Genomic DNA, 55,083 nt, shown 5'->3' with positions numbered 1-55,083 from the left:
CGGGCGAGGAGCCAGGAGAAACCCACCGGCCCGATGATGGACGCGACGTTCCAGGACAGCTGGTAGGCGGCGAGGTAGCGCCCCCGCAGGTGCACGGGGCGGCTGTCGACCGCGACGGTCGTGAGGACCGGGCCGCCGAGCAGCTCCCCGACGGTGTAGACGGCGGCCGCGACGAGCACCCCCGTCACCGCGACGGCGACCGGCAGCATCCCGGCCGCGGCCATCAGCACGAATCCCGCTGCGAACGCGAGGTTCCCGGCGGCGACGACCCGGTGCCGACGGTGCCCGGTCATGGACCGCACGGCCAGCCCCTGCCCGAACCCGACCATGACGGTGTTGAGCGTGAAGATCGCGCCGGTCACCCAGCCGGGCAGGTCGAGGATCTCGACGGCGTAGACGGGCATGGCGTAGTTGAGCGCCAGGCACGCGAGCGCGTGGCCGGTGTTGGCGACGATGAGGGCGTGGAAGGGCTTGTCGCGCAGCACGATCGACAGCCCGGCCAGGGCGCCCGACCGCTCGCCCGCCGCGTGCGCATCGGCGTCCTCGGCCGGCTGCGCACCGCCCGGACCCCGGTCGTGGGCCGGGACGGCGAGGAGCAGGACGAGCGCGAGCAGGTATGACGCCGCGTCGGCCGCCACCATCGCGCGGAACGCGGCCGGGGTGCCGACGGAGATCGCGACGCCCGCCACCAGGCCCCCGATCGCGAAGCCGACGTTGCGCAACGCGCCGAGGAAGCCGTACCACAGCTCCCGCTCCCCGGGACGGGTGATGGCGGCGACCATCGGGGAGTAGGACGCCCAGAAGGCCGCCTGCCCCGTGGCGACGAGCGTGGTCACCAGCTGCACCCCGAGGTAGCCGTCGACGGTCAGGTAGGCGAGATAGCCCACCGCCTGGATCGCGTTGGCGGCCAGCAGGATCCGCTTGGCGCCGAAGCGGTCCACCAGGTGCCCGACGAGCAGGACCACGGGCAGCGCGAATGCGGCGGCGACCGACAGCGCGAGCCCGACCTGCTCGAGCGGGACGTCCGTGGTGCGCAGGAAGTAGAGGACGGTGATGGGCATGAAGACGCCGCTGCCGATCGCGTCCACGCCGATGGCGACGACGAACCGACGGTGGTCGCCGACCGGGGGAAAGCCGAGGCGGCTGAGCATGGTGTCAGCCTGCTACATCAAGCACGCTTGACCTCAACGGATCTCGATGACGAGCCGAGCCGGGTTGCCGCGCCTGATGATTCGCTCGACGAGCATGAAGACCTTGAACTCCAGGCCGTACTTCGCTGTCATGGTGCTCATGACGCGCTGGACGGTCCAGGGGTCGTCGTGGACGGTCGCGCGGGCCTCGACGGTGGGGGCGTCCGGGGCCACCCGACCACGCCGGTCGCACGGACGCAGGGTCACCCGGTCGTCGCGGCGCAGGCGGCGCAGCTTGCCGGTGCCCTCCGGGGTGATGACCACGAGGGCGTCGCCGTCGCGGGCCACCCACACGGGGGTCGCCACGCCCTCCCCGTTGCGGCGAAAGGTCGTGAGGGACACGAAGCGCTCGTGGCCGAGGGCGGTGAGGGTCGTCATACGGCTCAGGCTAGGTCCCGGACCGCCCCGAGGGCGTCCGGACCGGTCCACCGACGGCCGTGGCCGGTGAGCCGGGCGGTGCGGGTGGTCTCGCCGGTGAGCTCCAGCTCGAGGTAGTCCTCGGACAGCAGCTCAGCGACCCCGTGGCCCCACTCGACCACCGTGACCGACTCGTCCACGGTGGCGTCCAGGTCGAGGTCGTCGAAGTCCAGCGCCCCTAAGAGGCGGTAGGCGTCGACGTGCACCAGCCGCGGACCCCCGACGAGGGAGGGGTGCACGCGCGCGATGACGAAGGTCGGGGAGGTGATCGGCCCCCGCACCCCGAGCCCCTCGGCCAGCCCCTGCGTGAGGGTGGTCTTGCCCGCGCCCAGGTCGCCGGTCAGCAGGAGCAGGTCGCCGGCGTGCAGGACCGTGGCGAGCCTGCGGCCGAGGTCCTGCGTGGCCTCGGCGGTGGGCAGCGAGATCGCGTGCGGCACGGCGTCGTCAGGACTCACGGCGGTCCTTCCCGGAGCGGGCGGAGGTGATGGGGGTGGTGACGGACCGGACCTTGCGCGCCTGGCGCCCGACCTCCTCGGTCGCGCGGGCCACCTGCTCGCGGCGCCGGGCCTGCTGCTCACGACGTCGGACCTGCTGCTCGCGCCGGAGCGTGGCGCGGCTGTGCCCGAGGTCGGTGACCTCGCGCCGCCGGCCCCGTGGCGTCCCGTCGGCATGGCGTTCGGCGCGGTCCAGCATCTCGAGGATCTGGTCGGTGACGAGCTCGGGGTACTCCAGCATGATCAGGTGCCCCGCGTCGGTCACCACGACGTGCTCGGCGCCCGGCAGCAGCCGCACGATCTCCTCGCTGTGGCGCGGCGGGGTCATCAGGTCGTCCGCACCGTTGATGACCAGGGCCTCGATGCCCGCGAAGGTCGCCAGCGCCTGGCGCTCGTCGTGCTCGGACAGGGTGCGCAGGAAGCCGTGCATCACCTCGATCGGCGTCGACATGATGATGTCGGCGGCGTAGCGCAGCAGGCTCGGCGGCACGGGCGAGTGGAAGGAGTAGCGGTAGGTGAAGAAGTCCTCGGCCTGTCGCGCGAGGCGGCGGGCCTGCTCGACGGCCTCCTGGCGGCCGGTCAGCGGGGCGAGGGCGAACGGACCGACGCGCTGGGCCGCGCGACCGAGCAGGTCGCCGAGCTGCACCCGCAGCTCCCCCTCCCCGCCGGAGCTGGTGGCGACGAACGCCACCGCGACGCACCGCTCGCGGACCAGGGTCGGATAGAGCCGGGCCAGCCCCATCTGCGTCATGCCGCCCATCGAGTGCCCGACGAGCGCGAACGTCCCCTCGGGGCAGGTGGCGTCGATGACGGACTTGAGGTCCCGGCCGAGCGTCTCGATGCGGTAGGAGTCGCGGGCCCCCGGGCCGGACCGCCCGTGGCCGCGCTGGTCCCACAGCACCACGCGATAGCCGGCCGCCACCAGCCGGCGCCGCACGAAGATCCAGGCCTTGGTCGACAGGGTGTAGCCGTGCGAGATGACGATGCTTGGTCGCCCGATCGCCGTGTCGCCTGCCGGCTCGTCCGGCTCGTCCGGCTCGTCCACCTCGACGTGCAGCACGGTGCCGTCCTCGGCGACGACGACGGTCTCGTGGGTCGGGACGTGCTCGTAGGTCTCGTCCGTCTCGGGGGCGGTCGCGTGCGCGCGCGAGAGCACGCCCGCGAGGGCTCCGGCGGCGACGGCGCCGAGGCCGAGGCCCAGCCCGGTCAGCCGCCCCATGGGGGTCACGCCAGGTGCCACGCGGGCTCACCTCCGACATACCGGCGCGGCACGCGGTCGCCGACGCGGGTGATGAGCTCGTAGGAGATCGTGCCGATCGCCTCGGCCCAGTCCTGGGCGGTGGGCTCGCCCTGGGTCCCCGGGCCGAAGAGGACGCACGGGTCGCCCTCGCGGGCGCCCGAGCCGGGACCGAGGTCGACGACCAGCTGGTCCATGCAGACCCGACCGGCGACCGTATGCCGGGAGCTGGCCACCCACAGCGGACCGACGCCGCTGCCGGCCCGGGGCACGCCGTCGGCGTAGCCCACGGGCACGATCCCGACCCGCGTGGCCCGCTCGGTGCGATAGGTGTGGCCGTAGGAGATGCCCTGGCCCGCGGGGACGTCCTTGACCTGCGCCAGCGGGGCGGACCAGGTCATGGCGGGGGTCAGGCCGTCGTGCTCGTGGTCGCCCAGCGACGGCACCGGCGACAGGCCGTAGACCGCGAGCCCGGGGCGCACGAGGTCGTAGGCGAGGGACGGGTTGGTCAGCGTGGCGGCGGAGTTGGCGAGGTGGCGCACCTCGAGCCGGCAGCCGGCGGCCTCCGCCTCGGCCACCGCCGCGTCGAACCGCGCGACCTGGGCCCGCACCTCGGGGTGGTCGGGCGCGTCGGCATACGCGAAGTGCTGCATCATCCCGACGACCCGCACGCTTCCCTCGGCCTCGAGGGCCCGGGTGCGGTCGAGCAGGGAGGTCAGGGCGGGGCCGTGCAGCACCCCGTTGCGCCCCAGGCCGGTGTCGACCTTGACGTGGACGCGGGCGGCGCGGCCGACGGCGCGCGCCGCCTCGGCGACGGCCTCGAGCCCCCAGGGCGCGGACACGGCGAGGTCGACGTCCTCGCGCACCGCGGCGGCGAAGTCGGCCCCGGGCGCGTGCAGCCAGGACAGGACGGGGCAGGTCAGCCCGGCCGCGCGCAGCTCGAGCGCCTCGGACAGCTGGGCGACCCCCAGCCAGGTCGCGCCGCCGCGCAGGGCCGCGAGGGCGGACGGCACGAGACCGTGGCCGTAGCCACCGGCCTTGACCACCGCCATGACCCCGGCGGACCCGGCGAGCTCGTCGAGCCGGCGGACGTTGTCGCTGATGGCCGCCAGGTCGATCCGCAGCTCACCGGCGAAGCTCTGCCCGGTCACCGCTCACCCCACCTCCGAGGCGCGGGCGAGGAGCCGCGCGACGGTGGCCGGCACCTGCTGGGCGATCTCGAGCGCGCGGACCGGGCCGCCAGGGTTGGCGTCGTGGGCCGCCACCCCGTGCACGAGGGCGGCGAGGGACCCGGCGTCGACGGGGTCCAGCCCGGCCGCGAGCAGGGTGCCGGCGAGCCCCGCAAGGACGTCGCCCGACCCCGCCGTGCCCGCCCACGCGGGGGCGTCGGCCTGCGCCCGGACGGCGAGGCCGGAGGCGGGGGGCGCGACGACATACGTGGTGGATCCCTTGAGCAGCACCGTCGCTCGCAGCAGCTCGGCGGCGCGGCGGGCCCAGCGCAGCGGCTCGGCGACGACCCCGGCCCGGTCGAGCTCGGACGCGTCGGGGTCGAGACGGGCGAGCAGGCGGGCCAGCTCGACGGCGTGCGGCGTCAGCAGGGTGCGGGCGCCGGCCTGGGTGCGGGGGCCGTCGAGCAGGTCCAGCCCGCCGGCGTCGACGAGGCAGGGCAGCTCGCTGTCGAGGGCGCGGTGGGCGGCCTCGACCTGCGCCAGACCCAGCTGGTCCCAGGAGTGCGGGTGCGCGTCGAGACCGGGCCCGACGACCCAGGCCTGCACGCGGCCGGGCCCGTGCACGGCCTCGGGGACCTCGGCGCGGACGAGCTGCGTGGGACCGGGCGGACCGACGTAGCGCACCATCCCCGCCCCCGCGCAGACCGCGGCCGTGACGCTGAGCAGCGGTGCGCCGGTGTAGACCTCGCCGCCGGCCACGACGCCGACCACCCCGCGGGAGTACTTGTCGTCCTCGGGACCCGGCGTGGGCCACAGCGCGGCCACGTCGTCGTGGTCGAGCCGCTCCGCCGCGGGGAGCGTGTCGAGGTCGAGGCCGATGTCGACCACCGTGAGCATGCCGCAACGGCCGGCCGTGCCGAGCACGTGGACGGGCTTGGCGCACCCGAAGGTCACCGTCTCGTCGGCGAACACCCCTGTGCCGCCGACCAGCTCGCCCATGGGGTCGGTGCCGGAGGGCACGTCCACCGCGATGACGTGGGCGTCGTCACCGACGGCGTCGAGCAGCTCGGTGACCAGGTCGGGCAGCCCGGGCCGCCCGCCGATGCCGAGGACGCCATCGAGGACCACGTCGGCGACGCCCAGTGCCTCGACCGCCTTGGCCCGGCCCTTGGGCTCGGCCTGGGGCTCGGCCTTGCGCCGCCCCCTGCTCCCCTGGCCCGTGGCGTCGAGGATCTCGACCTTGGCCCGGCGCGCGGCGCGCAGACCCTCCTCGTGCGGCGTCTCGGTGGTGAGGACGGCGACCAGGTCGAGCGGCTCCCCCACCAGGTCCGCGAGGTGCGCGAGAGCCCACAGGGCGTCCCCGCCGTTGTTGCCGCCGCCGACGAGCGCGACCACGAGCGGCTGCGTGCTGGTGTCGTCCGGGAGGCGCGCGGCGACGACCTGGGCCAGACCGGTGGCGGCCCGCTGCATCAGCTCGCCGTCGGGGAGCTGCGCCATGGCACGCTCCTCGGCAGCGCGGACGTCGTCGACCGACCAGGCGTGGATCATCTCGGGCCTCCTTGCGATCGCCGGAGCGGGACCGGCCGGGGTGTCACCTCTCGGCGATGACGAACGCCGAGGCCACGCCCGCGTCGTGGGACAGGGACAGGTGCAGCCTAGTCACGCCGAGGTCGTCCATCCGGTCCTGCACGCTGGCGCGTACCTGCCAGTAGGGTCGGCCGTGCTCGCCCCGCACGACCGTCGCGTCCTGCCAGCTGAGCGAGCCGGGCGATCCGAGCGCCTTGGCCAGTGCCTCCTTGGCGGCGAAGCGGGCGGCGGTCGACTCGGTGCGCAGTCCGCGCTCCTCGGGCGTGAACAACCGCTCGAGCAGGCCGGGAGCCCGCTCGAGGGTGCGCGCGAAGCGCTCGACGTCGACGACGTCGATCCCCACGCCCAGGATCATGGACGACCTGCTCGTATGCCGACGCCCGCCGTCACTCGACGGTGACGGACTTGGCGAGGTTGCGCGGCTGGTCGACGTCCAGCCCCTTGGCGGTGGCGAGCTCGCAGGCAAAGACCTGCAGCGGGATGATCGACAGCAGCGGCATCATCATGACGCTGGTGCGGGGCACCTCGATGACCTCGTCGGCGAACGGCCGGACCGCCTCGTCGCCCTCCTCCGTGATGACCAGGGTGCGGGCACCGCGGGCGCGGATCTCCTGGATGTTGGAGACGACCTTGGCGTGCAGGTCGTAGGGGCTGTCCTGCGCGGGCATGACGATGAACACCGGCTGGCCGGGCTCGATCAGGGCGATCGGGCCGTGCTTGAGCTCGCCGGCGGCGAAGCCCTCGGCGTGGATGTAGGCGATCTCCTTGAGCTTGAGCGCGCCCTCGAGGGCGATCGGGTAGCCGACGTGGCGTCCCAGGAAGAGCACCGAGCGGGTGTCGGACATGAAGCGCGCGATCTCGCGGACTCGGTCCATGGAGCCCAGCACCGTGTCGACGTGCTGCGGGATCTCGGCGAGCTCGCGCATGACGGCCTGCGCGTCCTCGGCATAGGTGCCGCCGCGGAGCTGCGCGAGGTAGAGGCCGAGCAGGTAGCAGGCCGCGATCTGGGCGGTGAAGGCCTTGGTGGACGCAACGGCGATCTCGGGGCCGGCGTGGGTGTAGAGCGCGGCGTCGGACTCGCGCGGGATGGTCGCGCCGTAGGTGTTGCAGATGGAGACCGTGAGCGCGCCGAGGTCCTTGGCGTGCTTGACCGCCATGAGGGTGTCCATCGTCTCGCCCGACTGGGACATCGAGACGACGAGGGTGCGCTCGTCCACGACCGGGTCGCGGTAGCGGAACTCGTGGGCCAGCTCGACCTCGGTCTGGATGCGGGTCCAGTGCTCGATGGCGTACTTGGCGGACAGCCCGGAGTAGAACGCGGTGCCGCAGGCCACGATGATGATCTTGTCGATGGCCTTGAGGCGCTGGGGGTCGATGTTCATCTCGTCGAGCACGAGCTTGCCGTCCTCGTCGGTGCGCCCGAGCAGGGTGTCGGCGATGGCCTTGGGCTGCTCGAGGATCTCCTTCTCCATGAAGGACGAGTGCCCGCCCTTCTCGGCCGCCTCGGCGTCCCAGGTGACCTCGAACCTCTTGCCCTGGGCCGGCGTGCCGTCGAAGCCCATGACCTGCACGTCCTCGGGCGTGATGACGACCAGCTGGTCCTGGTCGACCTCCATGGCCGACTTGGTGTAGCCGATGAACGCGGCGACGTCGGAGCCGAGGAAGTTCTCGCCCTCGCCGAGGCCGATGACCAGCGGGCTGTTGCGGCGGGCCGCGACGACGGTGCCGGGGTGGTCCGCGTGCACGGCGAGCAGCGTGAACGCGCCCTCGAGGCGGTTGACCACGTCGAGCATGGCGGCCGTCAGGTCACCGTCGTAGGCCTTGGCCAGCAGCTGGGCCGCGACCTCGGTGTCGGTCTCGGACAGGAACTCCGCACCCTCGGCGAGCAGCTGGGTCTTGAGCGCGTGGAAGTTCTCGATGATGCCGTTGTGGACCACCGCGATCTTGCGGTCCTCGCCACCGCGGTGCGGGTGGGCGTTCTGGTCGGTGGGTCCGCCGTGCGTCGCCCACCGGGTGTGGCCGATGCCGGTGCTCGCGGCCCCGAGGGGGTGCGCCTCCAGCTCGGTGGTGAGGTTGACGAGCTTGCCGGCCTTCTTGGCCGACGAGACACCGTCGGGCCCGACCAGCGCGATGCCCGCCGAGTCGTAGCCGCGGTACTCGAGCCGGGCCAGCCCCTCGAGGACGACCTGCTGAGCCTTGCCATCCACCTGGGGGCCGACGTATCCCACGATTCCACACATGCGGCACACGATAACCGGCTCGAGGCCCTCACCACGCGCGAAACCGCCACCTGCGCGAGGCGGCGGGGCGTCATACCTGCTCATGGGCCACAATGTCGGGGTGTCGTCCAACGCTGCCGTCGCGCCGGTCTCGACCCCGTACGTCGAGATGGACCGGGCCGCGTGGGCCCGGCTGCGGGATCGGCACCCCCTCTCGCTCGACGCCGCCGACCTCGCCCGCATCCAGGGCACCGGCGTGCCGCTGGACCTGCAGGAGGTCGAGGAGGTCTACCTCCCCCTGTCGCGCCTGCTCTCCTTCTACGTCGACGCCACCTCCCAGCTGCACCGCGTCACCAGCAGCTTCCTGATGGAGTCGACGCCCCCGCCGACGCCGTTCGTGATCGGCGTCGCCGGGTCGGTCGCGGTCGGCAAGTCCACGACCGCCCGCCTGCTGCGCGACCTGCTCCGTCGCTGGCCGTCCACCCCCAAGGTCGAGCTGATCACCACCGATGGCTTCCTCTATCCCAACTCGGTGCTCGCCGAGCGAGGCCTCATGCACCGCAAGGGATTCCCGGAGTCCTACGACCGGCGGGCGCTGCTGAGGTTCGTGGCCGCCGTCAAGGCCGGGGCGCCGTCCGTGCAGGCCCCCGTCTACTCCCACCTCGTCTACGACATCGTCCCGGGCGAGCAGGTCGTCGTGGAGCAGCCCGACGTGCTCATCGTCGAGGGGCTCAACGTCCTGCAGGCCCCGCAGCCCCGCCGCGACGGGCGCCTCGGCCTCGCCGTCTCGGACTTCTTCGACTTCTCCGTCTACGTCGACGCACGGATGGACCACATCAAGAAGTGGTACGTCGACCGCTTCCTCAAGCTGCGGCAGACGGCCTTCGCCGACCCCGCGTCCTACTTCCGGCGGTATGCCGACCTGTCGGACGCCGAGGCGCGGGCCACGGCCCTGCGGATCTGGGAGGAGATCAACGGCCCCAACCTCGAGGACAACGTGGTGACCACGCGCGGCCGCGCGAGCCTCGTCCTGACCAAGGGCGAGGACCACTCGGTGCGCCGCGTGCTCCTGCGCAAGCTCTGACACCTCGCCCGCTGCCGGCCCCAGTCCCCGCGCCAGCGAGGGGCTAGCGGCGGCGCAGGGTCAGCTGGACGAGGACCGGGCCGGATCGGCGCCGCGACGGGCCGTCCGCACCGCAGCCGGCGTCCCCGTCGGACGAGCCGGAGGCGCACGACCCGCAGCCGCCGTCTGGGCACCCCGTCGCAAGCTCGCGCGCCTCGATGCGGCCCATCCGCACGAGGTGGTCGACGGCGGCGTCGACGGACGCGCGCGACAGCCCCGTCGCGCGCGAGATCGCGTCCAGGGACGACGCCCCCGACGCGAAAGCCGCCAGCACCTGCCGCAACGGCCCGCCCGACGAGACGGTCGGGCTTGCGGCGGGCGAGGTGGAGCCCGGGACCGTCATACGACCAGCCGCCCGACCTGGAACACGAGCACCGACAGCGTCCAGGCCATCGTCATCTGCACCGCGATCCCGAACACCGTCCAGCGCCAGCCGATCTCGCGCTTCTGCGCGGCGAGGGTGGCGACGCAGGGGGTGTAGGCCAGCAGGAACACCATGAACGCCAGAGCCGCCGCGGTGCCGTGACCGCCGGACGAGCGTTCGAAGTCCTCCCGGATGACGTCGCCCAGCCGACCCGGCTCCCGCTCGCTGTCCGGCTCGGACACGGCATAGGTCTGGGCCCAGGAGGAGATCACGGCCTCCTTGGCGACGAAGCCGACGACCAGCGCCGACGACGTCCGCCACTCGCCATAGCCCGCGGGCGCGAAGACGGGGGCGACCGCGGAGGCGCCGGCGGCGTAGACGGAGTCCGACGCCTCCACCTCGCCGAACGACCCCTTGCCCGGCATCGGGGTGGCCTGCAGCAGCCAGATCGCGACCACGGTGGCGACGATGATGCCGCCGGCGGTCTGCAGGAAGCCGCGCAGCCGCACCCAGGTCTGCGAGGTCATGAGCCGCAGCTGCGGCAGCTGGTAGGGCGGGAGGTCGAGGATCAGCGGCTCGTCCCCCACGCGCCGCCACACGGTCGAGCGCAGCGCGAGGCCGAGCAGGACGACGAGGACGATCGACAGGAGGTACATCGCGAAGACGACGGTGCCTGCCTGCTGCGGGAAGAAGGTCGTGGCCAGCAGGACGTAGACGGTGAGTCGCGCCGTGCACGAGGTGAGCGGCACGAGCAGTGCGGTCATGGTGCGGTGGTGCGCGTTGGGCAGCGTGCGGGTGGCGGCGATGGCGGGCACGTTGCACCCGAACCCCACCACGAGCGGCAGGAAGGCCCGCCCCGGCAGGCCGATCGCCCGCATCAACCGGTCCGTGACGACGGCGGCCCGCGCCATGTAGCCCGAGTCCTCGAGCAGCGACAGCAGCGCGAACATCAGCGCCATGAGCGGCACGAAGGTCAGGAGCATCCCGACGCCGGCGATGAGACCGTCGACGACGAAGCCGCGAACCGGGCTGTCCCCCAGACCGATCCGTTCGAGCAGCCAGCCGGCGCCGTCGCTGATCGGGCCGGTGAACAGGCCGTCGAGCCAGTCCTGCATCGGTGCGGCGACGGTCGTCGTGAGCTGGAAGACGACCCACATGGCGGCCAGGAAGACCAGCGGTCCCCAGACGCGGTGCGTCACGATCCCGTCGACGCGGTCGGTCCACCCGACCCTCACCTCGCCGCTGTGGCTGGCCGCAGCCTCCACGGCGGCCTCGACCCACGCGAACCGGTCGTCGGCGAGCATCAGCTCGGAGTCGTCGGAGTCGTCGGGGTGCCGAGGCCGTATGCCGGAAGCGGCGCCAGGACGGGTCGCCGGCACGGGCCGGGCCAGGGTCTGGACGACGACCTCCGCGAGAGGGTCCAGCCCCGTGCGCCGACGCGGGTCGACCTCCACGACCGGCACGCCCAGGGCCGCCGCAAGGCGGTCGGCGTCGACGTGGATCCCGCGGCGCTCGGCGACGTCGCCCATGGTGAGGGCCACCACGACCCTCAGGGCGTGCTCGCGCACCTGGGCCACGAGATAGAGGCTGCGCGCCAGGTGCGCCGCGTCGGCCGCGACGACCACCACGTCGGGGCGCTCGGCGGGAGGCTTGTCGATCAGCAACGCCCGGGTGAGCTCCTCGTCCGGCGAGGCGGGGTCGAGGCTGTAGGCGCCGGGCAGGTCGACGAGGTCGACCTCGGCGACCGGGCCGGCGGGCTCGTCCCCGCCCCCGGTGCCGCCCCCCGCGGCGGCGTGCCCCATCCGCCAGGCGCCGCGCCCGACCTCGACGGACGTCCCGGGCCAGTTGCCCATCTGGCGACGGGCGCCGGTGAGCGCGTTGAACAACGTCGACTTGCCGACGTTGGGCGAGCCCGCGAGCGCGACGACGGGCGTGCCCGGGGCCGCGGCCGGGCCCCCTGCGTCGCTGTGGCAGCTCGGGACGCTGCTCGCGGTGATGTGGGCGACCGTGGTGGAGCCGGCGGCGGCCGCGCCGGCACCGGGCGCGGCCGGGAGGGGCGGGGCCTGCGTCATACGACCGGAGCCTCCTCGACCACGAGGACCTGTATGCCGTGCGCCGTGGCCCGGTCGAGCGCGATCCGCGAGCCGGCCACCGCCACGACGCGACCGCCGCCCGCCGTGCGGTGGACGACCTCGACGGTGGCGCCGGCGCGCAGGCCCAGCTCCGCGAGGCGTCGTCGCGCCACGAGCGGCAGGTCGACCAGGGTCAGCCGCACCGGTCGTCTCGTGGGGACGGACTGCAGGGTGTCGGTGGGCCTCATGCGGGCCACGCTACGCCCGAGGTTAGGCACGCCTCAGTGCGGGGTTCCCTTGAGCGGAACACCCCTGCCCCGTGGCGCCCCGTCCCCGCACGGTTGTCAGATCTCGAGGCCCTCCAGCAGGTCGGTGACGAGGGCCGCGATCGGGCTGCGCTCGCTGCGGGTGAGCGTGACGTGGGCAAAGAGGGGGTGCCCCTTGAGGGTCTCGATGACCGCCGCGACGCCGTCGTGCCGACCGACCCGCAGGTTGTCGCGCTGCGCCACGTCGTGGGTGAGGACGACGCGGGAGTTCTGGCCGATGCGGGACAGGACCGTGAGCAGCACGTTGCGCTCGAGCGACTGGGCCTCGTCGACGATGACAAACGCGTCGTGCAGCGACCGTCCGCGGATGTGCGTGAGCGGCAGCACCTCGAGCAGGCCACGGTCGATGACCTCCTCGATGACCTCGGTGGAGACGACGGCCCCCAGGGTGTCGAAGACCGCCTGCGCCCAGGGCCCCATCTTCTCGTTCTCGGTGCCGGGGAGGTAGCCGAGCTCCTGGCCACCGACGGCGTAGAGCGGGCGGAAGACGATGACCTTGCGGTGCTGACGGCGCTCCATGACGGCCTCGAGCCCGGCGCACAGCGCCAGCGCGCTCTTGCCGGTGCCCGCGCGACCGCCGAGCGAGATGATGCCGACGTCCGGGTCCATCAGCAGGTCCAGGGCGATCCGCTGCTCCGCGGAGCGGCCGTGCAGCCCGAACGCGTCCCGGTCGCCGCGCACCTGGCGCACCGCGCCGTCGGCGCCGACCCGGCCGAGACCGCTGCCCCGGGCCGAGGACAGCATCAGGCCGGTGTGCACGGGCAGGTCCTTGGCCTCGGGCATCTCGGCGCGGCCGTTCTCGTAGAGCGCGTCCAGCTGCTCCGGCGCGACCTCCAGCTCGACGATGCCGGTCCAGCCCGAGTCGACCTTCCACTCGTGGCGGTACTCCTCGGCGTCCAGGCCGACCGCGGACGCCTTGACCCGCATCGGCAGGTCCTTGCTGACGATCGTCACGTGCCGACCGGAGTCCGACAGGTGCTTGGCCACCGCCAGGATCCGGGTGTCGTTGTCGCCCAGACGGAACCCGTCGGGCAGGACGCGCGGGTCGGTGTGGTTGAGCTCGACGCGCAGGGTGCCGCCGTCGTCACCGACCGCCACCGCGTGGTCCAGGCGGCCCTCCTTGACCCGCAGGTCGTCGAGCAGCCGCAGCGCCTGGCGGGCGAAGTAGCCGAGCTCCGGGTGGTGCCGCTTGGCCTCGAGCTCGGTCACGACCACGACCGGGAGCACCACCTCGTGCTCGGCGAACCGCAGCATCGCCCGGGGGTCGGACAGGAGCACGGAGGTGTCGATCACGTAGGTGCGGCACCCCTCGGCCACCGCGCCCTGTCCGGCGCCGGCGTCCCCGACGGCCTCGGCGTGCGGGACGTCCGGAGCGCCCTCGCCCCGCTGGTCCACCGACGACTCGTCATGGCTGGTCTGCGTCACGCTGACTCCCACGCGCGACGGTGCCGTCGCGCTCGCTCTCGGTCCGGAGGCCGACCCTGGCGCCGGGGCGCCGGGTCCGGCCCCCGTCCGGAGCTCGTGTGGCTCCCTCAACGTCAAGGCCTTCCCATCCGTGCGCTGGATGCGCCGGATGCCGCCACGCTACGTGCGCCCGGTGGTGGTCGCGCGGGATATCCCGCCGCGACGCGTCGGGGTTCAGCCGAAGTTCACCCGCGCGGACCCCTGGCGTCGCGGACGACGGACCGCTCGGGGCAGGGGTGCGCCCGGCGATGCCGGCGGCCGCGCGCGCGAGACCTCAGGAGCCGTAACGCCGTTCGCGGTCGGCATACGACCGCAGGGCCCGCAGGAAGTCGACCCGCCGGAAGTCCGGCCAGTAGGCCTCGCAGAAGTAGAACTCGCTGTGGATGGACTGCCACAGCAGGAAGCCACCGATCCGCTGCTCCCCCGAGGTGCGGATCACGAGGTCCGGGTCGGGCTGGCCCTTGGTGTAGAGGTGGTCGGCGATCTGGTCCACGTCGAGCGTCTCGATGATCTGCTTCAGCGAGCGGCCCTTGTCGGCCTCGGCCCGCAGGAGGTCCTTGACGGCGTCGGCGATCTCGCGGCGTCCGCCGTAGCCGACGGCGATGTTGCAGACGAGGCCGTCGAGCTCGGCCGTGGCCTGCTCGGCGCACCGCAGCGGCGCGGCGGTCTCGGCCGGCAGCAGGTCCAGCGCCCCGACCAGGCGGATGCGCCACCGCTGCTGCTCGGCGAGCGAGGCGACGGCGCCCTCGATGATGCGCAGCAGCGGCGCGAGCTCGGCCTCGGGGCGGTTGAGGTTGTCGGTGGACAGCAGCCACAGCGTGACGAACTCGATACCCACCTCGTCGCACCACTCCAGCAGGTGCTCGATCCGGTCCGCCCCGGCCTGATGGCCCTCGGCCGTGTCAGCGCCCTTGGCCCGCGCCCACCGCCGGTTGCCGTCCAGCATGACGCCGACGTGACGCGGCAGGCCCTCGGTGGGGAGCTGGCTGAGCAGCCGACGCTCGTAGGCGGAGTACAGCGGGTTGCCGACTGAGCTGCGCACGGGGGACCTCCTTCACCGGTGACTCGGCGGACAGCGGGCTCGGCGACGTGCTGCGCGGCACGAACCGTGCCGAGGCTACTCCTGTCGTCCGGACCCTGTCTGCGGACGCCGCCCGTCCTGCTCACGGGGCTCATTGAGCTCATCGAGCTCACTGAACTCACTGAGCTCGCGGCTCCCGCTGTTCTCACTGCGCTCGTTGCGCTCACGCTGCGCCTGCTGCTCCGCGGCCTCGCGGTAGCGCACCCGGCGCAGGTGGCCGTTCATGCTCCGCACGAGCAGCCAGATCGCGAGCGCCAGCAGGAACACGACCACGAAGGCCGCGAAGCCGGGGCCGATCTGGTTGTAGAGGTCGTTGCCGCCGCCACCGGGGTTCATCAGGCTCGCTCCTCGCGCTCGCGCTCGTGCTCCGCCTCGAGGGCCACGCGGCCGTCGTAGGCGATGGACAGGTCCGTCCGCCGACCCAACGCGTCGGCCTCCTCGGGCGTGCCGAGGCCGGCGAACAGGTCGTCCTCGCCCGCCTCGATCGGCACGTAGGACAGCGCCGCCTCGAAGTCGTCGTAGGGCCAGGACTGCTCCTGGATCGCGAGGGGCACCTGGAACCACGTGCCGTCCGGGTCCACCTGCGTGGCGTGGGCCATGAGGGCGGCGTCGCGGACGGGGAAGTACTCCGCGCAGTGGATCTTGGTGGTGACGGTCCGCTCGGGGCGGTCGCGCCAGCCCTTGAGCCAGTCGTCGTAGGGGCTCTTGTGCCCGCCGGCCAGCATGGCCTCGTGGAAGGACGTGATGCGCGCCTTGGAGAAGGTCTGGTTGTAGTAGATCTTGAGCGGTTGCCACGGCTCGCCGGCGTGCGGGTAGCGGTCAGGGTCGCCCGCCGCCTCGAACGCCGCCATCGCCACCACGTGGGTCATGACGTGGTCGGGGTGCGGGTAGCCGCCCTTCTCGTCATACGTGGTCATCACGTGCGGGCGGAACTCCCGGACGACGCGGACCAGCGCCTCGGTCGTGACGTCCAGCGGCTCGAGCGCGAAGCACCCGTCCGGCAACGGGGGCAGCGGGTCACCCTCGGGCAGACCGGAGTCGACGAAGCCCAGCCACACCTGGTCCACGTCGAGGATCTCGCGCGCCTTGGCCATCTCCTGGCGGCGCACCTCGGGCAGGTTGCGCTGGATGTGCGGGTCGTCCTTGAGCTTCTCGTTGAGCACGTCCCCCCGCTCGCCGCCGGTGCAGGTGACGACGAGGACCTCGTGCCCCTCCGCGCGGTAGCGGGCCATGGTGGCCGCACCCTTGCTGGACTCGTCGTCGGGGTGGGCGTGCACGCACATGAGCCGCAGCGGGCCACGGGCGGTGTCGGTCACGAGGGGTCCTTCCGGCGGGACTACGGTGGTGGGCGAACCCCATTGTGCCCCGAACCACCTGCAGGAGCCGACGTGCCTGACGACGCCTACCCGGACGTGGACGAGCGGGACTACGACGAGGAGCTCGAGCAGCCCGTCGTCCCCCGGCTCGGCACGCGTCGGTGGTGGTGGATCGCGGCAGCCATCCTCGTCCCGGCGATCGCGCTCCTCGCCTGGATCGGCGTCCAGAACGCCACGGACGTGGTCACCCACCGGGTCATCAACTACCGCGTCGCCGACGACCGGTCGGTGATGGTGGACTTCGAGGTGACCCGGCCCCGCGGCTGGACCGTGTCCTGCGAGGTGGAGGCCCTGGACGTGCGTTTCGCTCCGGTGGGCACGACCCACGTGCGGGTGCCGGCGGACGACCGCCAGGACACCACGCGCACCAAGACCAGCCTGCGCACGACCTCGCGGGCCGTGACCGGCACCGTCAAGCTCTGCACGCGCGTCTAGCCCCCGGCGAGCACCACCGCGGGGACCAGTTGGTACAATGGAGGCTTACTCGTGCCGGGTCTGGACCTGACGCGCGGCTCTTTCGAGCCTCGTCGCTGCGGTCCGGACCCGAACTTATACCGACCAGGAGAATCATCGTGACCGAGACGACCGCTCAGCAGAGCTTCCTGACCCAGGAGGCCTACGACCGCCTCAAGGGTGAGCTCGAGCAGCTGTCGGGCCCCGGCCGCACCGACATCGCCAAGCGCATCGAGGCCGCCCGTGACGAGGGCGACCTCAAGGAGAACGGTGGCTACCACGCGGCCAAGGAGGAGCAGGGCAAGATGGAGGCCCGCATCCGCCAGCTCAAGCAGCTGCTGGAGACCGCCAAGGTCGGCAACACCCCGCCCGACGACGGCATCGTCGAGCCCGGCATGGTCGTCACGGTCGACCTGTTCGGCGACGACCTGAAGTTCCTCCTCGGCAGCCGCGAGATGGCCGGCGACGAGGACCTCGAGGTCTACTCCGAGAAGTCCCCCCTCGGTGCCGCCATCAACGGCAAGAAGAAGGGCGACCAGGCTTCCTACGAGGCCCCCAACGGCAAGACCATCACGGTCAAGATCAAGGACGCCAAGCCCTACGTCGCCTGAGCGCCTACCCCAGCAGGCGTGCGGCCACGCGGCGCGCCGCCGCCTCGTCCACGCCGGCCAGGAGGCCGACGGCGCACAGCAGGTAGTCCCGGTCGACGGCCGTCCGCGCGTGGTCGGGCACCCGCCACCCGCCGGCCCAGTCGCCGGTGACCGCCCCGAGGACGGCGTCCGCGACGCTGCCCCGCTTCCCCGCACCGCCGCCGTGCCTCAGCGCCCCGCCCGACCCGAGGACCAGGGCGACGTCACCGGTGGGGCGGTCCGGTCGTGCGTGGCGCCGCACCGCGATCGTCGCCGCCAGCCGGGCCAGCTCCGCGTCGTGCCCGCGCTCGTCTGCGTCGGCCGGCAGGTGCCCGGTGTCGGCGTGCACCCTCTCGGCATACGCGCGCAGTCCCTCGCTCACCGCGAGGCCCTCCGCGGGGGCCGCGTCGACGATGGTGGGGGCGTTCCACCGCATCCCGAGGTCCCCCTCGACCGTGCGCATCGCCCACATCGGGCCGACCACGTGCTTGCGCAGCGTCGCGTCCTCGCCCTGCGGCTCGATGACGGAGTAGACGTCGGTCGTCGCCCCACCCACGTCCACGACCAGCACGTCCCCGTCGTGCAGCGCCGAGAGCACCTCGACCCCGCTGAGCACGGCGTCGGGGGTCGCGGCACGCACCAGGGCGGCGAACGTCGGCCCTCTCGACAGGCCCTTGCCGCCGATCACGTGATCGAGGAACACCTCGCGTATGGCGGCGCGCGCACCCTCAGGCGCGATGACGCCGATGCGCGGGACGACGTTGTCGGTGGCGACCACCCGCCGACCGCGCTCTCGCAGGATGGCGACCACCTCGTCGCGGGCCTCGGCGTTGCCGGCCACCACGATCGGCATGGTCACGCGCGCCCGCGCCAGGCGAGTCGCGTTGTGCCGCAGCACCTCTGCGTTGCCCCCGTCGGTCCCGCCGACCAGGAGGACCACGTCGGGGCGGGCATCCCGCAGGTCACGTATGCCCTGTGCGTCGAGCTCCCCCGCGCTGACGTGCACGACCTTGGCCCCCGCGGACAGCCCGACCCGGTGCCCCGCCTCGGCCGTGACCGTCCGCTCGTATCCCACCACCGCCAGCCGCAGCCCCCCGCCCGCGCTGGAGCACAGGAGCACGTCGTCGATCTCCCCTGAACCGTCCGGCAGCTGCGCCTCAGCGAGGTCGCGGACCGTGCGGTAGCCGTCCAGCACGTCCGTCCCGACGGTGGTCGGCGTCTCGGCCCGTGCCAGCAGCTCGCCCGTCCCCGTCTCGACGACCACCGCCTTGGTGAAGGTCGAGCCGACATCGACGCACAGCACTCGGGACATGGTCGCCAGGCTATCCACCCGCATCGATCGAGCTCACACGCACAACGGCGCCAGCCGCCACATCGACCTGGGCCGATACCTCGTTGTGCGTGCGGGTCACTAGCCTGGAGCCATGCCCGGCACCCAGCGCAGCGTGACCCTCCGCTTCATGGCGGCACCGACCGACGGCAACGTCCGCGACCGGGTGGGCGGCGGCCGCATGCTGGAGTGGATCGACAAGTCCGGATATGCCTGTGCCGCAGGGTGGTCCGGCACCTACTGCGTGACGGCGTATGTCGGCAACATCCACTTCACCCGCCCCGTCGAGGTCGGCGACCTGGTGGAGGTGCAGTCCCGCGTGGTCCACACCGGGCGCTCGTCGATGCACATCGTGGCGACCGTCTCGTCCGGCGACCCGCGCGACGGGACGCTCACGATCAACACCCAGTGCCTGCTGGTCTTCGTCTCGATGGGTGAGGACGGGCGACCGGCGGCGGTGCCGGAGTTCGTGCCCGAGGACGACTGGGAGCGGGAGCAGCAGGCCCTCGCGCAGAGCCGCATCGAGGGTCGCCGGGCCATCGAGGCCGACATGGAGCGTCAGCGCTACACCGAGGACACGGACGCCTGCCGCGAGACCTTGCGCTTCATGGCGGCGCCGACCGACGTCAACTGGGGCGGCAAGGTCCACGGCGGCATCGTCATGCGGTGGATCGACGAGGCGGCGACGCTGGTGGCCGAGCGCTGGCACCGCGGCAGCGTGATCGCGGTCTACGCCGGCGGCGTCCGCTTCTACCGCCCCCTGCTCATCGGGGACATGGTCGAGGTGGAGGCCCGCCTCATCTACACCGGCCACTCCAGCATGCACGTGTCCGTGCACGTGCGATCGGGCAACCCGCGCACCGGCGAGATGCGCACGACGACGCACTGCACCATGGTGCTCGTGGCCCTCGACGAGGACGGCCACAAGCAGCACGTCCGCTCGTGGAACCCCCAGCGCCCCGAGGACCTCGCCCTGCAGGAGCACGCCAAGGCGCTCATCGACATCCGCGAGCGGCTGCGGCGTCCCATCCCCGCGGCAGCGCCCGACGCCCCGCACTGAGCGTGGGAGGATGGGGGGATGATCTTCGGTCGTTCCACCCCCGTGATGGTCACCCCCGCCGAGGCCCTGCCCGGGCGCGACACCCCGATGGGCGGGCTGGCGGCCCGTCATACGGTCCTCGATGCCCCGCTCACCGGTCCCTGGACCACCGCCGACGGCTCCCCCGCCGAGATCCTGTATGTCGCGGGCGGGTGCTTCTGGGGGCTGGAGCGCATCTTCTGGAAGCTGCCCGGCGTGGTCGGCACCGCGGTGGGCTACATGGGCGGGTTCACCCCCAACCCGACCTACGAGGAGACGTGCAGCGGTCGCACGGGGCACACCGAGATGGTGCTCGTGGCCTACGACCCGGCGCAGGTCGGCGCCGACCGGATCGTCGCCACCCTCATGGAGAACCACGACCCCACGACCGCCAACCGCCAGGGCAACGACATCGGCACGCAGTACCGCTCGGCGATCTACTGGACCACCCCCCTGCAGGAGGCCCAGGCCCGCGCGGCGTGCGACGCCTTCGACGGGCTGCTCACCTCGCGCGGCCACGGCCACGTGACGACGGAGCTGCGCTCGGCCGAGGACGCGGGCCCGTTCTACTTCGCCGAGGACTACCACCAGCAGTACCTCCACAAGAACCCCGGCGGCTACTGCAACCACGGGCCCAACGGCTACACCTGCCCCGTCGGCCTGGTCTCCTCGGACGACCTGCCCGCCCAGACGACCGTCGAGCCGCCCCGCGCCTGACCGAGACGCGGCCACTGCCGACCACGGGTCAGACGCGCACCACCCGGATCCCGCAGACCTCGCCCAGCACGTCGAAGTCATCATCCTGGGTGTAGACGGGCAGGTCGTTGGCCCGGGCGGTGGCTGCGATCCAGAGGTCGTTGACGTTGACGCGTCGTCCGGCGTCACGGAGCAGGACGCGCATCCGCGCCCACTCCCGCGCCACCGCCTCGTCGACCGGGAGCGCCTCGACCATGGCGAGCGCCGTGGCCGTCGCCATGCGTGCGGCTCGGGTCTCGACGTCGCCGGCTGCGAGGACGCCGGCCTCGATCTCCGCGACGGTGATCACGGAGACGTACGAGCGCTCGGGCAGTGCCTCGGCGGTGACGGGGCGCCCGACCTCGCCGGCGATCCAGACGCTCGTGTCCAGCGGGCCGCCGCTGTCACCGGATCGGACCGAGGTCGTCGGTGCTGCCTGCGCCGATCCAGGCCTGGTCCTGCGTCCAGGACCCTCCCCGCCCGGGTGCCAGGACGGCAAGGACCTCGTCCCGCTGGAGGTAGCCACGACGACGACGTCCCGGCCGGGTCAGCTCGGCCACGGGCTCGCCGCGGTGGGTGATGGTGAGTCGCTCACCCGCCGCGACGCGGGCGAGGAGCGCGCCGGTGTGGTTGCGCAGCTCTCGCGCGGCGATCGTCGTCATGTGCGCAATCGTAGCCCTCGGCGCACACCATGGACCGGGTGAGGCTCGGGTTCAGGCTCGGCGGCCCGTCCGCGCCAGGACGCGGGCACACCGGTCCGCCCCCTCGGGCACCTCGACGGGTCGGGCGAAGATGCCGGGTGCGTAGGCGTGCTCGCCGAATCCGTCCACGGCGGCGTCGATCTCGTCGAGCTCGGCATCCGTGAGGACCTCGTCGCGGCCCTGGGAGCGTGAAATGTCCCAGCGGTGCACCAGCAGGTCGAAGCCGTAGAAGCGGGTGAGGGTGGCGCCCACGGTCGTGGGGCCGAAGTGGCCGTCGAACGCCTGGTCCCCCACGGCCGGGTCCGCCAGCAGCGCGGCCACGGCCGTCTCGTGCGCGGCCCACCGGTCGGCCGGGGATCCCTCGGCGGTGACCGGCAGGGAAAGGCCGCATCCCTCGACGAAGTCCCGCTCCGTCTGGACGACGTGATCCACCACGTCGGTGGCGGTCCATCCCTCGCACGGGCTGGCGGCGTCCCAGTCGGTCGCCGCCACGACGACCGCCGTGAAGGGCTCGGCGTGCTGCCGCCAGCTCGCGAGGGTGGGGTTGTCGTCGGTCCTGGTGGTCGGGTGGGTGGTGGTGGTCATGAGGGCCTCCTCGGCAGATGGGGAGTCGAGACGGCGGGGCACGTCTGGACCGGACACCCCGACGCTAGGCTCGGCGGGCATGGGCCGTCTTGACGATTCCCGACAGCCGGGCCGGGCGACCGACGACATCGACCGGGCGCACCTGCGCGACCCGGCGGACGACAGCTTCGTGATCAGCCGCTATCTCCCGCCGGACGCGCTGCAGGGCTGGATCAGGCGCTACTGGGTGCCGGTGTGGGACGTGCCGGAGGATCCCGACCACTCCGACCAGCCCGACCGGCCCGAGCGGCCCAAGCGAGGGCGCCGGGAGCAGAAGGTCCTGCAGTACCCCGTCACCCTGGCCGTCGTGTCGCCGGTCTACGCACGGTTCGTCGGCCCGCGGCGAGGCCTGTCGATCACGGTCCTGGAGGGACGCGGGTGGGCCTTCGGCGTGATGCTCGCACCCGCCGCCGGCACGCCGCTCCTGGGTGGGCCGGTCAGCGGGATCACCGACCGGTATGTCGACCTGGCCACCGTCCCGTTGCTCGGGGACCTGCCCGAGGCGCTGCGAGCCGTGATGAGCGAGGACCCGAGCGACGAGGCAGCCCACGCCGTCGGCCGCCGGCTGGTGGAGGACCGGGTCGCCCGCCTGGGCCCTCCGGACGTCGAGGACCGGTTGGTGAACGACGTCGTCCGCACCGTCGAGGAGGACGGCTCGGTCCTCACGGTCACCCAGCTGTGCGAGCGGGTGGGCCTGTCCGAGCGGACGCTGCAGCGCCTCACCGAGCGCCGGCTAGGGCTCACCCCGCTGTGGCTCGTCCGTCGTCGCCGGCTGCACGAGGCGGCCGACCGGTTGCGTCACCACGAGGGCAGCCTCGCCGACGTGGCCGCCGACCTGGGGTACGCCGACCAGGCGCACTTCTCGCGCGACTTCCGCACGGCGACGGGCTACTCGCCGCGGGAGTTCGTCATGCTGCAGCGCGGAGGGGCCTGAACCCTCGGCTATCGTGCGCGCCATGGACGACGCCCCGCAGCCTGACCCGACCTCCCTGCTGGACGAGCTGGAGTGGCGCGACGCCACGACCGCCGACGAGGAGCTCCTCGAGGTCGCCACGTGGGTCAACGTCAACTGGCTGCGGCACCGCACCAGCCGTGCGGAGGTCCGCGAGAACCCCCGGCTGGCGCACTACTTCGCCGACTTCGGGCACCGCGGCGGCGACCTCGGCGTGGTCGCCCAGACGCGCACCGAGACCGTCGGCGTCGCCTGGGCCCGGACGTTCTCGGCGCAGGACCCGGGCTACGGCTACGTCGCCGACACCGTGGCCCGAGGTGAGCGTCACGGTGTTCGAGGACTACCGCCGCGAGGGGGTCGGACGAGCCCTGCTTGAGCGGCTCGCCGACCGGCTCCGGACCGCGGGGCATGCCGGAGCCAGCCTGTCGGTGGAGGACGGCAACGAGGCGGTCAACCTCTATGGCCGGCTCGGCTATCGCACGGTGGGGCACGACGGCACGGCCGAGACCATGCTCCTCGACCTGCGCGTCTGAGCCGCCGGGCCTGAGCCGTCGACGCTCAGCCGTCGGGCCTGACCTGACGGGCCAGAGCTGCCGAACCTGAGGGGTCCGGCCTGACGTGTCCAGACCCAGGCGGCCGATCAACCCTGCGGGGTGCTGGTGAAGCGAGGGTGCCGCTTCTCCAGGAAGGCGGTCATGCCCTCCTGGCCGTCGACCCCCACCGCGCCGTCCGCCATCGCGGCGATCGCCATCGCATAGGCCTCGGACTGGTCCCGGCCGACCTGGGCGTAGAAGAGCCTCTTGCCTGCGGCGCGCTGGGCGGCGCTGCCACGGGTGACGCGAGCGACCAGGGCGGCCACCGCCTCGTCCAGCTCGTCCTCGGGGACGACCGCGTTGACCAGACCCCACTCCAGGGCGGTGCCCGCGTCCACGACGTCGCCGGACAGGGCCATCTCGAGGGCGCGCTTGCGACCGACGTTGCGCGCCACCGCCACCAGCGGGGTGTGGCAGAACAACCCGCCGCGGCCTCCCGGCAGCGCGAAGCCCGCCGTCTCGGCCGCCACCGCCAGGTCGCAGGTCGCGACGAGCTGGCAGCCGGCGGCCGTGGCGAGGGCGTGCACGCGGGCGATCACGGGCTGCGGCATGGCCTGGACGGTGTCCATCAGCGACGTGCACAGCTCGAACAGCTCGGTGACGTCCTCGGACGTGGCTCCCACCATGTCGCGGAAGCTGTGGCCGGCGCTGAACACCGGGCCCTCCGCGGCCAGCACCACCGCGAGGGTGTCGGTGCTGCCCGCCTCGGCGAGGGCGTCGCGCAGCGCGCGCATCATGTCGACCGACAGGGCGTTGCGCTGCCTCGGGCTGGTCATCGTCACCGTCGTGACGTCGCCGGTGCGGTCGACGCGGACGAGCTCGTCTGCCATGGATCCTCCTCGATCGGGCGTGTCCTGGCAGTCTGGCAAAGGGGGACGAACCTGGGCAGGCCCCGTGGCCCCACGTCGACCGTCGGCCCCTCCCGCGCGCCGAGCGGTCGGGTGCGTCAGACGCTCCGGCGCGTCAGATGCTCCGGCGCGTCAGATGCTCGGGCGCAGCGCCCCGGCCGTCCGCGGCCGCTCGAACGGGGTGAACAGACCCGGCCCGATCGGGCGCAGCGTCAGGACGACCTGCCCCTGGCGATAGACCGGCCGCACGAAGTCCAGGCCCTCGATCCGGGCCTCGGGGTCGATCCGGCCGGGGTGGCCGGGGACGACGAGCTCGTCGATCACGGTCTCCGCCAGCACCCGCCCCGCCGTCATCGCCCCCGCGAGGGTGCACTGGCCGGGAAACACGAACAGCCGCCCGCCATACCGCGCCTCGTGGTCGGCGACGGCGTCGCGCGCCATGACGGCCCAACGGTCGTGGTCGCGGTGCGAGGCGCTGGACCACCGGTGCGGACCCGCGACCTGCGCGGTCACGAGGGCGATGCCGTCGACGACATGGGTGGCCGCAGTGACCACGTCGGTGCCGCGCGTCAGCTGCAGCGCCTGCTGCTCGGCCTGCTGCACCGTGGTCCACCAGCCCGGCAGGACCGCGACGTGCTCGTCAGGGCGGCGCGGAGGTGCGTCGCTGTCCATCGGGGCCCCCTGCACGTCGTCGGCGCAGCAGCGGGAGTCGCCTGCGCCAGACGTCCATTCGACTCGTGCCGAGCATCACCGCGGCCACCCTGACGTGAACGGAAGCCGAACTCGGAGAAGCCAGGTGATGCGCCTCGGGCATTACCGACAGGTAACCGAGTTTGCTTACCCTTGAAGGGACATCGACGCGGCGAACGAGGTGGGGACACTGGGTCTGGGGACGAGGATCGCGCGGGGCGGGGGCTACGGCCTCGCCGGGGCGGCGGGGGTGGGGGCGGCCGGCTACGGCATCCTCAAGGTCGAGGCGCGCATGGTGCGGCGGGTCGTGGGCAAGCCCTTCGAGACCGCGCCGCCGGACTCCGACGTCTATGGCGCCGGCCTCGGCGACCCCATCGAGCTCGGCGTGCTGGGCGACTCGCTGGCCGCAGGGCTCGGCGTCGACCACCGCCGCCAGACGATCGGCGCCACCCTGGCCCACGGCATCTCCGCGATCGCCGGGCGGCCGGTCCGTCTCACCAACGCCGCCGTCGTGGGCGCCGAGTCGACCGACCTGCCCGCCCAGCTCGAGGACCTCCTGGCCCGCGCGCCCGAGCCGCACGTCGTGGTCGTGGTCGTCGGTGGCAACGACGTGACCCACCGCAAGGACGTGCCCGAGGCCGTGGGACACCTCGCCGAGACCATCACAGTGCTGCGGTCGCGCGGCGCCACCGTCATCGTCGGCACCTGCCCCGACCTCGGCACGGTCGAGCCCCTCCCCCAGCCGCTGCGGTGGCTCGTCAGCCGGTGGTCGCGGGACTTCGCGGCCGCGCAGACGGTGGCCGCCGTCGAGGCGGGCGCCCGCACGGTGTCGCTCGGCGACCTCATCGGTCCGGACTTCCTCGCCGAGCCGGCGCTGATGTTCTCCAAGGACCAGTTCCACCCCTCGGCGGCGGGCTACGCCCGGGCGGCGTCGGCGATCCTGCCGTCCGTCGCGTCCGCGCTCGGCCTGTGGCCCGAGTCGGACCGCCCCCTGGAGGTGTCGCGCGGCGAGGGCGTCGGACCGCTGCACGTGGCCGCCGTCCACGCCGTCGCCCACCCCGGCACCGAGGTGAGCGCCGAGGCCGAGACGGAGGACACCGGCGGGGGCCTGTCGCGGACCACGCGCACCCGTCGCGCCGTGCTGCGTCGACTGCGCCGCCCGGACGTGGGCCGGCTGCGGCGACCCCAGGTGACGTCGGCCACCCCGCCTGGCGCGAGCGTGACCGACGAGCCGCAGCCGGGCTAACCTCTCGGCATACCTGCGGGTAGTGAACCCGCACGACACGAAGGAGTGCCGCATGCAGGACGCCGTCATCGTCTCGACCGCACGGACCCCGATCGGCCGGGCCTTCAAGGGCTCGCTCAAGGACGTCCGCCCGGACGACCTCGCCGCCCACGTCGTGCGGGCCGCGCTCGACAAGGTCCCCGGCCTGGACCGCTCGCTCATCGACGACCTCTACCTCGGCTGCGCCGAGCCGTCCGGCGAGCACGGCGCCAACATGGCCCGCGTCGTCGCGATCCTCGCCGACCTCGACCACGTGCCCGCCGCGACCGTCAACCGGTTCTGCGCCAGCTCCGTGCAGACGACCCGCATGGCCTTCCACGCGATCCGCGCGGGCGAGGGCGAGGTGTTCGTCTCCGGCGGCGTCGAGTGCGTCTCCCGCTACAAGAGCTTCGCCGGTGCCGGCGGCTCGGACGACGGCGACAAGAACCCCCGCTTCAAGGACGCCGAGGAGCGCATGAAGCGCATCGCCCAGGACAACACCACCTGGAGCGACCCCCGCGAGGAGGGCCTGCTGCCCGACGTCTACCTGACGATGGGCCAGACCGCCGAGAACGTCGCGACCCTGCGCGGCGTCTCGCGCGAGCGTCAGGACGAGTGGGGCGTCCGTTCGCAGAACCTCGCCGAGGAGGCCATCAAGAGCGGCTTCTTCGCCGAGGAGATCACGCCGGTCACCCTGCCGGACGGCACGGTCGTCTCCACCGACGACGGCCCCCGCGCCGGCGTCACCCTCGACAAGGTCCAGACCCTGCAGCCGGTCTTTCGCGAGAACGGCACGGTCACGGCCGGCAACTGCTGCCCGCTCAACGACGGCGCCGCGGCCGTGGTCGTGATGGCCGCCGACAAGGCCGAGGAGCTGGGCCTGACCCCGCTCGCCCGGATCGTCTCCACGGGCGTCAGCGCCCTGTCCCCCGAGATCATGGGCCTCGGCCCCGTCGAGGCGTCCCGCCAGGCCCTGGCCCGCGCCGGCATGACCATCGGGGACCTGGACCTATACGAGATCAACGAGGCCTTCGCCGCGCAGGTGCTCCCGAGCGCCGACGACCTCGGCATGGACCTCGACAAGCTCAACGTCAACGGCGGCGCCATCGCGCTCGGCCACCCCTTCGGGTCGACCGGCGCGCGCATCACCACGACGCTGCTGCACTCGCTGCAGGCCCGCGACCTGACCTACGGCCTGGAGACGATGTGCGTGGGTGGCGGCCAGGGCATGGCCATCATCTACGAGCGCCTCAGCTGATCTCGCGCCGCACCTGCGCGAGACGCTCCGCGAGCGTCCGTATGCCGCCCGCCTGCCGCCCCTCGGGGTGCAGGCGGGCGGCGTCGTAGGTGCACACCTGGAGCTGGTGCAGCAGGGTCGCCGGGCCGAGCTCGGGCAACGTCTCGCGGGGTCGCGCCTCGGCGTCGGCCACCTCGTCGGCCAGGGCCTGGGCGAGCTCGCGAACCGGGCCGGACGCGCGAAGCGCGTGGTCCAGCGGCAGCTGCTGCCACCGCCGGACCACGCGCTCCAGCTCGACCCTGACCTCGTCAGGGATCGCGGTCATGCTCAGTCGCGGAAGCGCCCGATGAGGCGCAGCATCTCGATGTAGAGCCAGACGACGGTCACGACGAGACCGTGAGCCAGCAGCCAGGAGTACTTCTCCGGGGCGCCGGAGCGGACGGCGTTGTCGATCGAGTCGAAGTCGAGCGCGAGGGTGAAGGCCGCGAGGCCGGTCGCGAACAGCGAGATCCCGATGCCGATCGGACCGCTGCCGCCGAAGCCCCAGCCGCCGCCGACGCCCAGGAGCGCGGCGCCGAGGTTGATCAGGGCGAAGATCGCGTAGCCGATGAGCGCCATGCCCATCATCCGGCGGAACTTGTCGGTGACCTTGATGAAGCCGCCCTTCCAGCCGGCGAACATCGCGCCGAAGACGCAGAGCGTCGCGAGGATGGCGGTCGGGACGGCACCGTCGTAGGCCCGCTCGAAGTTCTGGCTGAGGGCGCCGACGAAGGCACCCTCGAGCACGGCGTAGGTGACGATCAGCGGGACGCTGATGGCCTTCTTGAACGCGATGACGAGGCCGAGGACCAGCGTGCCGATCATCCCGCCGAAGAGCAGGACGAGGCTGGTGGCGGGCATCAGGGCCGAGGCGTACCAGCTGACGGCGCCCACGCCGATGACGATGCCGAACAGCAGCAGGGCCTTCATCATCACGTCGTCCAGCGTGAGGCGGCGCTCGTGCGCGGGGATGACCGGCGGCGCGGCATACATGTCCTGGAGCTGGCCTGCGGACAGGTCGGGCGTGCGCTGCTGGCCGAAGCCGGCGTAGCCGCGCTGCGCCTCCCGGTCGACGCGATCGAAGATCGGGTTGCTCATCGTGGTCTCTCCCAGTGATCGGGCCGTCACGCTCGTGGCGACGGTCTCTCTCAGCATGACGCCACAGCGGCCGGAAATGTTCCCGACAGGCGGCGTCCGTCTCGAACGCACGTCGTGCACGGCTCGCACCGGGCCGGGCCGTACGGTTCGTGTCTTGTGCCCCCGACGGGACTCGAACCCGCACTCGAGCGATTTTAAGTCGCCTGCCTCTGCCGTTGGGCTACGAGGGCAGGCCCAGACTAGAGCGCGACCAGGTCGTATGCCGAGAAGCGGGCCGCCCCCTCGGGTCGGCCCGCTTCTCGTGGCTGCGGCGTCGTGCCGGAGCCAGGTCAGTGCCCCTCAGTCTGTGCCCCTCGGTCTGTGGCCCCTCAGCTGGTGCGGTGCTCGCGGTAGTACTCGATGAGCCCCTGCGTGGACGGGTCCTGCGCGACCAGGGCGTCGGCGTCGCCCTCGATGGCCGGGCCGACCTCCTTGGCGAGCTTCTTGCCGAGCTCGACGCCCCACTGGTCGAACGAGTCGATGCCCCACACGACGCCCTCGACGAAGGTGATGTGCTCGTAGAGCGCGATCAGCTGGCCGAGGGTGGACGGGGTGAGGGCGGGCGCCATGATCGACGTGGTGGGCCGGTTGCCCTCGAACACGCGGGCGGGGACGAGAGCCTCCTCGGTGCCCTCGGCGCGGACCTCCTCGGCGGTCTTGCCGAAGGCCAGCGCCGCGGTCTGGGCGAGGAAGTTGGCGAGGAACAGCTCGTGGACGTCCTGGGCGCCGTCCTTGAGGGGGTGCGACGGGTTCGCGAACGCGATGAAGTCCGCCGGCACGAGGCGGGTGCCCTGGTGGATGAGCTGGTAGAACGCGTGCTGGCCGTTGGTGCCGGGCTCGCCCCACCAGATCTCGCCGGTCTCGGTCGTGACGGGCGTCCCGTCATACCGCATGCTCTTGCCGTTGGACTCCATGGTGAGCTGCTGGAGGTAGGCCGGGAAGCGGTGGAGGTACTGCGCGTAGGGCAGCACGGCGTGCGTGTGGGCGCCGAGGAAGTTGGAGTTCCAGATGTTGAGCAGGCCCATGACCGCGGGGACGTTGCGCTCCAGCGGGGTGGTGCGGAAGTGCTCGTCCATGGTGTGCATGCCGGCGAGGAGCTCGGCGAACCGCTCCGGACCGATGGCCACGGCGAGCGAGGTGCCGATGGCGGAGTCCACGGAGTAGCGACCGCCCACCCAGTCCCAGAACCCGAAGGCGTTGGCCGGGTCGATCCCGAACTCGCTGACCTTGTCCAGCGCCGTCGACACGGCGACGAAGTGCTGCGCGATCGCCGAGAGCGCCTGGTCGCTGTCGCCCTCGCGGATGGCGCCGCGCTCGGCCAAGCCGTCCAGCAGCCACTTCTTGGCGAGGCGGGCGTTGGTGAGGGTCTCGAGCGTCGTGAAGGTCTTGGACGCGACGATGAACAGCGTCTCCTCGGGGTCGAGGTATGCGGTCTTCTCGTGGACGTCGGTGGGGTCGATGTTGGAGATGAAGCGCAGCTCCAGCCCCTCTTGCCCGAACGGCTTCAGCGCCTCGTAGGCCATGACCGGGCCGAGGTCCGAGCCACCGATGCCGATGTTGACGACGTTCTTGATGCGGCGACCCGTCACGCCGGTCCAGCGTCCCGAGCGCACCTCGTCGGCGAAGGCGTAGAGCTTGGCCAGCTCGGCGTGGACGTCCGGGACCACGTCGTGACCCTCGAGCTCGACGACCGTGCCCTCGGGTGCCCGCAGAGCGGTGTGCAGGACCGCACGCTTCTCGGTGACGTTGATGCGCTCGCCGCCGAACATCGCGTCGCGACGCTCGATCAGCCCCACCTGCTCGCCCAGGCGGACTAGCTCGGCGAGGATCCGGTCGTCGACGAGATTCTTGGACAGGTCGACGTGCAGGTCACCGGCGTCCAGGCTCAGGCGGCGCGCCCGGTCGGGGTCGGCGGCGAACCAGCCACGCAGGTCGGGCTCCAGGTCGTCGCGCGCGTCGGTGAGCTCGCGCCAGGCGTCGGTCGTCGTCGGATCGACAGGATGGGGCATGTGGTGCCTTCCTTGCGGTGATGGCGGACGTCAGGGTGTCGTGCGAGGACGCCGTTGTCATCGCTGCGCGGCCTGGGCCACGCACCTATGAATCTAATCACCTCCGCACCTGCCCGGAGCGGGACCCCCCGATCTTGTCGCAGGTCCACGCCGTGCGGTCACCCGCGATGAAACGTTTGAACGATTTAACGAAACCGCGCCGGAGGTCCCCTCGCATCACCTCCCGAAGACCCTGAGGTCGGCCGTCGCGGACTCGCTGTTGTCGACCGCGCGCCGTGACTTATGGTCACACTGCCCACGTCATACGGCTGATTGCTCGGCACATTGAACACTCTGTGCGCCCGGACCCGCCTGGGTTGCGTAGCGACTGCCCCAGGAGCAGCGTGGGCGGCACGCAACCAGGACGCAACCAGAGACGAGGAAGGTGAGCTCCGTGGTCAACGCCGAGCCGTATCGCATCAAGATGGTCGAGCCCCTGCACATGACGACCCGCGCCGAGCGCGAGGAGGCGATCCGGGCCGCCGGCCACAACACCTTCCTGCTCAAGAGCAAGGACTGCTACATCGACCTGCTCACCGACTCGGGCACCTCCGCGATGAGCGACGCGCAGTGGAGCGCCATGATGCTGGGCGACGAGGCCTATGCCGGGGCGCGGTCCTTCGACAACCTGTGGAACGCCGTCGAGGAGTTCTACGGGTTTCCCTACACCTGCCCCACCCACCAGGGCCGCGGCGCCGAGCACCTCATCTCCCAGATCCTCATCACGCCCGGCCAGCACGTGCCCGGCAACATGTACTTCACCACCACCCGCGCCCACCAGGAGCTGGCCGGCGCGACCTTCCACGACGTCATCATCGACGAGGCCCACGACCCGTCCGCCATCCACCCCTTCAAGGGCAACGTCGACCTCGACAAGCTCCGCGCCCTGATCGACGAGGTGGGCGCCGACCAGATCGCCTACATCAACGTCGCGGTCACCGTGAACATGGCCGGCGGCCAGCCCGTCTCCATGGCCAACATTAGGGCCGTCCGCGAGATCTGCGATGAGCACGGCATCATCATGTGGTCCGACGCGACCCGCCTCGCCGAGAACGCCTACTTCATCCAGCAGCGCGAGGAGGGCTACGCCGACACGCCCTGCGCGCAGATCGCCAAGGAGATGCTGTCCCACTTCGACGGCCTGACCATGTCCGGCAAGAAGGACTGCCTGGTCAACATCGGCGGCTTCCTCGCCATGCGCGACGAGGACATCCTGATCAAGGCCCGCGAGCTCGTCGTCCTCTACGAGGGCATGCCGACGTATGGCGGGCTGGCCGGTCGCGACCTGGAGGCCATGGCCGTCGGCCTGCGCGAGGCGCTGGACGACGACTACCTCGCCCACCGCATCGGCCAGGTGCGCTACCTCGGCGAGCGTCTGATCGAGGCGGGCATCCCCGTGGTGCAGCCCATCGGCGGCCACGCGGTGTTCCTCGACGCGCGTGCCTTCCTGCCCCACGTCCCCCAGGACGAGCTCCCGGCCCAGTCGCTCGCCGCCGAGATCTACGTCGAGTCCGGGGTGCGCGCCATGGAGCGCGGCATCGTCTCGGCCGGCCGCACCAAGACCGGCGAGCACAACCACCCCAAGCTCGAGCTCGTCCGGCTGACGATCCCCCGGCGCGTCTACACCAACGCCCACATGGACGTCGTCGCCGACGCCGTGATCGCCGTCTGGCAGCGGCGCGCATCGATCCGCGGTCTGCGGTTCGTCTACGAGTCTCCGACGCTGCGGTTCTTCACCTCGCGGTTCGAGCCGCTGCCGGTCTCGCCCCTCCCCGTCCACGAGGGCACGCAGGAGGAGCACGCCCTCGCCCACTGACCTGCTCGCCCATCCCCCGCTGCCCCCGGCCCCATCACCCGGGGGCAGCACCCTGCTCGGGGTCACAGCCGAGCGATCACCTCGTCGAGCATCGTCTCGGTCAGGCGGCCGGTGAAGGTGTTCTGCTGGCTGACGTGATAGCACCCCACGAGGCGGATCTCCTTGCCCCGCGCGGTGATCAGGGTGGCCTCGGCGCCGTGGCCGAACTTCGGCGCGGGACGCGGCACGGTCCAGCCGAGTCGTCTCGCGGCGCCGATCGCCTGCGCCCAGCCGATGCCGCCGAGGGCGAGCAGGCTCTCGAGATCGCGCTCCACGAGGGTGATCTCACGATCCAGCCACGGTGCGCAGGTGGCCTTCTCCAGGGTCGAGGGCTGGTTGTCCGGGGGCGCGCAGTGCACCGGGGCCGTGATGCGCACGCCGTGCAGCTGGAGGCCGTCTGCCGCGTGCACGCTGGTGGGCTGGCTGGCCAGGCCCGCGCGGTGGAGCGCGGCATACAGCCAGTCCCCGCTGCGGTCCCCGGTGAAGATCCGGCCGGTCCGGTTGGCCCCGTGGGCGGCGGGGGCGAGCCCGACGATCAGCGCGCGCGGGTGCGGGTCGCCCCACCCCGGCGCCGGGCGGCCCCAGTAGGGCTGGTCGGCGAACGCCGCCCGCTTGGTCTCCGCGACGCTCTCGCGCCACGCGACGAGCCGCGGGCAGGCCTGGCAGACAGCCACTCTCGCGTCGAGCTGGTCCAGGGTCCGGGCCGACCCGGCCAGCCGTATGACGTCCTCCGGGGCTGCGGCACGCGGGGTGCGGGGCCGCGAGGGATCCCCCGGCCAGCCGGTGCCCGGCGGCACCGGCGACGGGTGGAGGTCGCCGGTGCCGGGGTGCGGGAGGAGCAGGTCCATGCCCCGCAGGATGCCACCCCACCCCGCCGACCGGTCACTTACCGACCCACACCCCGCCCATGACCGACCACTCGGCGAGGAGGGACCCCGCCGAGTGGTCAGCTTCGGACGCGCTCAGGGGGTCGTCGTCCCGGTCGGGGTGGGCGTCGGGGACGCGCCGGTCGACGTGGGTGCGGTCGAGGGCCCGGAGGTCGTCGTCGGGCCGCCGCTCGGGTTGGACGTCGAGCTCGGGCTGGACGTGGGTGTGGGACCGGCGGACGAGCTCGCGCCGGGCGACGGGGTGGCCGGCTGCACGGGCAGCAGCGGCGGCAGGGTGGCGGGCGGACGCCAGGCGTACTCCTCGGCGTCGAGCTGTTCCTGGGTGGGGCTCCAGGCGTCGGTGCCCGGCAGGGTCAGCGGCACGGTGTTGCGCTGAGCCTGCCCGTAGCTGTCGACGGAGGCGATCCGGTCCGGCAGGTCGTTCGGCCGCACGACCAGGGGGCTACCGCCCTCGTCGAACAGTCGCCCGGGGAACCGGGTTGCCCTGCTGGTCGTAGACGAAGACGTTGGCCACCTCGACACCTTCCCTGGACAGTCCGGACGGCGCCGCAGGCTGGGAGTACACGGCCGGCAGGTAGTTCCCGTCCCCGTAGAACCGCTCGACCAGCTGCGCCCCGAATACCAGCGAGGCGACCACGGCGATCGTGTTGGCCAGGCCGATCGCCAACCGAGCAGCCCTGGGCACCCCCCTGCCGCGCCAGCCGATCCACACGCTCAGGGGCACGGCGGCGAGGAGCAGCAGCACGCTCGCCACCTGCCCCAGGCCCAGCATCGCGTTGATGCACCACACGGCGAGGAAGCCCGCAGCAGCCACCACGCCGGGTGGAGCGTCCTGACATAGTCGCGCGGGTGACGCAGCCACGGATGCCGTTGCAGCGCAGCGTCATACGACTCCCGCACGGTAGCCGTGGCCTCCCGCATCCCCCTGGTGCGGGAGGCCACGGCGGATCGTGGGGGCAGGCCGGCAGCGGCGCGCAGCTCGGCGGCGTAGGTCTCGGGCTCGCCGAGACGGGCGACGAGCGAGCCTGCCTCCGAACGGATCTCGGCCAGGTCGGCCTCCATGCCGGAGGTCAGCTCGTCGACGTCGTCGGCGCGCAGGTCGTCCAGCGCCCGCCTCACCCGCGCCACGTAGTCGCGGATCTCGTTGTCGCCCAGCACGATCGTGTCGCTCATGCCACTGCCTCCGCATCCTTGAGCAGGTCGTTCATGGTCCCGGCGAAGGTCCGCCAGGTCTTGCCCTGGCGCTCGAGGATCGCGCGCCCCTCGCCGGTGATGCCGTAGTACTTGCGGTGCGGGCCCTCGTCGCTCGGCACGACGTAGGACGTCAGCGCGCCGGCCGCGAAGAGCCGGCGCAGCGTGCCGTACACGCTGGCCTCCCCCACGTCCTCGAGACCCGCCGCCCGGATGCGCCGGACGACGTCGTAGCCGTAGCCGTCCTCGCGCGCCACCACGGCCAGGACGGCGAGGTCGAGCACGCCCTTGACGAGCTGAGTGGTCTCCATGGGCACCTCCTTCTTCCACATCGCACACTACCGCGCAATCCGCACTAGTGTCCACAGCGAGATAGTCACGGTCCGGTCTCGTGGCGTCGTTCGGCACCTGCACCTTCGTCGTCGGTATGCCGGACCGTCGGCGCATGACGAAGGGCCGCCCCGCGACGGCGGGACGGCCCTTCGTGACCGGGGCTGACTCGTGGCAGGCCGCCCGACGCTGTGGTCGGCGGCCGCCGGTCGGGTCAGGCGTGGGTGCGAAGGCGACGGGCTGCGGCCACCACCGCACCGGCCGCGGCCACCAGCCCCAGCCCCAGCCCCAGCCCCAGACCACCGGCCACCATCGGCGCGGGCGAGTCGGACGTCTGGGCTGACCTCTGCGCCGCGGGCTGCCCCGCCACGGGCTGGGCCGCTGCCGGCGCACCGCCCGCCGCGAATCCGCCTGCGGTGCCGGACCGGTCGTAGCCGGAGCCCGGCAGCTTGTCGGCGTACTTGGCGTGCACGGTGCGCTGGTAGTCGCGCAGCGCCATGCCGGCACCGACGGCTGCCCGCGCCTCGTCGTTGAGGGGCAGCACGCGATCGCCCTTGACGGCATACCAGGCGTTGATCTGCGGCTCGCGGAACAGCGAGCCACCGGAGGCCTTGCGGGCCAGCTGGGCCTCGAGGCCCCCACCGGCCGCGTTGACGGCCTCACGTCCGCGGCAGGTCGCGTCAGCGCGAGACGTAGCCCGCCGCCACCGCATCGGCGGCGGGGACGTCCTTGGCGATGAGGCCCTGCGAGCGCATGAACGCCGTCATCGACGCCCACTGCGCCGGGTCCAGCCGACCGCTGACCGCCCCGTCCTTGGTGAGCATCACCTTGACCGTGGCGTCCAGCGTGGCGCGGGCCGCGGTGGCGGCCTTGGCGTCCGCGAGGTTGGGCACGTGCCGCGACGAGTCCTTGATGGTCTGCTCCGGGTCGGAGGCCATCGTCTGGATGCCGTCGAGCATGCCGTCGGCCACCGCGCGCACCCGCGCCGGGTTGGCCTGCAGATATTTCCTCGTCGTGACGAGCGAGATGGACACGAGCGGGACCTCACCGGTCGCGGTGAGCGGGATCGAGCGCACGTCGAGCCCCGCGAGCCGCATCTGCACGGTGTCGTTGTTGGCATAGCCCATGACGGCGTCGACCTTGTCGGTCGCGAGGGCGGCCTGGCTGGTGTAGCCGATCTCGGTGACCCGCACGTCCTGGTCCGTGATCCCGGCGGCCTTGAACATCGCCAGGGCCCCGAGCCAGCTCTCGCCATACCGCCCGGGCACCCCGAGGGACCGGCCCTTGAGGTCGGCCGGAGTCTTGATCGGGGAGTCGGCCGGGACGATCAGCTCGACGGGGTACCGCCGGTAGTAGGAGGCGACCGCGACGAGGTCCAGGCCCTTGGCCCGCGCCTCGACCATCTCGTCGCCCCCCGCGATCACGAGGTCCTCCTGCCCGGAGGCGATCGCGGTGAACAGCCCCTCCTGCGCGCCGTGGTGCCGGACCGTCACGTCGGCCCCCCGCTTGCGGAAGTAGCCCTGCTCGATCCCCACGTAGAACGGTGCGAACTGGATGTTGGGGATGTAGGTCAGTCCCACCGTGGCCTTGTCACCCCCGGCGCTGCTGCCGGCGGGGGTGGCAGCGGTGGACGACCGGACCACCTGATCGCTGCCGCTGCCGCTGCCGCCGCCGCACGCGGCCAGCGCCAGCACCGAGGTGAGTCCGGCGGCGGTGAGCAGGGATCGGCGGGTGATGGTCACGGGGAGTGGTCCTCTCGAGGGGTGCTGCGGGGGGTGGCTGATGGGGGGTGGGGACGGTTCGAGGTCAGCCGCGCGGGGTCTCGCGGACGTCGGCGACGATCGAGGAGCGTCGCTCGACGACCAGGAGCAGGGTGTATGCCGAGGCCGCGATGGCGCACAGCATGACGATCACGGCGACCATCCCGGCGGTGTCGACGGCGTCGCGCTGCAGGGTGAGCAGGGTGCCGAGTCCCTCGCCGCCCATGACCATCTCGCCCACGACCGCCCCGGTCACCGACAGGGTGAAGCCGTTGCGCAGCCCGGCGAGGACGTTGGGGAGCGCCAGGGGTGCCTCGACGTGTCGCAGCAGGTCCCAGCTGCCGGCGCCGTCGATCCGGGCGGCGTCGACCACCTCGTGCGGCACGTGGGTGAGGCCGACGACCGAGGAGATGAGGATGGGAAAGAACACCATGAGCGAGCACAGCGCCACGATCGCGGTCAGGCCGTAGCCGACCCAGAGCACCAGCAGCGGCGCGAGCGCGATGGCGGGGATCGCCTGGGTGGCGCCGAGGAAGGGGGTGACGGCGGCGCCGACCCAGCGCGAGCGGTGGATCAGCACGGCCAGCGGCAGGGCGACGGCCGCGCCGAGCGCGCAGCCCCCGAGCGCCTCGGCGAGGGTGAGCGCGACATAGGGCCACACCACGGGTCCACCGAGCATGCCCACCAGCCGCGTCGCGACGTCGACCGGGCCGGGCAGCAGGAAGGCGGGCAGACCGCCATAGGCGGCGACCAGCTCCCAGACGGCGAGCAGGACCGCGCCGAGCGCCAGGGGCGCCAGCCAGGTGTGCCTCGCGTGTCGGGACATCCTCACCTCCGGTCGACTCCCGTGCCGTTGCTGCGTGGCTGCGCCGGGGTCACCGTCGGTCGACGGACGTGCGCCAGGTGCGGCTCCGACCCGGTCGCGACGACCGGAGCGGGCGCCGACGAGGCGCCGCGTGCTGCCTCCCATCCGGACTTTCACCGTCGGTCCTGGAGTTCCACCAGGTCAACCGCCCACCTCGAGAGGTGGTCGGGTCGCGGACTGTCACCGCCGGCTCGGAATTGCACCGACCCCGGAGCACGTGCTCCCCCCAGTGTAGGCCCGTGGCCGGCCTCCCTCGGTCAGTCGACCGAACCCGCCAGGCGCAGGCAGACGCCGTCGAGGATGTCGTGCTCGGAGGAGACGACGAGGTCGTCGGCGCCCGCCCCCACGACGCGCTCGACGATCCGGCCCCAGATCAGGGCCCCGGGCCCGATGACGTCGACGCGGCCCGGGTGCATGAACGGCAGCGCCGCTCGGCTCGGTCGGTCCAGGCGCACCAGGTCCGCGCAGGCGGCGCGGACCACGTCGGCCGGGAGCCGGGACAGGTGGATGACCTCGGGGTCGTATGCCGCGAGCCCCATCGCGTGCGCGGTCACCGTCGTCACGGTGCCGGCGACGCCGACCAGCGTGCGCACGCCGGTGAGCTCGACCGTGCTGCAGGCCAGGTCGAGCTGCCGGTCGACCTCCGCCAGGGCGGCGGCGAGCTCGTCGGCCGTCGGCGGGTCGTGGTGCAGGTAGCGCTCGGCGTGCCGCACGCACCCCATGTCGACCGACCGGGCCGCCTCGACGACACCCTCAGCCGTCCCGCGCACCAGCTCGGTGGACCCGCCGCCGAGGTCGACGACGAGGTAGGGGCCGGGGATGCCGGCCGCCACCAGGTCACCCGTCGCGCCGAGGAAGGACAGCTCGGCCTCCTCGTCGCCGCTGATCACCTCGGGGACGACGCCGTCGTGCCCGTGCTCGGCGAAGGCGGCTCTCACCCCGGCCGCGAAGTCTTCCGCGTTGCCGGCGTCGCGGGCGGCCGAGGTCGCCACGAAGCGCACGGCCGAGACGCCGAGGCCGGCGCACTGCTCGGCATACTCGCGCGACCGTCCGAGAGCCCGCTCCATCGCGGCCTCGGAGATGCGCCCGGTCCGGTCGACCCCCTCGCCGAGACGGACGACCTCCATGCGGCGGACCACGTCGTGCAGCGCGCCGACGGCAGGCGCGGCAGGCCCATCAGGCACGGCGACGTCGACGTCCGCGACCAGGAGGCGGATGGAGTTGGTGCCGCAGTCCACGGCCGCGACGCGACGAACGGCCCCGTCGGTCACCGGCGCTCCCAGCCGTCCTCGGTGGGGGCGACGCAGGGTCCGGGGGCCCACCACTCCCCCACGGCCTCGACGGCCTCGTCCCCCAAGGGGTTGACGCCGGGCCCGGCAGCCAGCGCGTGACCGGCGAGGACGTGCAGGCACTTGACGCGGGTGGGCATCCCCCCGGCCGAGATGCCGTCGATCTCGGGGACCGAGCCGAGCTCGGCGCGGTCGGCGAGGTAGGCCTCGTGCGACCGCCGGTAGGCGCCCGCCAGCGCCTCGTCGTCCCGGAGGCGTTCGCTCATCTCGCGCATCACGCCCTGCGCCTCGAGGGTCGACAGGGCACCGGTCAGCCGTGGGCAGGTGGCGTAGTAGGTGGTCGGGAACGGCGTGCCGTCCGGCAGCCTCGGCAGGGTGCGCAGGACGTCAGGACGTCCGCACGGGCAGCGGTGGGCGACCTCGACGACGCCGCGCGCCTCGCGCCCGAGCTGGGCGTGGACCGCTGCGGCGTCCTCGTCGGTGAGACCCGGTGCGGGCGTGGTGGACTCGTTGCTCATGCGGTGGCCTTGGCCTTCGGGAGGAGAGGTATGTCGGGAGCCCGGCGTCAGCGCGTGGGCGAGGCACCGGGCGAGGTGCGGCCGCCGGGGGCGCTGCCGGACGGGGTGGAGCCGGGGCGGGGGGTGTCCGAGATCGTGGGCTGCGGCGTGGGCGTCGGGCCACCCTCGGCCGGGGCCACCGTCGGGTCGAGGCCGAGGCGGTCCGCGCTGGACAGGGAGGTCCAGACCTTGGAGTACCACGGGACCTGCTGCGCCTCCAGGTCGACCCCGACCACCTGGGCGTCCACCGAGGTGCGCCGGCCCCTCTGCGGGTCGAGCACGGTGTACGACGTCTCGCCAGGCTTGACGAAGTGCAGCCGGGAGCGGATCTGCTGCTCGAGGAAGGCCTGGTCGTCCCACTTGGCGCGTTCGCGCATCAGGTCGTCGACCTGGCGCTGCTGCTCGACGATGGAGTGCTCGAGGGTCGCGATCTGGTCGCGCTGCTCGAGATAGCGACGCAGGGTGGGGACGAGCATGATCGCGAGCATCACGACGATGGCCGCGAGGCCCAGCAGGCGCCGCACCGTGGCCGGTCGCATCCGGCCGCGAGGCCCACCCGCTCCTCGTGAGCCACCGGTCCCTCGCGGGCCGCCCGGCCCGCCGGATCCCCCGACGCCGCCACCCTCACCAACGCGGCGACGAGGACCCTCCGCGGGCCGACGCTGCCGGTCGCCGGCACCGGCCGGGCGCCGGGACGAACCCGCGGCAGCACCGGAGGAGGGACGTCGCGCGGGGCGTGACGTCCCTCCTCGGGAGGTGCTGGATGGCATGTGCTCCAGACTAGGCGCTGGCGCCCTTGAAGCGCGGGAACGCGCCCGCACCGGCGTAGACGGCCGCGTCGTCGAGCTCCTCCTCGATGCGCAGGAGCTGGTTGTACTTGGCGACGCGCTCGGACCGGGCCGGGGCACCGGTCTTGATCTGGCCGCAGTTGGTGGCGACGGCCAGGTCGGCGATGGTGACGTCCTCGGTCTCGCCGGACCGGTGCGACATCATGCAGCGGTAGCCGTTGCGGTGGGCCAGGTCGACGGCGTCCAGCGTCTCGGTGAGCGAGCCGATCTGGTTGACCTTGACCAGCAGGGCGTTGGCGGTGTCGCTGGAGATGCCGCGCTGCAGCCGCTCGGGGTTGGTGACGAACAGGTCGTCGCCGACCAGCTGGACCTTGTCGCCGAGCTGCTCGGTGATGGACTTCCAGCCGTCCCAGTCGTCCTCGTTGAGCGGGTCCTCGATGGAGACGAGGGGGTAGGCCGCGACGAGCTCCGCGTAGTACGCGATCATCTCGTCGGCCGACTTGCTGCCGCCCTCGAAGGCGTAGGAACCGTCCTGGTAGAACTCGGACGCCGCGACGTCGAGCGCCAGGGCGATGTCCTTGCCGGGCTCGTAGCCCGCGGCACGGATCGCGTCGAGGATGAGGTCCAGCGCGGCGCGGTTGGACTCGAGGTTGGGGGCGAAGCCGCCCTCGTCGCCGAGACCGGTGGCCAGTCCACGCTCCTTGAGCACGGACTTGAGGGCGTGGTAGACCTCGGCGCCCCAGCGCAGGGCCTCCTTGAAGGAGGGCGCGCCGATGGGGGCGATCATGAACTCCTGGATGTCGACGTTGGAGTCGGCGTGCGACCCACCGTTGAGGATGTTCATCATCGGGACGGGCAGGACGTGGGCGTTGGGGCCGCCGACGTAGCGGAACAGCGGCAGACCGGCCGACTCGGCGGCGGCCTTGGCGACGGCGAGGGAGACGCCGAGGATCGCGTTGGCGCCGAGCGAGCCCTTGTTGTCGGTGCCGTCGAGGGACAGCATCTCGTTGTCGACGAGGCGCTGCTCGGTGGCCTCGTAGCCGAGGACGCGCGGGGCGATCTCGTCCAGCACGGCGTTGACGGCGTCCTCGACGCCCTTGCCGAGGTAGCGACCCTTGTCGCCGTCACGACGCTCCACGGCCTCGAACGCTCCGGTGGATGCGCCGGACGGGACGGCGGCACGCGCGATGGTGCCGTCCTCCAGGGCGACCTCGACCTCGACGGTGGGGTTGCCACGCGAGTCGAGGATCTCGCGTGCGCCTACTGCTTCGATGTTGGCCACAAGTACTCTCCTGATCGATGGTGAGCGGTGCGGCTCGAGCCTATCCCGTGCGCCGCAGCGGGCGCGCCGGGGTCTGCGGCCAACCGTGCCGTCGTCCGAGCGGTGGACAGGCACCGGCCCGTATGCCGTCCACCCGGCCCCTCACCAGCCTCTCGCCGACCGCTCAGGCGTCGCCGTCGGCCGTCGCGGCGAGGCGCAGGACCGTCCCCCGCAGGGCCTGCTCGGCGTCGATGCCCCGGCCCCGGGCATCGAGGACGAGGGCCAGCAGGGCGGCCCCGACATCGTCACCCTGCGGCGCCGCGGCGGCGGCGAGCAGCTCGCCCCGCCCGGTCCGCTCGAGCCGCGAGGCGGTCTTGGCCGCCAGGGCGAGCGCCGGCAGGGACGCGGGGATGCCGTCGAGCAGGCCGGTCCGGTCGGGCTTCTCGAGGGCCTTGATGGCCTCCCAGCCGGCCTCGACGTCGGCAGGGCCCGACACCACCGCGTCCGCGAAGACGTGGGGGTGGCGCCGCTGGAGCTTGGTGATGATCGCGTCCGCGACGTCGTCCACGTCGAACGGCTCGGTGGCGTGCTCCTGACCGACCCTGGCGTGGAAGGCCACCTGGAGCAGCACGTCCCCCAGCTCCTCGACCAGGTGCTCACGGTCGCCGGAGGCGATGGCGTCGGCGAGCTCGTGCGCCTCCTCCACGGCATACGGCGCGAGGCTCTCGTGGGTCTGCTCGGCGTCCCACGGGCAGCCGCCCGGGGAGCGGAGCCGGTCCATGACGGCCACGAGGTCGAGCAGCCGCTCGCCGGGGCGGGGCCGCTCGACCTCGTCGGTCGTCGTCATGTCAGGGTGCGGGAGCCGGGCTGGGCGCACCGGCCGCGTCCGCCACGAGCCAGTTGCGGGTCTCGGGCCCGATCTGCAGGGTCTTGCGGTCGAGCGAGCCGTAGCGCGGGTTGAGCTCGATGTCGGCCTGCTTCAGCTGCTGGACGACCTTCTCCTCGGTGGCGGGGTCCATGCTGTTGAGGGCGAGCGCCGTGCGGACGAAGTCGAGCGTGGACCGGGACGGGTTCTCGACCTTGTCCAGCAGCTTCCTGGCGGCGTCGTCGGACACGCCCTTGCCGGACTGCTGCACGGCGGGCAGGACGTAGCGGCCGAAGGTCAGCAGGCTGACGACGTTGGCGGGCTGCACCGGCTGCGTGACCTGCGAGGATCCGCCGTTGAACTCGCGGGCCGCGGTCTGCACGTCGGACTCGAGGATGGGCTGGCCGTCGACGATCGCCGCGGCGCGGGACTGGGAGCCCTGGTCGCACCCGGTGAGGAGTCCGGTGGCCGCGACCACGGCGGCCAGCGTCCCGGTGAGCACGCGCTTGGAAGCCAACACCATCAAGTCCTCTCAGCAAAGGGTCTGCATCGTCCGCCTCGGGGACCGTGGCGACGCGGTCCCAGCCTAGTCGGTGGTCGTGGGTGCCACGACCGGGGTGGGGATCGTCGGCGTGGGGATCGTCGGCGGGAGCAGCGGCCGCGTCGCCCGGACCTCACCCGCCCCGTCGGTCACCCAGCGGGCGCGGACCGCCGAGTAGGCCGGGGCGGACGCGAAGCGCCAGGCCCAGCCGAGGTCGCGGAAGCCCCCGAGCGCCTCCTCGACCTCGACCTGCGCGTGCCCCCGGGCCGGGACGGCGAGCTCGAGCTCCGCGTCGAGGACGGCGTCGCCCTCGAGGTCCAGGGCCTCCAGCCGGAGCGTCCCTCGCACCGGGCGCCCCGTGTCGTTGACCGCCTCGAGCAGCACCCCGTCCAGACCACGATCGAGGAGCAGCAGCGCCACCGGCGCGAGCACCTCGGGCAGCGCGAGCAGCGGCGCCTTGGGCGCGCCGATCACGTCGATCAGCCCCCACCCCGGGCCTGGTGCGAGGTCGCGGTGGGCCAGGACGATCGCGCCGCCGGTCGGGGTGGGCGAGCTGCGCCACCAGGCGAAGCTCTCGGTCATGACCCGGGCGACGGTCCGGCGCTGCAGGTCCTCCCAGCCCTCCGTGGTGAGCTGCCTGGCGGCTGCGTCGACGTCGGTGTCGACGCCGGTGTCGCCGTTGTCGGCGCCGGCGGGGTAGCGACCGATCCACGCCCGCACGTAGTGGTCGGTGACGTCCACGAAGTCCCACGACGTCCCCCGGTCGTGCGGGGCGGCCCGGCGCCACGCGGATCCTCTGCCCCGGTCGTCGGGGGCCGGCAGCAGGCCCAGGTCGTCCAGCTCCGCCATGGTCGACGGCTCGGGCGGTATGGCGAACGTCAGCGCCTCGGACGCGAAGGACACGCGCGCGGTGCGGGCGTCCTCGAGCGGCCGCAGGTAGGCCCCGACGCCGAAGTAGTGGCTCACGCCGTGCTCGATGCTGACCGGGCGGGGCCCGCCGGACGGGCTCGAGGTCACGTGGATCGCTCCGGGCACGAGCTCGTCCGCGAGGCGCGGGAGCAGGTCGTGCAGGGCCGTCATCCGCCGTCGCTCGGGGGGCAGACCCATGAGGGTGGGCTGCTGCTCGGTCTCGGTGCCGCCGCAGACGACGGCGAGGTGCGGCCAGCCGCCCCAGGCGCCGAGCTGGTCCCGGAGCTCGGCCTCGAGCTCGGCGAGCCAGGCCTCGTCCTCGGGCGGGTCGAAGGTCGCGAGCATGGCGTCCTGCCACACGAGCAGACCGCGTTCGGCGGCGAGCTCGCGCAGGACCTGGTCGGCATAGGTGCCCGTGCCAGGGATGCGGACGAGGTTGATGCCGGCGGCGACGAGGGCGTCCAGGTCGCGGGCCACCTCGGCCGGGTCGCTGGTCCAGCCGAGCGGGTCGGTGGTGGCCCAGACGACCCCCCGGACGAAGACGTCGACGCCGTTGACGGCGATCGCGAAGCGGTCGTCCTCGCGGCGGGCCCTGATGTGGGAGAAGCCGATCCGCCGGTCCAGGACCGTCTCGCCCCCGACCCGGACGTGCAGGCGGCGCAGCCGAGGCAGCCCGTGGGTGTGCGGCCACCACAGGGTCGCGCCGTCGTCGCCGGACACGACGCCCACGTCGTGCGACAGGCGCAGGTGCCATGCCCCGTCGTCCTCGAGGGCGGGCTCGGCGGTCAGCCGCTCCCCGTCCAGGGTCACCTCGACCGGGAGCGGTTCCGCGGCCCGCACGTGCAGCGCGAGCCGGGCGGTCCAGCCGTCGGGTGCCGGCTCGACCTGCGTGCGGATCGACACGACCTCCGCGCGGGGACGGGCGCGCAGGCCGGCCTCCCCGAGGATGCCGACCGGGGGCAGGACGCCCTCCCAGGTGGGGATGCGCCCGAGCAGCGGGGTCCGCCGCCACCGCAGGCTCGGGTCGGGCAGGAGCGAGCTGCGCCAGCGGGGACGGGGCTTGCGGGGCACGGGCGTCTCGCCGAAGGACGCAATCCGCACGGCGATCTCGTGCGGTCCGGCCGTGAGCGCGCCGAGATCGATGACGTGACGGCGGAAGGCGTTGTCGCTGCGCAGGATCCGCTGACCGTCGAGGTAGACGTCGGCGTGCGTGGCGATCCGGTCCAGCACCAGCCGGGCGCGCGGGAGCGGCTGGTCGAGGATGACGTTGCCGCGCAGCCACCAGGTGCTGTGGTCGGCCTCCGCGAGCGCCGGGACGCCATACGCCTCGACCACGGCGGCCGAGGCCGCGAGGGACCCGGGCACGACCGCCGCGACCCAGCCGTCCTGCGGCCAGGAGCCAGGCCCTGGCTGCTCGCCCGGATCGAACCGCCTCACCTGCCAACGGATCTCGACGGGGTCCGCACCGGCGGCGAGGACGGTCATCCCAGCTGGGCGGCGACGCGGTCGATGGCGCTCCCCCACCGCTCGGTGGCGCGCTGCAGGGTGGGCTCGAGGTCGCGCGCGCGGCCGCCCGTGATGCGGGCGAGGGCGAACTGGAGGTTCTTCATCTCCTGCGAGACGACGTCGAAGTCGTCTGCGGCCGTGCGCAGCTCGTCGGCATCGAGACCAGGCTGCGAGTCGCGGTCGGGGTCGTCGCCGTCGGCAGCACCGTCGGCGAGCCAGCGGGTCGCGTCCGCCGCAGCCTGGGCGGTGAGCCCCAGCTGCCGGGTGGCGGTGAAGGAGTAGAGGTGGAAGAACGCGAAGCCCCGATCGGGCAGCGTCGGCGCGACCTCGCGGACCGAGTCGCACAGGTCGGCCACTGGGTTGCCGGCGGGTCGGCGCGCGAGGGGACGGGCAGCGAGCACCGTTGCCCGGCGGCGGATCTCGGCCTCGTCCCGGACCAGCCCGTCGAGCCGGACGCGCTCGACGTAGGGCTGCGGAGCGCACGTCGGCAGGTCGCGCAGGGCCAGCGCGCCGTCGTAGTCGTCTCCCTGCAGCGCGTAGAGGCCGGAGTTGTGGAAGTAGGTCATCGCGCGCGCCTCGGGGTCCACGCGGACGGGCACGATCGTCGTCTTGACGCGCTCGGCGCCGTAGGACACGCCATCGGTGTCCGGCAGGTAGTAGGCGTCCGACTCCACGGTCAGCAGCTCACCGGCCCCGAGGTGGTCCAGCACGTGCTCCTCAACCGTGCGCCACAGGTTGATCTCGGCGACCTCGATGCCGTAGAGGTCGCGCAGGTCGTCGGTCTGCGCCTTGAGGAAGGCCCACGCCCCGGGGACGGTGCCTGCGCTGTAGGCGCACACGCCCAGCGGCTCGGGCGGGAGCCCGAGGGCGGCGGCGATCTCGATCCAGATGTCGAGGTAGCAGTTGGTCTGGGTCCAGACCCGGTCGTCGCGGTGCAGCGGGTGGGGCGTGAAGGTGTCGGCCCGCAGGTGGTCGAGCGGCATCCTCGGTCAGGCCTGCGCGTCGAGCCCCAGCCGGGCCCGCACCTCGGTCGGCCAGGACGGGACGTCCATGCCGTGCGTCGCGAACAGCGCGACAGTGACCCGCTCCAGGCCGAAGCCGATGCAGGAGCTGTGGGCGAGCTGCCCGTCGGCCGTCGTGATGTCGAAGTCCAGCCCGAAGTGGTCGTTGTGGTAGTTGGACGAGCCGAGGGCGGTGCCGGAGTGCTCCTCGCCGTAGACCTTGCACTCGAACTCGACCTTGAGGCCGGCGTCCAGCTGGCCGGCGGCAAAGATCTTGGCGGCGCGGCCGAAGAAGGGGTCGTTGGCCGGCACCTCCTCGATCTGCAGCCCGATGGAGGTCAGCAGCTCGGGGCCGACGCGACGCCCGATCTCACGGTGGGCCTGGGCCTGCTCCGGCGTGCCGATGCAGACCTTCTCGCGCATGCGGAAGGACACGAGCCGCATGGGGTCGTCGGACGGCTCGTGCCGGAAGCAGCGGTTGCCGGTCTCGTAGGTCACGCCCCGCTCCAGGCGCGTGCCCGCGTGCAGCGGGTAGGTCTGGTGGCAGGGCGCGGACAGCAGGTCCAGGCGCGCGGGGACGAGGTGCGTCGTCCAGTCCTCACCGGCGTTCTTGTCGACCACCATCGCCTTGTGCGCCTTGGTGTCGCCGGTGAACACGTCGACCGAGCCGATGAGCTGGGGGAACGAGTCGAGGTAGCCGGTCTTCTCGAACACCGGCTGCGTGAGCAGCGGGGGGAAGGAGATGACCGTCACGTCCTCGGTGGGCTGCATCTCGTGGACGAGTCGCTCCACCCCGGCCAGGACGTCCTCGAAGGTGCCGGTGAACGCGGACAGCCCGCGCAGCGGCAGCTCGACCATGTGGCCGGCCTCGACGAGGTCCCGGCGCAGGGCCAGCTCGCGGTCGTGACGTGAGGTCATGTGGGTCTCCTGTCAGCCCTTGTAGATGAGCTCGAGCTGGGCGGTGTTGCCGAGGATCCGGTCGTTGTTGACCATCAGCTGAGCGCCGTAGGCGTCCCGCAGCTGGCGATCCAGGCTCACCGCCCCCGTCCGACGATAGCCCGCGATACCCACGATCAGCAGGGCTTTGGCCACGATGTCCACGACCGTCTCGGCGCTGTAGACCTTGAGGGTGTTGTAGCCGATCGCCCGGCCCATCAGCGTCGCGGCCTGGGACGTGGGGTCGACCTCGAGGTAGCCGGCCGTGGCGCCGTGCACGCGGGCCCGGAAGGTCTCGAGCACGACCTCCAGCTCGGCCATCCGCAGGCCCGTCACCGGCTGCAGCTGCCCCGACCGGCGGGCGGCCTGCCGGACCACGCCACGTGCCGTCGCCGTCGCGCCCTCGGCGAGCCCCAGCCAGCAGGAGGACCACAGGGAGTGCGCGACCGGCAGCATCGTGCGGGCCGACAGGTCGGCGTAGTCGTCGGGAAAGATCCGGTCCTGGTGGGAGCGGGCCGTGAGCACGAAGCCGGGGCTGCAGGTGCCGCGGAAGCCCATCGTGTCCCAGTCGCCCAGGGGCTCCAGCGTCAGGTCGGCCTTGTCGCACACGACGAGGACCTGGTCGCTCTCGACCGCCTCGGCATCCTTGCGCGCCGTGACGAAGATGAGGTCGGCCTCGACGCCGTAGGAGATGACGGGAGCCTTCTTGACCAGCTCGAAGGTGCCGTCGTCGGCGCGGTCGACGTGGCACAGGCTCCGTCGGACGTCACCGCCGATGCCCATCTCGGTGGTGGCGGAGCCGACGAGCAGCTGGTCGGCGGCGATGCGCCGCATCAGCTCCTGGAGGTAGGGGGTGCGACCGTGGTGCACCAGGCACCCCACCTGGATCTGGTGCATCGCAAAGATCATGGCGGTCGAGGCGCAGCCCTTGGCGAGCTCCTCGCAGGCGAGCCCGATCTGCACCACGTCGGCCCCGAGGCCGCCGAGGTCGGTGGGGATCCAGGCCCCGAGCAGGCCCGCCTCGCGCAGCGCGGTCATGGCCTCGCGCGGGAAGCGGGCGTCGCGGTCGACGTCGGGGGCGTGGACGGCGGCCACCTCGGTGGCGATGCGCCGGGCCTCCGCGACGACGTCCGTGGCGGTGGCTGCGGCGGAGCCGACGGAGCCGGTGCCCGTGGTGCTGGTGCTGGTGGCGCTGCCCGTCATCAGTCCTCCACCAGCGGCGCGAGCGCGGCCTGGAGGGCGTCGACGGACGCGAAGGTGCTCTTGACGAGCAGCTCGTCCGGGATCTCGATGTCGAGGGTGTCCTCGAGCTCGAGGACCACGTTGACGGTCGCGTGGGAGGTCAGCCCGGCGGAGTAGAGGTCGGCGTCGGCGCCGATCTGGTGGGCATCAACCTTGAGCCGGCCGGCCTCGGCCAGGGCGTCACGGATGGTGGTGGTCAGCGAGTCGACAGACATGGAGCCCTCTGGTGCGCGGGTGACGATGACATGGCACGAGCGACCACAGGTTCCCCCTCGGGTCGCTCGTCCTTGAGCCTAGTGCGGACCCCTGGCGTCCACCTCTCGTTCGCCCTGTTGCCCAACGTGCGTCACCACATTGCGTCGAACCCTGACGTCCGGTGACATCGGGGTGACGCTGTGCGGTCAGCTGCGGCCCTGCACCCCGGCCGCCGTCGCGATGTCATCCAGGAGCACCGACTGCATGAGATCGCTGGCCCAGCGCAGGATCTCGTCGTCGCGCAGCACCTTGCCGCCGACCTTGGCCGTCATGGGCGCCGGCACCAGGAGCTGCCGCTGCGGCTCCTTGACCAGGGTGCCGGGATAGAGCCGCATCAGCCGCATCTGCTGGGACTCGCGCAGCTCCACCGGGCCGAACCGGACGAACTTGCCCTGCACCCCGATGTCGTTGACCTTGGCCCGGCGGGCGACGGTGCGCAGCCGGGCCACCTCGATGAGGTTGTCGACGGCCGGCGGCGGCGTGCCGTAGCGGTCGGTGAGCTCCGCGACGATGTCGGCCAGGGCAGCCTCGTCCTCGACGACGGCGAGCTTCTTGTAGGCCTCCAGGCGCAGCCGCTCCCCCGGGACGTACTCGTGCGGGAGGTGGGCGTCGACGGGGAGCTCGATCTTGATCTCCATCGGCTGGGCCGCGGAGTCGTCGCCCCGGAAGTCGGCGACGGCCTCGCCGACCATGCGGACGTAGAGGTCGAACCCGACGCCCGCGATGTGGCCCGACTGCTCGCCGCCGAGGAGGTTGCCGGCGCCCCGGATCTCGAGGTCCTTCATGGCGACCTGCATGCCGGCGCCGAGGTCGGTATGGCTGGCGATGGTCTGCAGCCGGTCGTGGGCGGTCTCGGTGAGCGGCTTCTCGGGGGGGTAGAGGAAGTAGGCGTAGGCGCGCTCGCGGCCACGCCCCACCCGCCCGCGCAGCTGGTGGAGCTGGGACAGGCCGAGCATGTCGGCGCGCTCGACGATGAGGGTGTTGGCGTTGGAGATGTCCAGGCCGGTCTCGACGATCGTCGTGCAGACGAGCACGTCGAACTTCTTCTCCCAGAAGTCCAGCACGACCTGCTCGAGCCGGTGCTCGCCCATCTGCCCGTGCGCGGTCTCGATGCGCGCCTCGGGGATGATCTCGCGCAGCCGGGAGGCGGCCCGCTCGATCGAGGACACCTTGTTGTGGACGAGGAAGACCTGGCCCTCGCGCAGCAGCTCGCGCCGGATGGCCGCGACCACCTGCTTCTCGTCATACGCACCGACGTAGGTGAGCACCGGGTGACGCTCCTCGGGCGGGGTCGCCAGGGTGGACATCTCGCGGATGCCGGTGACGGCCATCTCCAGGGTGCGCGGGATCGGGGTCGCGCTCATCGCGAGCACGTCCACCGAGGTGCGCAGCGCCTTGAGCTGCTCCTTGTGCTCGACCCCGAAGCGCTGCTCCTCGTCGATGATGACCAGGCCGATGTCCTTGAACGCGATCTCCTTGGACAGGAGCCGGTGCGTGCCGATGACGAGGTCGACGCTGCCGTCCTTGAGCCCGGCGACGACCTCGCGCGCGTCCTTGTCGGACTGGAAGCGGGACAGCGCCTTGACCACCACGGGGAACTGCGAGTAGCGCTCGGAGAAGGTGTTGTAGTGCTGCTGGACGAGCAGGGTCGTCGGCACCAGCACGGCGACCTGCTTGCCCTCCTGGATGGCCTTGAAGGCGGCGCGCACCGCGATCTCGGTCTTGCCGTAGCCGACGTCGCCGCAGATGAGGCGGTCCATGGGCACGGGCTTCTCCATGTCCGCCTTGACCTCGTCGATGCTGGACAGCTGGTCCGGCGTCTCGACGTAGGCGAAGGCGTCCTCGAGCTCGCGCTGCCAGGGGGTGTCCGGCCCGAAGGAGTGCCCCGTGGTCGCCATGCGGGCGCTGTAGAGCCGGATGAGCTCCCCCGCGATCTGCTTGACGAACTTCTTGGCGCGGCTCTTGGTCTTCTGCCAGTCGGAGCCGCCCATCTTGGACAGCGTCGGCTGCTCGCCGCCCACGTAGCGCGTGACCTGGTCGAGCTGGTCGGTGGGGACGAAGAGCTGGTCGGCCGGCTGCCCGCGCCGGGAGGAGGCGTACTCCAGCACGAGGTACTCGCGCGTGGCGCCGCCGACGGTGCGCTGCATCATCTCGACGAACCGGCCCACGCCGTGCTGCTCGTGCACGACGAAGTCGCCGGGGCGCAGCTGCAGCGGGTCGACCTGGTTGCGGCGCCGCGAGGGCAGCCGGCGCATGTCCTTGGTGCTGGTGCCCTGGCCCGACGTGCCGGTCAGGTCGGCCTCGGTCAGGACGACGAGATCGACGCTCTCGCAGGCGAACCCGCGGCCCAGCCGGCCGGTGGTGATGGACGCGACCCCGCCCTCGATCTCGGCGCCGTCGGCGAGCAGCCGAGCGGGCAGGCCGCCCTCGCCGAGCAGCTCGACGAGGCGCTTGGCGAGGCCCTGCCCCTCGGTGACCATCAGGACCCGCCGCTGGTCGTGCAGCCAGCCCTGCAGGTCGGCGAGCACGGCGTCGCGGTCCCCGCGGTAGGCCGGCGTCTCGACGGTCGGCACCGTGAACGTGAGCGCGTCGTCGTCGCTGCTCTCCATCAGCTCGGCGAGGTCCTCGTCGGCGGCGAAGGGCGTCAGGGTCCACCACGGCCGGGAGGTGGCGAGGGCGTGCTCGCGGACGTCCCCGAGCTGCCAGTAGGACGCGGTGCCGAGCACGCTCTCGAGGTCGACGGGCACCGCGTTGCCGGCGGCGGCGTTGGCCCAGCTCGCCTCGAGGAACTCGGCGCTCGTCGCCACCAGGTCGCGGGCCCGGGTGCGCACCCGCTCGGGGTCGCACACGACGACGTGGGCACCCGCGGGGAGGGTGTCGAGCAGGCTCTCCATGCCGTCGACCAGGGCCGGGCCGAGGGACTCCATGCCCTCGACGGCGATCCCCTCGGCGACCTTGTCGAGCAGGTCGCGGACGCCGGGCAGCTGCTCGGCCAGCGCGCGCGCCCGGTCGCGGACCGCGTCGGTCAGCAGGATCTCGCGGCAGGGGGGCGCCCACAGCCCGTGCTCGGCGACCTCGAGGCTGCGCTGGTCGGCGACCCGGAACCACCGGATCTCCTCGATCGTGTCGCCCCACAGCTCGACGCGCAGCGGGTGCTCCTCGGTCGGTGGGAACACGTCGAGGATGCCGCCGCGGACGGCGAACTCGCCGCGCCGCTCGACCAGGTCGGTGCGCGTGTAGGCCGCGCCCACCAGCGCCTCGACGATGTCCTCGAGGGGGCGCTCGTCGCCGGCGACCAGGGCCACCGGCTCGAGCTCGCCGAGGCCCGTCGCGATCGGCTGGATCAGGGCCCGCACGGAGACCACGAGCACGGAGATCGGGCCGTATGCCGGGTCCTCGGCGGACGGGTGCGCGAGCCGCCGGAGCACGGCCAGGCGCCGCCCGACGGTGTCGCTGCGGGGGCTGAGGCGCTCGTGCGGCAGGGTCTCCCAGCTGGGGAACTCCGCCACGGCGTCGTGCGGCAGGAAGCAGCGCAGCGCCGCGGCCAGGTCGTCGGCCTCGCGCCCGGTCGCCGTGACAGCCAGGACGGGTGTGCCGCCACGGTGCTGGGCCAGCAGCGCGATCAGCGGGGCGCGCGAGCCGCCGGCCGCGGCCATGTCGACGAGCTGCTCGACGCCGACGGACTCCAGGACGCGACGCACCGTGGCGTCGCGACCGAGGACGTCGAGGAGGGCAGGCAGCGCCATGAGCAGTCTCGCTTCCGGGGGGAGGTGGCGTCCGAGGAGGATCTGGGCCGCGGGCCAGCCTACGCCGCAGCACCGACACACCCCCTCCCTGCGGGAGCGTGAGGACGACGGCTACGAGGTCAGCGGGCGTTCCAGCGGTCCTGGGCGTAGGTGAGGCCCTGCGTCAGCAGGTCCTCGACGACGTCGGCGGCATCCTCGAGGAGCACGCCCACGTCGGCCCGCTCGCCCGAGGCGAAGTCCTTGAGCACGAAGTCGGCGGGGTCCTGGCGTCCCGGGGGGCGGCCGATGCCGAGGCGCACCCGCACGTAGTCCTTGGTGCCGACGCTCTTGCTGATGGACCGCAGGCCGTTGTGCCCGCCCTCTCCCCCGCCGAGCTTGACCCGGGAGGACGCGAAGGGGATGTCGAGCTCGTCGTGGATCACCACGAGCTGGCGCGGCGGCACCTTGTAGAAGGAGGTCAGCGCCTTGACCGGGCCGCCGGACTCGTTCATCCACGAAGACGGGACGGCGAGCACCGCGCGCGGGCCGGGGGCCCCGCCCGGCAGGACGCCCACGCGCACCTCGGCGGCGGCGGCTCGCGCCTTGTGGCGCTTCAGCGTCGCCCCCGCCCGCGCCGCGAGCACGTCGACCGCCATGGCACCGACGTTGTGCCGGTTCCTGGAGTACTGCGTCCCGGGGTTGCCGAGGCCCACGACGAGCCAGGTGTCCGAGGTGGTCATGTCAGGAAGTCTCCCAGAGCGAGGGGGTGGCACGACGCCGCGGCGCCCAGGTCCTGCCTGGGCGCCGCGGCGTCATACGGGTCGTGCTGCGGGACGGGCCCGCGGGAGGGGCGAGGCTCAGGCCTCGTCGCCCTCGGCGGCGTCGGTGCCCTCGGCGGACTCGCCCTCGGCGGCCTCGTCCTCGGACTCCTCGTGCTCGATGCCGGCCTCGGCCTCGGCCTCGGCGAGCTCGGCCTCCAGCGCCTCCGCGGAGACCTGCTGGGTGATGTTGACGACGAGCAGCTCCTCGTCGGACACCAGCGTGGAGCCGGCGGGCAGCTCGATCTCCTTGGCCAGGATCTGCGTGCCGGCGGCCAGGCCCTCGACGGAGACCTCGACACCCTCGGGGATGTGGGTGGCCTCGGCCTCGACGGAGATGACGGGGTTCTCGAGCTGGACGACGGTCTCGCTGGCCGCCTCGCCCGTGAGGGAGACGGAGATGTCGACGGTGACCTTCTCGCCGCGGCGGACGACGACGAGGTCGACGTGCTCGATGACGACGGTGCGGATCGGGTCGCGCTGCACGTCGCGGGCCAGGGCGTACTGCTCCTGGCCGTCGACGACGATGGTCAGCAGCGCGTTGGGGTTCTTGAGCGCCAGCAGCGTGTCGTGACCCGGGAGGGTGACGTGCACGGGGGCGGCGCCGTGGCCGTACATGACGGCGGGGATCTTGCCCGCGCGGCGGATGCGGCGGGCAGCGCCCTTGCCGAACTCGGAACGGGGCTCGGCCTGCAGGACGGTGGCGTCGGACATGTCGACTCCTCGGGGGGTGGTGGGGAGATATCGGTCGGGCCTCGACGCGGGACACGGCGCGGACGCGACGACGCGTCAGCAGGAGGCGACTCCCACCACCGCGTCGATCACGGACCTGGTCGGTGCTGCGCACCGTGCCCTGTCCCTCGCCGAGGCAACCGCACCAGCATAGCCGAGCCCGGCCGTATGCCGGAACCGCCCCGTGGTCACCAGGTCGTGCTGGCGCGGCCCATCCCGCGGTAGGACCAACCCGCAGCCTCCCACCGCCCCGGGTCCAGGGCGTTGCGGCCGTCGATGATCGCCCGCTCCTTGACCACCGAGCCCAGCTGGTCCGGCTCCAGGCTCGTGAAGTCGCTCCACTCGGTCAGCAGCATCACCAGCTCCGCGTCCACGCACGCCGCCCGCGCGTTCGGCGCCGTCTGGATGTGCGGGTAGCGCGCGTGCAGGCCCGGCAACGCGATCGGGTCGGTCACCACCACGTCCGCGCCCTGCCCCACCAACCTGGTCGCGACGTACAACGCCGGCGAGTCCCGCAGGTCGTCGCTGTCCGGCTTGAACGCCGCCCCCAGGATCGCGATCCGCCGACGCTCCACGCTCCCCCCGAAGTGCCGTTCAGCCAACGCCACCGCGTGCTGACGACGACGCTGGTTGATCGCGTCCACCTCCCGCAAGAACGTCAACGCCTGGTCCACCCCCAGCTCACCGGCCCGCGCCATGAACGCCCGGATGTCCTTGGGCAGGCACCCACCCCCGAAACCCACCCCCGCCCGCAGGAACTTCGGACCGATCCGCTCGTCGTGCCCGAGCGCCTCCGCCAGCCGCGTCACGTCCGCCCCCGTCGCCTCGCACAGCTCCGCGATCGCGTTGATGAAGCTGATCTTGGTCGCCAGGAAGGAGTTAGCCGCCACCTTCACCAGCTCCGCCGTCTGGTAGTTGGTCACCAGCCGCGGCATCCCGTGCGACAGCACCCCCGCATACACCTCGTCCAGCAGGTCACGCGCCGCCTCCCCCGCCACCCGGTCCTCCGGCAGGCCGTACACCACCCGGTCCGGGGTCAACGTGTCCTGCACCGCGTACCCCTCGCGCAGGAACTCCGGGTTCCACACCACCGTCGCGTCCACACCCTCACGCGCGCACCAGTCCGCCAGCCGCGCCGCCGTCCCCACCGGCACCGTCGACTTGCCCACCACCAGCGCCCCCGCCACCGGGTGCTCACCCATCACCGCCAGCAAGGACCCCATCGCCGCGTCCAGGTGCGACAGGTCCGCGGCATACCCCGACTCCCGCTGCGGTGTCCCCACCCCCACGAAG

General features: G+C 72.7%; 58 protein-coding genes, 1 tRNA gene and 1 riboswitch (1 of these 60 cut by a window edge). Of the genes, 11 read left to right on the top strand and 48 right to left on the bottom strand.

Going from position 1 to position 55,083, the window contains the following annotated elements:
* The 8 genes in view from B2P18_RS08035 to glmS are tightly spaced (at most 43 nt apart) and all read right to left on the bottom strand, a layout consistent with a single transcriptional unit that may run on beyond the window.
* Positions 1–1,151: the 5' portion of an MFS transporter gene (locus B2P18_RS08035; RefSeq protein ID WP_029211374.1), read on the bottom strand. 121 nt of this gene lie to the left of the window's left edge; 1,151 of the gene's 1,272 nt are visible here — the first part of the coding sequence; it begins with the start codon at positions 1,149–1,151; its stop codon lies off the left edge, out of view.
* Between the two features lie 33 nt (positions 1,152–1,184).
* Positions 1,185–1,568, bottom strand: a complete 384-nt coding sequence (locus tag B2P18_RS08030; RefSeq protein WP_019285516.1) for a PPOX class F420-dependent oxidoreductase — start codon at positions 1,566–1,568, stop codon at positions 1,185–1,187.
* Between the two features lie 5 nt (positions 1,569–1,573).
* Positions 1,574–2,062: a tRNA (adenosine(37)-N6)-threonylcarbamoyltransferase complex ATPase subunit type 1 TsaE gene (gene tsaE, locus B2P18_RS08025; RefSeq protein WP_019285515.1), complete on the bottom strand. Its 489-nt coding sequence runs from the start codon at positions 2,060–2,062 to the stop codon at positions 1,574–1,576.
* Positions 2,052–3,341 carry an alpha/beta fold hydrolase gene (locus B2P18_RS08020; protein WP_286957915.1) on the bottom strand — a complete coding sequence of 430 codons (1,290 nt, stop codon included), beginning with the start codon at positions 3,339–3,341 and terminating at the stop codon, positions 2,052–2,054. The genes tsaE and B2P18_RS08020 overlap by 11 nt, the downstream gene beginning before the upstream one ends.
* Positions 3,326–4,489 carry an alanine racemase gene (gene alr / locus B2P18_RS08015; protein ID WP_286957914.1) on the bottom strand — a complete coding sequence of 388 codons (1,164 nt, stop codon included), beginning with the start codon at positions 4,487–4,489 and terminating at the stop codon, positions 3,326–3,328. Before alr ends, B2P18_RS08020 begins: the two co-directional genes overlap by 16 nt.
* A gap of 3 nt (positions 4,490–4,492) precedes the next feature.
* Positions 4,493–6,055: a bifunctional ADP-dependent NAD(P)H-hydrate dehydratase/NAD(P)H-hydrate epimerase gene (locus tag B2P18_RS08010; RefSeq protein WP_286957912.1), complete on the bottom strand. Its 1,563-nt coding sequence runs from the start codon at positions 6,053–6,055 to the stop codon at positions 4,493–4,495.
* 43 nt (positions 6,056–6,098) lie between these two features.
* Positions 6,099–6,449: a holo-ACP synthase gene (locus B2P18_RS08005; protein WP_019285510.1), complete on the bottom strand. Its 351-nt coding sequence runs from the start codon at positions 6,447–6,449 to the stop codon at positions 6,099–6,101.
* Between the two features lie 31 nt (positions 6,450–6,480).
* Complete coding sequence (gene glmS, locus B2P18_RS08000; RefSeq protein ID WP_286957910.1) at positions 6,481–8,334, bottom strand: glutamine--fructose-6-phosphate transaminase (isomerizing); 1,854 nt, start codon at positions 8,332–8,334, stop codon at positions 6,481–6,483.
* An 82-nt stretch (positions 8,335–8,416) separates the two neighbouring features.
* Here glmS and coaA point away from each other — a divergent pair, with 82 nt between their 5' ends.
* Positions 8,417–9,397, top strand: a complete 981-nt coding sequence (coaA, locus tag B2P18_RS07995; protein WP_239264407.1) for a type I pantothenate kinase — start codon at positions 8,417–8,419, stop codon at positions 9,395–9,397.
* A gap of 43 nt (positions 9,398–9,440) precedes the next feature.
* Here the strand turns inward: coaA and B2P18_RS07990 are convergent, their stop codons facing one another.
* The 7 genes from B2P18_RS07990 to mca form a co-directional block, all read right to left on the bottom strand.
* On the bottom strand, positions 9,441–9,779 hold the full coding sequence (locus B2P18_RS07990; RefSeq protein ID WP_019285506.1) for a FeoC-like transcriptional regulator: 339 nt from the start codon (positions 9,777–9,779) through the stop codon (positions 9,441–9,443).
* Positions 9,776–11,872: a ferrous iron transport protein B gene (gene feoB, locus B2P18_RS07985; protein WP_286957908.1), complete on the bottom strand. Its 2,097-nt coding sequence runs from the start codon at positions 11,870–11,872 to the stop codon at positions 9,776–9,778. The genes B2P18_RS07990 and feoB overlap by 4 nt, the downstream gene beginning before the upstream one ends.
* Positions 11,869–12,120 carry a FeoA family protein gene (locus B2P18_RS07980; RefSeq protein WP_051274072.1) on the bottom strand — a complete coding sequence of 84 codons (252 nt, stop codon included), beginning with the start codon at positions 12,118–12,120 and terminating at the stop codon, positions 11,869–11,871. The genes feoB and B2P18_RS07980 overlap by 4 nt, the downstream gene beginning before the upstream one ends.
* 96 nt (positions 12,121–12,216) lie before the next feature.
* Positions 12,217–13,452 carry a PhoH family protein gene (locus tag B2P18_RS07975; protein ID WP_376783720.1) on the bottom strand — a complete coding sequence of 412 codons (1,236 nt, stop codon included), beginning with the start codon at positions 13,450–13,452 and terminating at the stop codon, positions 12,217–12,219.
* Positions 13,453–13,936: 484 nt separating this feature from the next.
* Positions 13,937–14,704, bottom strand: coding sequence for an isoprenyl transferase (locus tag B2P18_RS07970; RefSeq protein WP_019285502.1), 768 nt, complete (start codon positions 14,702–14,704; stop codon positions 13,937–13,939).
* A gap of 75 nt (positions 14,705–14,779) precedes the next feature.
* Positions 14,780–15,079, bottom strand: a complete 300-nt coding sequence (locus B2P18_RS07965) for a hypothetical protein (protein ID WP_286957906.1) — start codon at positions 15,077–15,079, stop codon at positions 14,780–14,782.
* The gene (gene mca / locus B2P18_RS07960) at positions 15,079–16,026 is read right to left on the bottom strand and encodes a mycothiol conjugate amidase Mca (protein ID WP_239264440.1); all 948 of its coding nucleotides are present in this window, start codon (positions 16,024–16,026) and stop codon (positions 15,079–15,081) included. Before mca ends, B2P18_RS07965 begins: the two co-directional genes overlap by 1 nt.
* 105 nt (positions 16,027–16,131) lie before the next feature.
* On the opposite strand from mca, the gene B2P18_RS07955 reads away from it, so the two are divergent.
* The gene (locus B2P18_RS07955; protein WP_019285499.1) at positions 16,132–16,554 is read left to right on the top strand and encodes a DUF4307 domain-containing protein; all 423 of its coding nucleotides are present in this window, start codon (positions 16,132–16,134) and stop codon (positions 16,552–16,554) included.
* Between the two features lie 137 nt (positions 16,555–16,691).
* Complete coding sequence (gene greA, locus B2P18_RS07950) at positions 16,692–17,183, top strand: transcription elongation factor GreA (protein ID WP_029211361.1); 492 nt, start codon at positions 16,692–16,694, stop codon at positions 17,181–17,183.
* Positions 17,184–17,187: 4 nt separating this feature from the next.
* Here greA and B2P18_RS07945 read toward each other — a convergent pair whose 3' ends face one another.
* Positions 17,188–18,513, bottom strand: a complete 1,326-nt coding sequence (locus tag B2P18_RS07945) for a glutamate mutase L (RefSeq protein WP_286957903.1) — start codon at positions 18,511–18,513, stop codon at positions 17,188–17,190.
* Between the two features lie 112 nt (positions 18,514–18,625).
* On the opposite strand from B2P18_RS07945, the gene B2P18_RS07940 reads away from it, so the two are divergent.
* Together B2P18_RS07940 and msrA are read left to right on the top strand one after the other, a co-directional pair.
* Positions 18,626–19,591, top strand: coding sequence for an acyl-CoA thioesterase (locus tag B2P18_RS07940; protein WP_286957902.1), 966 nt, complete (start codon positions 18,626–18,628; stop codon positions 19,589–19,591).
* 18 nt (positions 19,592–19,609) lie between these two features.
* Positions 19,610–20,326, top strand: coding sequence for a peptide-methionine (S)-S-oxide reductase MsrA (gene msrA, locus B2P18_RS07935; protein WP_239264393.1), 717 nt, complete (start codon positions 19,610–19,612; stop codon positions 20,324–20,326).
* 28 nt (positions 20,327–20,354) lie between these two features.
* On the opposite strand, the gene B2P18_RS07930 is transcribed toward msrA, so the two are convergent.
* The 3 genes from B2P18_RS07930 to B2P18_RS07920 are packed head-to-tail and all read right to left on the bottom strand — an operon-like array spanning position 20,355 to position 21,630.
* Positions 20,355–20,843: a PIN domain-containing protein gene (locus tag B2P18_RS07930; protein WP_286957900.1), complete on the bottom strand. Its 489-nt coding sequence runs from the start codon at positions 20,841–20,843 to the stop codon at positions 20,355–20,357.
* Positions 20,749–21,006 (bottom strand): type II toxin-antitoxin system Phd/YefM family antitoxin, encoded by a 258-nt coding sequence (locus B2P18_RS07925; protein WP_029211357.1) that lies wholly within the window; start codon positions 21,004–21,006, stop codon positions 20,749–20,751. The genes B2P18_RS07930 and B2P18_RS07925 overlap by 95 nt, the downstream gene beginning before the upstream one ends.
* Positions 21,007–21,057: 51 nt before the next feature.
* Positions 21,058–21,630, bottom strand: coding sequence for a maleylpyruvate isomerase N-terminal domain-containing protein (locus tag B2P18_RS07920; RefSeq protein ID WP_029211356.1), 573 nt, complete (start codon positions 21,628–21,630; stop codon positions 21,058–21,060).
* A 79-nt stretch (positions 21,631–21,709) separates the two neighbouring features.
* On the opposite strand from B2P18_RS07920, the gene B2P18_RS07915 reads away from it, so the two are divergent.
* From B2P18_RS07915 to B2P18_RS07905, 3 genes are read left to right on the top strand one after another with little or no spacing between them, the layout of a single operon-like run.
* Entirely contained in the window at positions 21,710–22,603 is an 894-nt protein-coding gene (locus B2P18_RS07915; protein WP_286957898.1) for a helix-turn-helix transcriptional regulator, read from the top strand.
* A gap of 22 nt (positions 22,604–22,625) precedes the next feature.
* The gene (locus tag B2P18_RS07910; RefSeq protein ID WP_286957896.1) at positions 22,626–22,997 is read left to right on the top strand and encodes a hypothetical protein; all 372 of its coding nucleotides are present in this window, start codon (positions 22,626–22,628) and stop codon (positions 22,995–22,997) included.
* Positions 22,939–23,154 carry a GNAT family N-acetyltransferase gene (locus tag B2P18_RS07905; RefSeq protein ID WP_313535345.1) on the top strand — a complete coding sequence of 72 codons (216 nt, stop codon included), beginning with the start codon at positions 22,939–22,941 and terminating at the stop codon, positions 23,152–23,154. Before B2P18_RS07910 ends, B2P18_RS07905 begins: the two co-directional genes overlap by 59 nt.
* 107 nt (positions 23,155–23,261) lie before the next feature.
* On the opposite strand, the gene B2P18_RS07900 is transcribed toward B2P18_RS07905, so the two are convergent.
* The gene (locus B2P18_RS07900; RefSeq protein ID WP_019285489.1) at positions 23,262–24,044 is read right to left on the bottom strand and encodes an enoyl-CoA hydratase-related protein; all 783 of its coding nucleotides are present in this window, start codon (positions 24,042–24,044) and stop codon (positions 23,262–23,264) included.
* Positions 24,045–24,194: 150 nt separating this feature from the next.
* Positions 24,195–24,734: a hypothetical protein gene (locus tag B2P18_RS07895; protein ID WP_019285488.1), complete on the bottom strand. Its 540-nt coding sequence runs from the start codon at positions 24,732–24,734 to the stop codon at positions 24,195–24,197.
* 199 nt (positions 24,735–24,933) lie between these two features.
* Here B2P18_RS07895 and B2P18_RS07890 point away from each other — a divergent pair, with 199 nt between their 5' ends.
* Positions 24,934–25,998, top strand: coding sequence for an SGNH/GDSL hydrolase family protein (locus B2P18_RS07890; protein WP_029211353.1), 1,065 nt, complete (start codon positions 24,934–24,936; stop codon positions 25,996–25,998).
* Positions 25,999–26,050: 52 nt separating this feature from the next.
* Entirely contained in the window at positions 26,051–27,274 is a 1,224-nt protein-coding gene (locus B2P18_RS07885) for an acetyl-CoA C-acetyltransferase (RefSeq protein WP_286957893.1), read from the top strand.
* On the opposite strand, the gene B2P18_RS07880 is transcribed toward B2P18_RS07885, so the two are convergent.
* From B2P18_RS07880 to pgi, 4 genes are all read right to left on the bottom strand, one after another.
* Entirely contained in the window at positions 27,267–27,578 is a 312-nt protein-coding gene (locus B2P18_RS07880; RefSeq protein ID WP_239264387.1) for a hypothetical protein, read from the bottom strand. The two genes, B2P18_RS07885 and B2P18_RS07880, sit on opposite strands and share 8 nt — an antisense overlap.
* A 2-nt stretch (positions 27,579–27,580) precedes the next feature.
* The gene (locus tag B2P18_RS07875) at positions 27,581–28,390 is read right to left on the bottom strand and encodes a Bax inhibitor-1/YccA family protein (RefSeq protein ID WP_029211351.1); all 810 of its coding nucleotides are present in this window, start codon (positions 28,388–28,390) and stop codon (positions 27,581–27,583) included.
* A gap of 157 nt (positions 28,391–28,547) precedes the next feature.
* A tRNA-Leu gene (locus B2P18_RS07870) sits at positions 28,548–28,620 on the bottom strand.
* Between the two features lie 138 nt (positions 28,621–28,758).
* Positions 28,759–30,438 carry a glucose-6-phosphate isomerase gene (pgi, locus tag B2P18_RS07865; RefSeq protein ID WP_286957891.1) on the bottom strand — a complete coding sequence of 560 codons (1,680 nt, stop codon included), beginning with the start codon at positions 30,436–30,438 and terminating at the stop codon, positions 28,759–28,761.
* Between the two features lie 424 nt (positions 30,439–30,862).
* Here pgi and B2P18_RS07860 point away from each other — a divergent pair, with 424 nt between their 5' ends.
* Positions 30,863–32,293 carry a tyrosine phenol-lyase gene (locus B2P18_RS07860; RefSeq protein ID WP_239264383.1) on the top strand — a complete coding sequence of 477 codons (1,431 nt, stop codon included), beginning with the start codon at positions 30,863–30,865 and terminating at the stop codon, positions 32,291–32,293.
* A gap of 62 nt (positions 32,294–32,355) precedes the next feature.
* Here the strand turns inward: B2P18_RS07860 and B2P18_RS07855 are convergent, their stop codons facing one another.
* The 23 genes from B2P18_RS07855 to B2P18_RS07745 form a co-directional block, all read right to left on the bottom strand.
* Entirely contained in the window at positions 32,356–33,180 is an 825-nt protein-coding gene (locus B2P18_RS07855) for a uracil-DNA glycosylase (RefSeq protein WP_029211348.1), read from the bottom strand.
* A gap of 114 nt (positions 33,181–33,294) precedes the next feature.
* The gene (locus B2P18_RS07850) at positions 33,295–33,651 is read right to left on the bottom strand and encodes a hypothetical protein (RefSeq protein WP_286957889.1); all 357 of its coding nucleotides are present in this window, start codon (positions 33,649–33,651) and stop codon (positions 33,295–33,297) included.
* 10 nt (positions 33,652–33,661) lie between these two features.
* Positions 33,662–33,964, bottom strand: a complete 303-nt coding sequence (locus B2P18_RS07845; protein ID WP_286957887.1) for a hypothetical protein — start codon at positions 33,962–33,964, stop codon at positions 33,662–33,664.
* Positions 33,934–34,392, bottom strand: a complete 459-nt coding sequence (locus B2P18_RS07840; protein WP_286957886.1) for an HAAS signaling domain-containing protein — start codon at positions 34,390–34,392, stop codon at positions 33,934–33,936. Before B2P18_RS07840 ends, B2P18_RS07845 begins: the two co-directional genes overlap by 31 nt.
* Positions 34,389–34,721 (bottom strand): PadR family transcriptional regulator, encoded by a 333-nt coding sequence (locus B2P18_RS07835; protein ID WP_019285481.1) that lies wholly within the window; start codon positions 34,719–34,721, stop codon positions 34,389–34,391. Before B2P18_RS07835 ends, B2P18_RS07840 begins: the two co-directional genes overlap by 4 nt.
* 233 nt (positions 34,722–34,954) lie before the next feature.
* On the bottom strand, positions 34,955–35,452 hold the full coding sequence (locus tag B2P18_RS07830; protein ID WP_286957884.1) for a hypothetical protein: 498 nt from the start codon (positions 35,450–35,452) through the stop codon (positions 34,955–34,957).
* The gene (locus B2P18_RS07825; protein ID WP_286957882.1) at positions 35,421–36,482 is read right to left on the bottom strand and encodes an ABC transporter substrate-binding protein; all 1,062 of its coding nucleotides are present in this window, start codon (positions 36,480–36,482) and stop codon (positions 35,421–35,423) included. The genes B2P18_RS07830 and B2P18_RS07825 overlap by 32 nt, the downstream gene beginning before the upstream one ends.
* Positions 36,483–36,546: 64 nt before the next feature.
* Positions 36,547–37,326 carry an ABC transporter permease gene (locus tag B2P18_RS07820; RefSeq protein ID WP_275442658.1) on the bottom strand — a complete coding sequence of 260 codons (780 nt, stop codon included), beginning with the start codon at positions 37,324–37,326 and terminating at the stop codon, positions 36,547–36,549.
* A 127-nt stretch (positions 37,327–37,453) separates the two neighbouring features.
* Positions 37,454–37,585: riboswitch (FMN riboswitch) on the bottom strand.
* 37 nt (positions 37,586–37,622) lie between these two features.
* Complete coding sequence (locus B2P18_RS07815) at positions 37,623–38,636, bottom strand: Ppx/GppA phosphatase family protein (protein ID WP_286957879.1); 1,014 nt, start codon at positions 38,634–38,636, stop codon at positions 37,623–37,625.
* The gene (locus tag B2P18_RS07810; RefSeq protein WP_286957878.1) at positions 38,633–39,172 is read right to left on the bottom strand and encodes a DUF501 domain-containing protein; all 540 of its coding nucleotides are present in this window, start codon (positions 39,170–39,172) and stop codon (positions 38,633–38,635) included. Before B2P18_RS07810 ends, B2P18_RS07815 begins: the two co-directional genes overlap by 4 nt.
* Positions 39,173–39,219: 47 nt before the next feature.
* The gene (locus tag B2P18_RS07805) at positions 39,220–39,750 is read right to left on the bottom strand and encodes an FtsB family cell division protein (protein ID WP_286957876.1); all 531 of its coding nucleotides are present in this window, start codon (positions 39,748–39,750) and stop codon (positions 39,220–39,222) included.
* Positions 39,751–39,991: 241 nt separating this feature from the next.
* Complete coding sequence (eno, locus tag B2P18_RS07800) at positions 39,992–41,281, bottom strand: phosphopyruvate hydratase (RefSeq protein ID WP_286957874.1); 1,290 nt, start codon at positions 41,279–41,281, stop codon at positions 39,992–39,994.
* A 163-nt stretch (positions 41,282–41,444) separates the two neighbouring features.
* Positions 41,445–42,107 carry a MazG family protein gene (locus B2P18_RS07795; protein ID WP_286957873.1) on the bottom strand — a complete coding sequence of 221 codons (663 nt, stop codon included), beginning with the start codon at positions 42,105–42,107 and terminating at the stop codon, positions 41,445–41,447.
* 1 nt (position 42,108) lies between these two features.
* On the bottom strand, positions 42,109–42,642 hold the full coding sequence (locus B2P18_RS07790; protein ID WP_286957871.1) for a hypothetical protein: 534 nt from the start codon (positions 42,640–42,642) through the stop codon (positions 42,109–42,111).
* 69 nt (positions 42,643–42,711) lie between these two features.
* On the bottom strand, positions 42,712–45,060 hold the full coding sequence (locus tag B2P18_RS07785; RefSeq protein WP_286957869.1) for a glycosyl hydrolase 2 galactose-binding domain-containing protein: 2,349 nt from the start codon (positions 45,058–45,060) through the stop codon (positions 42,712–42,714).
* Entirely contained in the window at positions 45,057–46,064 is a 1,008-nt protein-coding gene (locus B2P18_RS07780; RefSeq protein WP_286957867.1) for a DUF1839 family protein, read from the bottom strand. The genes B2P18_RS07785 and B2P18_RS07780 overlap by 4 nt, the downstream gene beginning before the upstream one ends.
* Before the next feature lie 6 nt (positions 46,065–46,070).
* Positions 46,071–47,000 (bottom strand): hypothetical protein, encoded by a 930-nt coding sequence (locus tag B2P18_RS07775; protein ID WP_286957866.1) that lies wholly within the window; start codon positions 46,998–47,000, stop codon positions 46,071–46,073.
* A gap of 12 nt (positions 47,001–47,012) precedes the next feature.
* A complete protein-coding gene (locus tag B2P18_RS07770; protein ID WP_029211338.1) occupies positions 47,013–48,221 on the bottom strand; it encodes an acyl-CoA dehydrogenase family protein in 1,209 nt (402 codons plus the stop codon).
* Positions 48,221–48,475 (bottom strand): acyl carrier protein, encoded by a 255-nt coding sequence (locus B2P18_RS07765; RefSeq protein ID WP_019285468.1) that lies wholly within the window; start codon positions 48,473–48,475, stop codon positions 48,221–48,223. Before B2P18_RS07765 ends, B2P18_RS07770 begins: the two co-directional genes overlap by 1 nt.
* 186 nt (positions 48,476–48,661) lie before the next feature.
* Positions 48,662–52,261 (bottom strand): transcription-repair coupling factor, encoded by a 3,600-nt coding sequence (gene mfd, locus B2P18_RS07760; RefSeq protein WP_286957864.1) that lies wholly within the window; start codon positions 52,259–52,261, stop codon positions 48,662–48,664.
* A gap of 119 nt (positions 52,262–52,380) precedes the next feature.
* Positions 52,381–52,980: an aminoacyl-tRNA hydrolase gene (gene pth, locus B2P18_RS07755; protein WP_029211335.1), complete on the bottom strand. Its 600-nt coding sequence runs from the start codon at positions 52,978–52,980 to the stop codon at positions 52,381–52,383.
* 117 nt (positions 52,981–53,097) lie between these two features.
* Positions 53,098–53,772 carry a 50S ribosomal protein L25/general stress protein Ctc gene (locus B2P18_RS07750; RefSeq protein ID WP_286957863.1) on the bottom strand — a complete coding sequence of 225 codons (675 nt, stop codon included), beginning with the start codon at positions 53,770–53,772 and terminating at the stop codon, positions 53,098–53,100.
* 206 nt (positions 53,773–53,978) lie between these two features.
* Positions 53,979–55,083: UDP-glucose dehydrogenase family protein (locus tag B2P18_RS07745; protein ID WP_286957861.1), on the bottom strand; the 1,105-nt coding region annotated here is incomplete at its 5' end.

The sequence above is a fragment of the Arsenicicoccus sp. UBA2120 genome, assembly GCF_002330965.1.
Classification (GTDB): Bacteria; Actinomycetota; Actinomycetes; order Actinomycetales; family Dermatophilaceae; genus Arsenicicoccus; species Arsenicicoccus bolidensis.
This window is presented reverse-complemented; position numbering and strand designations above follow the sequence as displayed.

Bases quoted from the DNA above. Each gene is read 5' to 3' on its own strand.
- B2P18_RS07820 (WP_275442658.1), bottom strand. From the start codon at position 37,326: ATGTCCCGACACGCGAGGCACACCTGGCTGGCGCCCCTGGCGCTCGGC.
- B2P18_RS07925 (WP_029211357.1), bottom strand. From the start codon at position 21,006: ATGACGACGATCGCCGCGCGAGAGCTGCGCAACCACACCGGCGCGCTC.
- B2P18_RS08005 (WP_019285510.1), bottom strand. From the start codon at position 6,449: ATGATCCTGGGCGTGGGGATCGACGTCGTCGACGTCGAGCGCTTCGCG.
- coaA (WP_239264407.1), top strand. From the start codon at position 8,417: ATGGGCCACAATGTCGGGGTGTCGTCCAACGCTGCCGTCGCGCCGGTC.
- B2P18_RS07830 (WP_286957884.1), bottom strand. From the start codon at position 35,452: ATGCGGTGGCGGCGGGCTACGTCTCGCGCTGACGCGACCTGCCGCGGA.
- B2P18_RS07910 (WP_286957896.1), top strand. From the start codon at position 22,626: ATGGACGACGCCCCGCAGCCTGACCCGACCTCCCTGCTGGACGAGCTG.
- glmS (WP_286957910.1), bottom strand. From the start codon at position 8,334: ATGTGTGGAATCGTGGGATACGTCGGCCCCCAGGTGGATGGCAAGGCT.
- B2P18_RS08030 (WP_019285516.1), bottom strand. From the start codon at position 1,568: ATGACGACCCTCACCGCCCTCGGCCACGAGCGCTTCGTGTCCCTCACG.
- pgi (WP_286957891.1), bottom strand. From the start codon at position 30,438: ATGCCCCATCCTGTCGATCCGACGACGACCGACGCCTGGCGCGAGCTC.
- feoB (WP_286957908.1), bottom strand. From the start codon at position 11,872: ATGACGCAGGCCCCGCCCCTCCCGGCCGCGCCCGGTGCCGGCGCGGCC.
- B2P18_RS07885 (WP_286957893.1), top strand. From the start codon at position 26,051: ATGCAGGACGCCGTCATCGTCTCGACCGCACGGACCCCGATCGGCCGG.
- B2P18_RS07795 (WP_286957873.1), bottom strand. From the start codon at position 42,107: ATGACGACGACCGACGAGGTCGAGCGGCCCCGCCCCGGCGAGCGGCTG.
- B2P18_RS07765 (WP_019285468.1), bottom strand. From the start codon at position 48,475: ATGTCTGTCGACTCGCTGACCACCACCATCCGTGACGCCCTGGCCGAG.
- B2P18_RS07835 (WP_019285481.1), bottom strand. From the start codon at position 34,721: ATGGAGACCACTCAGCTCGTCAAGGGCGTGCTCGACCTCGCCGTCCTG.
- B2P18_RS07975 (WP_376783720.1), bottom strand. From the start codon at position 13,452: ATGCTGCGGTTCGCCGAGCACGAGGTGGTGCTCCCGGTCGTGGTCGTG.
- B2P18_RS07990 (WP_019285506.1), bottom strand. From the start codon at position 9,779: ATGACGGTCCCGGGCTCCACCTCGCCCGCCGCAAGCCCGACCGTCTCG.
- B2P18_RS07775 (WP_286957866.1), bottom strand. From the start codon at position 47,000: ATGACCTCACGTCACGACCGCGAGCTGGCCCTGCGCCGGGACCTCGTC.
- B2P18_RS08010 (WP_286957912.1), bottom strand. From the start codon at position 6,055: ATGATCCACGCCTGGTCGGTCGACGACGTCCGCGCTGCCGAGGAGCGT.
- B2P18_RS07895 (WP_019285488.1), bottom strand. From the start codon at position 24,734: ATGGACAGCGACGCACCTCCGCGCCGCCCTGACGAGCACGTCGCGGTC.
- B2P18_RS07805 (WP_286957876.1), bottom strand. From the start codon at position 39,750: ATGCGACCGGCCACGGTGCGGCGCCTGCTGGGCCTCGCGGCCATCGTC.
- B2P18_RS07965 (WP_286957906.1), bottom strand. From the start codon at position 15,079: ATGAACCCCGGTGGCGGCGGCAACGACCTCTACAACCAGATCGGCCCC.
- B2P18_RS07855 (WP_029211348.1), bottom strand. From the start codon at position 33,180: ATGGACCTGCTCCTCCCGCACCCCGGCACCGGCGACCTCCACCCGTCG.
- B2P18_RS07785 (WP_286957869.1), bottom strand. From the start codon at position 45,060: ATGACCGTCCTCGCCGCCGGTGCGGACCCCGTCGAGATCCGTTGGCAG.
- mfd (WP_286957864.1), bottom strand. From the start codon at position 52,261: ATGGCGCTGCCTGCCCTCCTCGACGTCCTCGGTCGCGACGCCACGGTG.
- B2P18_RS07770 (WP_029211338.1), bottom strand. From the start codon at position 48,221: ATGACGGGCAGCGCCACCAGCACCAGCACCACGGGCACCGGCTCCGTC.
- B2P18_RS07945 (WP_286957903.1), bottom strand. From the start codon at position 18,513: ATGTCCCGAGTGCTGTGCGTCGATGTCGGCTCGACCTTCACCAAGGCG.
- B2P18_RS07980 (WP_051274072.1), bottom strand. From the start codon at position 12,120: ATGAGGCCCACCGACACCCTGCAGTCCGTCCCCACGAGACGACCGGTG.
- B2P18_RS07750 (WP_286957863.1), bottom strand. From the start codon at position 53,772: ATGTCCGACGCCACCGTCCTGCAGGCCGAGCCCCGTTCCGAGTTCGGC.
- B2P18_RS07780 (WP_286957867.1), bottom strand. From the start codon at position 46,064: ATGCCGCTCGACCACCTGCGGGCCGACACCTTCACGCCCCACCCGCTG.
- B2P18_RS07840 (WP_286957886.1), bottom strand. From the start codon at position 34,392: ATGAGCGACACGATCGTGCTGGGCGACAACGAGATCCGCGACTACGTG.
- mca (WP_239264440.1), bottom strand. From the start codon at position 16,026: ATGTGCGTGCACGCCCACCCCGACGACGAGTCCAGCAAGGGTGCGGCC.
- pth (WP_029211335.1), bottom strand. From the start codon at position 52,980: ATGACCACCTCGGACACCTGGCTCGTCGTGGGCCTCGGCAACCCCGGG.
- B2P18_RS07940 (WP_286957902.1), top strand. From the start codon at position 18,626: ATGCCCGGCACCCAGCGCAGCGTGACCCTCCGCTTCATGGCGGCACCG.
- B2P18_RS07875 (WP_029211351.1), bottom strand. From the start codon at position 28,390: ATGAGCAACCCGATCTTCGATCGCGTCGACCGGGAGGCGCAGCGCGGC.
- B2P18_RS07900 (WP_019285489.1), bottom strand. From the start codon at position 24,044: ATGGCAGACGAGCTCGTCCGCGTCGACCGCACCGGCGACGTCACGACG.
- B2P18_RS07880 (WP_239264387.1), bottom strand. From the start codon at position 27,578: ATGACCGCGATCCCTGACGAGGTCAGGGTCGAGCTGGAGCGCGTGGTC.
- B2P18_RS07810 (WP_286957878.1), bottom strand. From the start codon at position 39,172: ATGAGCAACGAGTCCACCACGCCCGCACCGGGTCTCACCGACGAGGAC.
- B2P18_RS07915 (WP_286957898.1), top strand. From the start codon at position 21,710: ATGGGCCGTCTTGACGATTCCCGACAGCCGGGCCGGGCGACCGACGAC.
- msrA (WP_239264393.1), top strand. From the start codon at position 19,610: ATGATCTTCGGTCGTTCCACCCCCGTGATGGTCACCCCCGCCGAGGCC.
- B2P18_RS07920 (WP_029211356.1), bottom strand. From the start codon at position 21,630: ATGACCACCACCACCCACCCGACCACCAGGACCGACGACAACCCCACC.